The sequence below is a fragment of the Klebsiella sp. 141240 genome (assembly GCF_050600805.1).
GTDB classification, from domain to species: Bacteria; Pseudomonadota; Gammaproteobacteria; order Enterobacterales; family Enterobacteriaceae; genus Klebsiella; species Klebsiella aerogenes.
This window is the reverse complement of the sequence record NZ_JAQIRK010000002.1, coordinates 516,346-574,016: the sequence shown is the minus strand read 5'-3', so window position 1 is coordinate 574,016 and position 57,671 is coordinate 516,346. Positions and strand designations below refer to the sequence as shown.

At 56.5% G+C, this 57,671-nt stretch carries 50 protein-coding genes (2 of these 50 only partly in view); 31 read left to right on the top strand and 19 right to left on the bottom strand.

The features are described from left to right. Positions 1-1,146, bottom strand: partial view of a recombinase family protein gene (locus tag PGQ95_RS05745; RefSeq protein WP_430917241.1) — the 5' portion only. The gene continues 747 nt to the left of window position 1, outside the view; only the first 1,146 of its 1,893 coding nucleotides appear in the window; it begins with the start codon at positions 1,144-1,146; its stop codon lies off the left edge, out of view. A 43-nt stretch (positions 1,147-1,189) separates the two neighbouring features. Between PGQ95_RS05745 and rimO the strand changes: the two genes are divergently transcribed. Continuing rightward, positions 1,190-2,497 carry a 30S ribosomal protein S12 methylthiotransferase RimO gene (gene rimO / locus PGQ95_RS05740; protein ID WP_395226519.1) on the top strand — a complete coding sequence of 436 codons (1,308 nt, stop codon included), beginning with the start codon at positions 1,190-1,192 and terminating at the stop codon, positions 2,495-2,497. Positions 2,498-2,702: 205 nt separating this feature from the next. On the opposite strand, the gene gsiD is transcribed toward rimO, so the two are convergent. From gsiD to iaaA, 5 genes are read right to left on the bottom strand one after another with little or no spacing between them, the layout of a single operon-like run. Then, the gene (gsiD, locus tag PGQ95_RS05735; RefSeq protein WP_430917238.1) at positions 2,703-3,614 is read right to left on the bottom strand and encodes a glutathione ABC transporter permease GsiD; all 912 of its coding nucleotides are present in this window, start codon (positions 3,612-3,614) and stop codon (positions 2,703-2,705) included. Position 3,615: 1 nt separating this feature from the next. Next, positions 3,616-4,536, bottom strand: a complete 921-nt coding sequence (gene gsiC / locus PGQ95_RS05730; RefSeq protein WP_020079290.1) for a glutathione ABC transporter permease GsiC — start codon at positions 4,534-4,536, stop codon at positions 3,616-3,618. Positions 4,537-4,582: 46 nt separating this feature from the next. Continuing rightward, entirely contained in the window at positions 4,583-6,124 is a 1,542-nt protein-coding gene (gene gsiB, locus PGQ95_RS05725) for a glutathione ABC transporter substrate-binding protein GsiB (protein ID WP_430917236.1), read from the bottom strand. 33 nt (positions 6,125-6,157) lie between these two features. Then, positions 6,158-8,011, bottom strand: coding sequence for a glutathione ABC transporter ATP-binding protein GsiA (gene gsiA / locus PGQ95_RS05720; RefSeq protein WP_430917234.1), 1,854 nt, complete (start codon positions 8,009-8,011; stop codon positions 6,158-6,160). A 14-nt stretch (positions 8,012-8,025) separates the two neighbouring features. Continuing rightward, positions 8,026-8,967, bottom strand: a complete 942-nt coding sequence (gene iaaA, locus PGQ95_RS05715) for a beta-aspartyl-peptidase (RefSeq protein WP_430917232.1) — start codon at positions 8,965-8,967, stop codon at positions 8,026-8,028. Between the two features lie 179 nt (positions 8,968-9,146). On the opposite strand from iaaA, the gene moeA reads away from it, so the two are divergent. The 6 genes from moeA to PGQ95_RS05685 all read left to right on the top strand — a co-directional run bounded on the left by moeA (position 9,147) and on the right by PGQ95_RS05685 (position 17,000). After that, positions 9,147-10,382, top strand: a complete 1,236-nt coding sequence (gene moeA / locus PGQ95_RS05710) for a molybdopterin molybdotransferase MoeA (RefSeq protein WP_430917230.1) — start codon at positions 9,147-9,149, stop codon at positions 10,380-10,382. Beyond that, complete coding sequence (moeB, locus tag PGQ95_RS05705) at positions 10,382-11,137, top strand: molybdopterin-synthase adenylyltransferase MoeB (protein ID WP_430917228.1); 756 nt, start codon at positions 10,382-10,384, stop codon at positions 11,135-11,137. The genes moeA and moeB overlap by 1 nt, the downstream gene beginning before the upstream one ends. A gap of 156 nt (positions 11,138-11,293) precedes the next feature. Next, positions 11,294-12,193 (top strand): glycyl-radical enzyme activating protein, encoded by a 900-nt coding sequence (locus tag PGQ95_RS05700; RefSeq protein WP_411326052.1) that lies wholly within the window; start codon positions 11,294-11,296, stop codon positions 12,191-12,193. Positions 12,194-12,196: 3 nt separating this feature from the next. Beyond that, positions 12,197-14,629, top strand: a complete 2,433-nt coding sequence (locus PGQ95_RS05695; protein ID WP_430917226.1) for a formate C-acetyltransferase/glycerol dehydratase family glycyl radical enzyme — start codon at positions 12,197-12,199, stop codon at positions 14,627-14,629. Positions 14,630-14,779: 150 nt separating this feature from the next. Beyond that, a complete protein-coding gene (locus PGQ95_RS05690; protein ID WP_430917224.1) occupies positions 14,780-15,595 on the top strand; it encodes a Cof-type HAD-IIB family hydrolase in 816 nt (271 codons plus the stop codon). Positions 15,596-15,734: 139 nt separating this feature from the next. After that, positions 15,735-17,000, top strand: a complete 1,266-nt coding sequence (locus tag PGQ95_RS05685; RefSeq protein WP_430917222.1) for a DUF1479 domain-containing protein — start codon at positions 15,735-15,737, stop codon at positions 16,998-17,000. On the opposite strand, the gene PGQ95_RS05680 is transcribed toward PGQ95_RS05685, so the two are convergent. Then, positions 16,997-18,070 (bottom strand): LacI family DNA-binding transcriptional regulator, encoded by a 1,074-nt coding sequence (locus PGQ95_RS05680; RefSeq protein WP_087860012.1) that lies wholly within the window; start codon positions 18,068-18,070, stop codon positions 16,997-16,999. The two genes, PGQ95_RS05685 and PGQ95_RS05680, sit on opposite strands and share 4 nt — an antisense overlap. A gap of 296 nt (positions 18,071-18,366) precedes the next feature. Between PGQ95_RS05680 and PGQ95_RS05675 the strand changes: the two genes are divergently transcribed. Both PGQ95_RS05675 and PGQ95_RS05670 read left to right on the top strand, forming a co-directional pair. Next, positions 18,367-19,668, top strand: a complete 1,302-nt coding sequence (locus PGQ95_RS05675; RefSeq protein WP_113374838.1) for an MFS transporter — start codon at positions 18,367-18,369, stop codon at positions 19,666-19,668. A 15-nt stretch (positions 19,669-19,683) separates the two neighbouring features. Further along, positions 19,684-22,047, top strand: coding sequence for a TIM-barrel domain-containing protein (locus PGQ95_RS05670; RefSeq protein ID WP_430917220.1), 2,364 nt, complete (start codon positions 19,684-19,686; stop codon positions 22,045-22,047). Positions 22,048-22,180: 133 nt separating this feature from the next. Here the strand turns inward: PGQ95_RS05670 and PGQ95_RS05665 are convergent, their stop codons facing one another. After that, a complete protein-coding gene (locus PGQ95_RS05665; RefSeq protein ID WP_015367567.1) occupies positions 22,181-23,773 on the bottom strand; it encodes an ABC-F family ATPase in 1,593 nt (530 codons plus the stop codon). Between the two features lie 179 nt (positions 23,774-23,952). Here PGQ95_RS05665 and PGQ95_RS05660 point away from each other — a divergent pair, with 179 nt between their 5' ends. Both PGQ95_RS05660 and ldtB read left to right on the top strand, forming a co-directional pair. Further along, on the top strand, positions 23,953-24,735 hold the full coding sequence (locus PGQ95_RS05660; RefSeq protein ID WP_047049100.1) for a tyrosine-protein phosphatase: 783 nt from the start codon (positions 23,953-23,955) through the stop codon (positions 24,733-24,735). Between the two features lie 198 nt (positions 24,736-24,933). After that, positions 24,934-25,848: a L,D-transpeptidase gene (gene ldtB, locus PGQ95_RS05655; RefSeq protein WP_015367569.1), complete on the top strand. Its 915-nt coding sequence runs from the start codon at positions 24,934-24,936 to the stop codon at positions 25,846-25,848. A gap of 92 nt (positions 25,849-25,940) precedes the next feature. On the opposite strand, the gene PGQ95_RS05650 is transcribed toward ldtB, so the two are convergent. The 5 genes from PGQ95_RS05650 to mntR form a co-directional block, all read right to left on the bottom strand. Beyond that, a complete protein-coding gene (locus PGQ95_RS05650) occupies positions 25,941-26,657 on the bottom strand; it encodes a GntR family transcriptional regulator (protein ID WP_087860015.1) in 717 nt (238 codons plus the stop codon). 60 nt (positions 26,658-26,717) lie between these two features. After that, complete coding sequence (locus PGQ95_RS05645; protein WP_316424449.1) at positions 26,718-28,094, bottom strand: glycoside hydrolase family 1 protein; 1,377 nt, start codon at positions 28,092-28,094, stop codon at positions 26,718-26,720. Between the two features lie 156 nt (positions 28,095-28,250). After that, entirely contained in the window at positions 28,251-29,291 is a 1,041-nt protein-coding gene (locus PGQ95_RS05640; RefSeq protein WP_430917217.1) for an aldo/keto reductase, read from the bottom strand. Positions 29,292-29,398: 107 nt separating this feature from the next. Further along, the gene (locus tag PGQ95_RS05635) at positions 29,399-30,511 is read right to left on the bottom strand and encodes an anion transporter (protein WP_430917215.1); all 1,113 of its coding nucleotides are present in this window, start codon (positions 30,509-30,511) and stop codon (positions 29,399-29,401) included. Beyond that, on the bottom strand, positions 30,508-30,975 hold the full coding sequence (mntR, locus tag PGQ95_RS05630; RefSeq protein WP_113373913.1) for a manganese-binding transcriptional regulator MntR: 468 nt from the start codon (positions 30,973-30,975) through the stop codon (positions 30,508-30,510). Before mntR ends, PGQ95_RS05635 begins: the two co-directional genes overlap by 4 nt. Positions 30,976-31,161: 186 nt before the next feature. On the opposite strand from mntR, the gene mntS reads away from it, so the two are divergent. Both mntS and PGQ95_RS05620 read left to right on the top strand, forming a co-directional pair. Continuing rightward, a complete protein-coding gene (gene mntS, locus PGQ95_RS05625; protein ID WP_015367575.1) occupies positions 31,162-31,287 on the top strand; it encodes a manganase accumulation protein MntS in 126 nt (41 codons plus the stop codon). 268 nt (positions 31,288-31,555) lie between these two features. After that, positions 31,556-33,133, top strand: a complete 1,578-nt coding sequence (locus tag PGQ95_RS05620; protein WP_087860020.1) for a phosphoethanolamine transferase — start codon at positions 31,556-31,558, stop codon at positions 33,131-33,133. 67 nt (positions 33,134-33,200) lie between these two features. On the opposite strand, the gene ompX is transcribed toward PGQ95_RS05620, so the two are convergent. Continuing rightward, positions 33,201-33,716, bottom strand: coding sequence for an outer membrane protein OmpX (ompX, locus tag PGQ95_RS05615; RefSeq protein WP_015367577.1), 516 nt, complete (start codon positions 33,714-33,716; stop codon positions 33,201-33,203). Positions 33,717-34,068: 352 nt separating this feature from the next. On the opposite strand from ompX, the gene rhtA reads away from it, so the two are divergent. The 6 genes from rhtA to ybiO all read left to right on the top strand — a co-directional run bounded on the left by rhtA (position 34,069) and on the right by ybiO (position 40,638). Then, positions 34,069-34,956, top strand: coding sequence for a threonine/homoserine exporter RhtA (gene rhtA, locus PGQ95_RS05610; protein WP_045364611.1), 888 nt, complete (start codon positions 34,069-34,071; stop codon positions 34,954-34,956). A gap of 238 nt (positions 34,957-35,194) precedes the next feature. Next, entirely contained in the window at positions 35,195-35,698 is a 504-nt protein-coding gene (dps, locus tag PGQ95_RS05605) for a DNA starvation/stationary phase protection protein Dps (RefSeq protein WP_087860022.1), read from the top strand. 380 nt (positions 35,699-36,078) lie between these two features. Next, positions 36,079-36,825: a glutamine ABC transporter substrate-binding protein GlnH gene (gene glnH / locus PGQ95_RS05600; RefSeq protein WP_430917213.1), complete on the top strand. Its 747-nt coding sequence runs from the start codon at positions 36,079-36,081 to the stop codon at positions 36,823-36,825. A gap of 125 nt (positions 36,826-36,950) precedes the next feature. Continuing rightward, positions 36,951-37,610, top strand: coding sequence for a glutamine ABC transporter permease GlnP (glnP, locus tag PGQ95_RS05595; protein ID WP_045364618.1), 660 nt, complete (start codon positions 36,951-36,953; stop codon positions 37,608-37,610). Beyond that, positions 37,607-38,329, top strand: coding sequence for a glutamine ABC transporter ATP-binding protein GlnQ (glnQ, locus tag PGQ95_RS05590; protein ID WP_015367582.1), 723 nt, complete (start codon positions 37,607-37,609; stop codon positions 38,327-38,329). Before glnP ends, glnQ begins: the two co-directional genes overlap by 4 nt. A gap of 110 nt (positions 38,330-38,439) precedes the next feature. Continuing rightward, positions 38,440-40,638 carry a mechanosensitive channel protein gene (gene ybiO / locus PGQ95_RS05585; protein ID WP_430917211.1) on the top strand — a complete coding sequence of 733 codons (2,199 nt, stop codon included), beginning with the start codon at positions 38,440-38,442 and terminating at the stop codon, positions 40,636-40,638. Here the strand turns inward: ybiO and rlmF are convergent. Next, positions 40,635-41,549 carry a 23S rRNA (adenine(1618)-N(6))-methyltransferase RlmF gene (rlmF, locus tag PGQ95_RS05580; protein WP_113373910.1) on the bottom strand — a complete coding sequence of 305 codons (915 nt, stop codon included), beginning with the start codon at positions 41,547-41,549 and terminating at the stop codon, positions 40,635-40,637. The two genes, ybiO and rlmF, sit on opposite strands and share 4 nt — an antisense overlap. A 97-nt stretch (positions 41,550-41,646) precedes the next feature. Between rlmF and PGQ95_RS05575 the strand changes: the two genes are divergently transcribed. The 4 genes from PGQ95_RS05575 to ybiJ all read left to right on the top strand — a co-directional run bounded on the left by PGQ95_RS05575 (position 41,647) and on the right by ybiJ (position 43,622). Continuing rightward, positions 41,647-42,261: a flavin reductase family protein gene (locus PGQ95_RS05575; RefSeq protein ID WP_087860024.1), complete on the top strand. Its 615-nt coding sequence runs from the start codon at positions 41,647-41,649 to the stop codon at positions 42,259-42,261. Positions 42,262-42,427: 166 nt separating this feature from the next. Beyond that, complete coding sequence (locus PGQ95_RS05570) at positions 42,428-42,691, top strand: DUF1471 domain-containing protein (protein WP_087860025.1); 264 nt, start codon at positions 42,428-42,430, stop codon at positions 42,689-42,691. 119 nt (positions 42,692-42,810) lie between these two features. Beyond that, positions 42,811-43,077, top strand: a complete 267-nt coding sequence (locus tag PGQ95_RS05565; protein ID WP_045395039.1) for a DksA/TraR family C4-type zinc finger protein — start codon at positions 42,811-42,813, stop codon at positions 43,075-43,077. A 284-nt stretch (positions 43,078-43,361) separates the two neighbouring features. Then, complete coding sequence (gene ybiJ, locus PGQ95_RS05560; RefSeq protein ID WP_045395040.1) at positions 43,362-43,622, top strand: DUF1471 family protein YbiJ; 261 nt, start codon at positions 43,362-43,364, stop codon at positions 43,620-43,622. Between the two features lie 102 nt (positions 43,623-43,724). On the opposite strand, the gene ybiB is transcribed toward ybiJ, so the two are convergent. The 3 genes from ybiB to rhlE all read right to left on the bottom strand — a co-directional run bounded on the left by ybiB (position 43,725) and on the right by rhlE (position 48,427). Further along, on the bottom strand, positions 43,725-44,693 hold the full coding sequence (gene ybiB, locus PGQ95_RS05555) for a DNA-binding protein YbiB (RefSeq protein ID WP_337071944.1): 969 nt from the start codon (positions 44,691-44,693) through the stop codon (positions 43,725-43,727). 50 nt (positions 44,694-44,743) lie between these two features. Then, a complete protein-coding gene (gene dinG, locus PGQ95_RS05550) occupies positions 44,744-46,888 on the bottom strand; it encodes an ATP-dependent DNA helicase DinG (protein ID WP_015367590.1) in 2,145 nt (714 codons plus the stop codon). Between the two features lie 195 nt (positions 46,889-47,083). Further along, on the bottom strand, positions 47,084-48,427 hold the full coding sequence (gene rhlE / locus PGQ95_RS05545; protein ID WP_087860027.1) for an ATP-dependent RNA helicase RhlE: 1,344 nt from the start codon (positions 48,425-48,427) through the stop codon (positions 47,084-47,086). Positions 48,428-48,686: 259 nt separating this feature from the next. Between rhlE and cecR the strand changes: the two genes are divergently transcribed. The 5 genes from cecR to PGQ95_RS05520 all read left to right on the top strand — a co-directional run bounded on the left by cecR (position 48,687) and on the right by PGQ95_RS05520 (position 54,404). Continuing rightward, the gene (gene cecR, locus PGQ95_RS05540; protein ID WP_213317771.1) at positions 48,687-49,364 is read left to right on the top strand and encodes a transcriptional regulator CecR; all 678 of its coding nucleotides are present in this window, start codon (positions 48,687-48,689) and stop codon (positions 49,362-49,364) included. Next, positions 49,361-50,353: a secretion protein HlyD gene (gene hlyD / locus PGQ95_RS05535; protein WP_213317772.1), complete on the top strand. Its 993-nt coding sequence runs from the start codon at positions 49,361-49,363 to the stop codon at positions 50,351-50,353. Before cecR ends, hlyD begins: the two co-directional genes overlap by 4 nt. Continuing rightward, positions 50,346-52,085, top strand: coding sequence for an ATP-binding cassette domain-containing protein (locus PGQ95_RS05530; RefSeq protein ID WP_430917209.1), 1,740 nt, complete (start codon positions 50,346-50,348; stop codon positions 52,083-52,085). Before hlyD ends, PGQ95_RS05530 begins: the two co-directional genes overlap by 8 nt. Continuing rightward, positions 52,075-53,208 carry an ABC transporter permease gene (locus PGQ95_RS05525; protein ID WP_042895141.1) on the top strand — a complete coding sequence of 378 codons (1,134 nt, stop codon included), beginning with the start codon at positions 52,075-52,077 and terminating at the stop codon, positions 53,206-53,208. The genes PGQ95_RS05530 and PGQ95_RS05525 overlap by 11 nt, the downstream gene beginning before the upstream one ends. A gap of 89 nt (positions 53,209-53,297) precedes the next feature. Next, complete coding sequence (locus tag PGQ95_RS05520) at positions 53,298-54,404, top strand: ABC transporter permease (RefSeq protein WP_113373902.1); 1,107 nt, start codon at positions 53,298-53,300, stop codon at positions 54,402-54,404. On the opposite strand, the gene PGQ95_RS05515 is transcribed toward PGQ95_RS05520, so the two are convergent. After that, positions 54,366-54,776 (bottom strand): YbhQ family protein, encoded by a 411-nt coding sequence (locus tag PGQ95_RS05515; RefSeq protein WP_113373901.1) that lies wholly within the window; start codon positions 54,774-54,776, stop codon positions 54,366-54,368. The genes PGQ95_RS05520 and PGQ95_RS05515 overlap by 39 nt on opposite strands. 131 nt (positions 54,777-54,907) lie before the next feature. Here PGQ95_RS05515 and PGQ95_RS05510 point away from each other — a divergent pair, with 131 nt between their 5' ends. The 3 genes in view from PGQ95_RS05510 to PGQ95_RS05500 are tightly spaced (each overlapping or abutting the next) and all read left to right on the top strand, a layout consistent with a single transcriptional unit that may run on beyond the window. Next, the gene (locus PGQ95_RS05510) at positions 54,908-55,669 is read left to right on the top strand and encodes an endonuclease/exonuclease/phosphatase family protein (protein WP_087860032.1); all 762 of its coding nucleotides are present in this window, start codon (positions 54,908-54,910) and stop codon (positions 55,667-55,669) included. Beyond that, complete coding sequence (gene clsB / locus PGQ95_RS05505; protein WP_113373900.1) at positions 55,666-56,910, top strand: cardiolipin synthase ClsB; 1,245 nt, start codon at positions 55,666-55,668, stop codon at positions 56,908-56,910. The genes PGQ95_RS05510 and clsB overlap by 4 nt, the downstream gene beginning before the upstream one ends. Next, positions 56,907-57,671: the 5' portion of a lysylphosphatidylglycerol synthase domain-containing protein gene (locus PGQ95_RS05500; RefSeq protein WP_047049149.1), read on the top strand. Its footprint extends 201 nt past the window's final position; 765 of the gene's 966 nt are visible here — the first part of the coding sequence; its start codon is at positions 56,907-56,909; the stop codon falls past the right edge of the window. Before clsB ends, PGQ95_RS05500 begins: the two co-directional genes overlap by 4 nt.

The following is a 57,671-nucleotide window of genomic DNA, read 5'->3' as shown; positions in this document are numbered from 1 at the left end:
TTCTTTTCTACTAATTTCTTCTTCTATAGCAGTAGTGTCAATACCATCCTTACGACTCTTGTCCATGTAACCGATCAGGAGTGAAATCATTGTACAGTGTTCAACTAATTGAGCTGATATTGACCAGCCAGAACAGTTTTTCTGTAGGTGAACCCCATTCGTACAGATGTAGCGAGCACTACCATGATTCATGAAGGAATGCATCGTTCCTCCACATTTACTACACCGCAACACCTGTAGCCCTGACAACAATTTGATTTCTTCTGTTTTGTCTTTCTTAGCTTTGTAGTTGTTTTGTTGCTTACGTTCAGCCAGCGTTAAAAACTCTGCTTCATCTTTACACAACCACGGATAGTAGTTATCAAGTTTGTAAGTAGCACCACCGACATTGATAGTCCTTTCCCCAATCAACGCACGATTATCACGCATTTTCTTTAAAACTTGATAATCCCACTCCTTATCCTTTAAACCGTTAGGATATTTTTCATCGAGATAACGCTTTACTGTATAGATGCCATTCCCATCTAAAAACATGTCTATAGCTTCGCGGGCGATACTCCAGTAAACCGGATGTTCTTTAACCGCTTCATATTGCGAACCTGAATCATCTATCCAAAACGGATGGCGACCAACTGACTTAATGTTTACTGGCAATCCTGCTTGATGACGTTCGACCAAAGCAACAACATTGCCTATAGTCCTGTTTGATTTCGTTTCTGATTCTTCATTGGCACGGCTGAAAAGCAGTAGTGAGATCATTAATTCTGTTGGATTTTTGTTTACAGAATCAAGTGTATATACCCGCTTATCCATGCCTGTGACGAGTGTCAAACCTAACTCTAACAATTCAATAAACAGTTTCTGTGCAGTAGTTACATTCTGTCTTGTAATGCGGTCCAGATTTTCCACGTATAGCCAGGAATCAGAGGCAATAGCTCCTTGTTTAACTGCATCTATAAAATCCCCTAATTTTCCTGTGTTGGTATTCTTGCCACGAAAAGCACTGACGCCAGGATCTTCGATCTCAACCATTTCCAGCCCAGCTTCAGCCGCATATACTTTCGCGGCTGCAAGCTGCCTGTTTCTGGTTGTTCCTTTGTCCTGGCGATCTGTTGACCACCTGATGTAGCTATAAAGTTGTGGCATCTATATAATCCCCGGCAATGTGAGCAACTGATTGTACAAAAAAATGTCTAAGATTGGATTTATATCATTAGGGTGCCCGAAAAACCTGGTAGACTCAGAACGTATCCTCACCGAACTGCGTACCGAAGGGTATGACGTGGTTCCCAGCTACGACAACGCCGATATGGTTATCGTCAACACCTGCGGCTTTATCGACAGCGCCGTGCAGGAATCGCTTGAAGCGATCGGCGAAGCCTTAAAAGAAAACGGCAAAGTGATCGTTACCGGCTGCCTCGGCGCGAAAGAAGATCAAATCCGCGAGGTGCATCCGAAGGTGCTGGAAATTACCGGTCCGCATAGCTACGAGCAGGTGCTGGAGCACGTTCACCACTATACGCCGAAGCCGAAGCATAACCCGTTCCTCAGCCTGGTGCCGGAACAGGGCGTCAAGCTGACGCCGCGTCACTACGCGTACTTGAAAATCTCGGAAGGCTGCAACCATCGCTGCACCTTCTGCATTATCCCGTCAATGCGCGGCGATCTGGTGAGCCGCCCAATTGGCGAAGTGCTGGCGGAAGCCAAACGCCTGGCCGATGCCGGGGTGAAAGAACTGCTGGTGATTTCGCAGGACACCTCCGCCTATGGCGTTGACGTCAAGCACCGCACCGGTTTCCACAACGGCATGCCGGTGAAAACCAGTATGGTCAGCCTGTGTGAAGAGCTGGCGAAACTCGGTATTTGGGTACGTCTGCACTACGTCTACCCGTATCCTCACGTTGACGATGTGATCCCGCTGATGGCGGAAGGCAAGATCCTGCCGTATCTCGACATTCCGCTGCAGCACGCCAGCCCGCGCATCCTGAAACTGATGAAGCGCCCAGGTTCCGCAGACCGTCAGTTGGCGCGTATTAAACAGTGGCGCGAGATCTGCCCGGATCTGACTCTGCGTTCCACCTTTATTGTCGGTTTCCCGGGCGAAACGGAAGAAGACTTCCAGATGCTGCTCGACTTCCTGAAAGAAGCGCGTCTGGACCGCGTTGGCTGCTTCAAGTACAGCCCGGTTGAAGGCGCCACCGCCAACGAACTGGCGGATCAGGTACCGGAAGAGGTGAAAGAAGAGCGCTGGAACCGCTTTATGCAGCTGCAACAGCAGATTTCCGCCGAGCGTCTGCAGGAAAAAGTGGGCCGCGAAATTATGGTGCTGGTCGATGAAGTCGATGAAGAAGGCGCGATTGGCCGCAGTATGGCCGATGCCCCGGAAATCGACGGCGCGGTCTATCTGAACGGTGAAACCAACGTTAAACCGGGCGACGTGCTGCGGGTGAAAGTCGAGCACGCCGACGAATACGACCTGTGGGGTACCCGGGTCTAATCCCGCTTCCCGGATAGCGGCTTGCGCCTTATCCGGGCTACCAAACCGCTCAGACCTGTAGCCCTGCCAAGCGTAGCGCAGGCTGGGATAATCCGGATAGCGGCTTGCGCCTTATCCGGGCTACCAACCGCTCAAACCCGTAGTCCAGCCAGGCGTAGCGCAGGCTGGGCTAACCTACCAACTTTGCTACCGCCGTACTTGTCTCCTATCCCTTTATCTTCGGATCCAGCGCATCGCGCAGGCCGTCGCCCAACAGATTAAACGCCAGCACCGTCAGGAAAATGGCGATCGCCGGGAATAACGCCACATGCGGCGCCATCACCATATCCGCGCGCGCTTCGTTCAACATCGCCCCCCATTCCGGCGTCGGCGGCTGCGCGCCAAGGCCGAGGAACGACAGGCTGGCGGCGGAGATAATCGACACGCCGATGCGCATGGTAAAATAGACCACTATCGCCGACACCGTACCGGGCAAAATATGGTTGAACAGAATAGTCGAATCGCTGGCGCCAATACTGCGCGCCGACTCAATAAACGTCTGCTGCTTCAGAACCAGCGTATTGCCACGCACCAGGCGGGCGAACGCCGGAATTGAAAAAATCGCCACCGCGATAATCACGTTGGCCATCCCGCTGCCCATCACCGCCACCACCGCAATCGCCAGCAGAATGCCGGGGAAGGCAAACAGCACGTCGCAGATGCGCATGGTGATACGGTCCCACCAGCCTTCGTAGTACCCGGCCAGCAGGCCGAGCACGGTGCCAATCAGCGCGCCAATCAGTACCGCCAGTACCCCAGCGGCCAGCGAAATCTGCGCACCTACCAGCACCCTACTGAAGATATCGCGCCCCAGCGAATCAACGCCGAACCAGTGCACCATTGACGGCCCTTCGTTCAGGCGATCGTAATCAAAATAGTTTTCCGCGTCATACGGCGCTATCCACGGCGCGATAATCGCGACAACAATCAGCAACAGCACAAATATGCCCGCCGCCATCGCCACCGGCTGGCGACGAAAACGCCGCCAGAACTCATGCCACGGCGTGCGGATCTGTCCGGGCTTAACGCCCGGCATGGCGTTGATAACCGCTTCCCTTCTCCAGTTGAGCAATCTCACCTTACTTGTACCTGATAGCCGGGTTAATGGCGGCATACAGCACGTCCACCACTAAGTTGATAAGAATGAACTCCAGCGAAAACAGCAGCACTTCCGCCTGAATCACCGGGTAATCGCGCATCTCCACGGAGTCCACCAGCAGTCGCCCAAGCCCCGGCCAGTTGAAGACCTTCTCCACCACAATGGAGCCGCCGAGCAAAAAACCGAACTGTAGCCCCATCATGGTCACTACCGGGATCATCGCGTTGCGCAGGCCGTGCTTCAACACCACCAGCGTTTCGCTCACCCCTTTGGCCCGCGCGGTACGCATGTAATCCTCATGGAGCACGTCAACGAACGACGCGCGGGTGAAGCGCGCCATCACCGATGCCACCGCGGCGCCAAGGGTCAACGACGGCAGAATATAGTGCCGCCAGCTGTCGGCGCCGACCGTCGGCAGCCAGCCGAGCTCCACGGAAAAGACCTGCATCAGCAGCATACCGAGAGCGAACGCCGGGAAGGAGATACCGGTTACCGCCAGCGCCATCCCCAGCCGATCCGGCCAGCGATTGCGCCACACCGCCGCGGCAATCCCCGCCGCCATGCCGAACAGCACCGCCCAGCTCATGCTGGCAAGCGTTAACCATAGCGTCGGCATGAAGCGGCTGGCGATTTCGCTGGTCACCGGGCGGCGCGAAGCCATCGAGATACCGAAATCACCCTGCAATACATTGGTGATGTAGTGCCAGAACTGGACATGCAGCGGCTGGTCGAGCCCCAGCTGCTGGCGTACCATTGCCACCACCTGCGCATCGGCTTCCGGCCCGGCAATCAGCCGCGCCGGATCGCCCGGCAGCATATGCACAAACAGGAACACCAGCACGGCGACGATAAACAGCGTCGGAATGAGCCCCAGCAGGCGCTTCAGAACGTAATTCAGCATCGCCCCCTCCCATTTCGGCAGAGGGAACGCGTGAGCATAAGCATTATCACTGCGTTAAGTCCGCCTGCTCGAAGCTAAAACCGGTATCCGGCTGAATATAAAACCCGGTCAGGTTTTTGCTATGCGCCGATACCAGCTTTTCCACCACCAGCGGCACCCACGGCGACTCTTTCCAGATAATGTCCTGCGCATCTTTATAGAATTTGGTCTTCTGTTGCGCATCGGTCGTTTTCAGCGCCTCGCTCAGGTCTTTATCGACCTGCGGGTTGCTGTAAAAGGCGGTGTTAAACAGGGTCGGCGGCCAGTTTTGTGAGGCGAATAGCGGCGACAGCGCCCAGTCGGCTTCGCCAGTCGACGCTGACCAGCCGGTGTAGAACATCCGTACCCCGCTCTCTTTCTGCCCCTTGCCTTCAACCTGCGCCGCACGCTGTCCGGCATCCATCGCCGTCACCTGCGCTTTAATACCCACCTGCGCCAGCTGCTGCTGGGTAAACTGCAGCACCTTCTGCGCGGTGCTGTGATTATGCGATGACCACAGCGTGGTGCTGAAGCCGTTAGGGAAACCGGCTTCTTTCAGCAACTGACGGGCCTTCGCCGGGTCGTAAGGCCATGCGCTGTAGGTCTTGGCGTAGGCAATAGAAGGCGGCACGACGCCGGTCGCCGGGGTGGCGTATCCGGCAAACGCGACCTTAACCAGCGCCTGACGGTTAATCGCGTAGTTGATGGCTTCCCGCACCTTCGGATTATCGAACGGCTTCTGCGTTACGTTCATGCTGATATAGCGCTGCATAATCGACGGGCTGGCCACCAGCTCCAGCTTGCTGTTTTTCGCCAGCAGCGGCGCCTGCTCGTAAGGGATCGGGAAAGCGAACTGCGCCTCGCCGGTTTGCAGCATCGCCGCACGGGTGTTGTTATCGACCACCGGGCGCCAGGTAATGGAATCCAGCTTCGGCAGCCCCGGCTGCCAGTAACCATCAAACTTGCTGACTTTGACGAAATCGGTCTGATTCCAGGTGTCGAGCTTATACGGCCCGGTACCTACCGGGTGGAAGCCGATCTCCTTGCCATATTTTTTCAGCGCCGCCGGCGAAATCATCGCCGTCGCCGGATGGGCAAGAATATTGATAAACGCCGAGAACGGTTGTTTGAGAGTGATTTTGACCGTCGTCGGATCCACCGCCTCGGTGCTGGCGATATCCTTATACAGGTTATAGCGTTTGAGATGGTTATCCGGATTGCTGGCGCGATCGAGATTCGCTTTCACCGCTTCGGCGTTAAAATCGGTGCCATCCTGGAATTTCACCCCGCTGTGTAGCTTGATGGTATACACCAGCCCATCCGCCGAGACGGTATAGCTCTCCGCCAGTACGTTTTGCAGCTTCATCTCTTTATCAAGGCCGAACAGGCCTTGATAAAACGACTTCGCCACCGCCTGCGATAAGGTATCGTTCGCGTCATAGGGATCGAGGGTCGTGAAGTTGGAACCGACCGCGACCACCACATCTTTCGCGGCGAAGGCCGGCGTCGCCGCCAGCGCCGAGGCGATGCCAAGCGCCAGTAGCCATTTGCGTGTAACAGGTTGAGTCATGTTGTTATGCTCCTGCAAGAGTGCGTTAGGTTGTTATCGGCTCAGTACATCGGCGGGCTCGCGGGCGACATAATGTCCCGGCGCTACCAGCTGTAACGGCGCGCTGTCGATTTCTTCTCCCGGTTTATAGATGTTCCCCGGCAGCTCGTCAGAGAGTAATACGCGCTGCGGTTGACGATGCGCCGGGTCGGCGACCGGCACCGCCGCCATCAGTTTACGGGTGTAAGGATGCTGCGGGTTTTCAAACACGGCGCGACGCGGGCCAATCTCCACGATCCGCCCGCGATACATTACCGCCACGCGGTGGCTGATGCGCTCCACCACCGCCATGTCATGGGAAATAAACAGAAATGCGATGCCCATTTCACGCTGTAAATCGAGCAGCAGATTAATAATCTGCGCGCGAATCGACACGTCCAGCGCCGACACCGACTCATCGGCGATCACCACTTTCGGATTGAGCGCCAGTGCGCGGGCGATACAGATACGCTGCCGCTGGCCGCCGGAAAACTCATGCGGATAACGCCACGCGTGTTCCGCCTCCAGCCCCACGCGCTGCAACAGCCAGGCGACGCGTTCGCGAGCCGCATCCCCTTCCAGCAAACCATGCACGCGCAGCGGCTCCATAATGGAATAACCGACCGTCTGCCGCGGATCGAGCGAGGCGTAAGGATCCTGAAAAATAAACTGAATGTCGCGGCGCAGCGTCTGCAGCTTGCCGCCGGACAGCGCATCAATACGCTGGCCGTTAAAGGTGATACTGCCGCCCTGCGCTTCCACCAGCCGCAGCAGCGCCCGCCCGGTAGTCGATTTACCGCAGCCTGATTCGCCGACCAGCGACAGCGTTTCGCCCGGCCACAGATCGAAACTCACTTTTTCCACCGCGTGCACTTCGCGGGTGACGCGGTTGAGAATACCGCCGCGGATCGGGAAACGCGCGACCAAATCGCGCACCTGTAAAATCGGTTTGCCGGCGACCACGGTATTCTGTTCCGGCTGCTGGGTCACACCGTCGTTGAGCAGCGGGAAGCGCCGCGGTAAATCGCTGCCGCGCATTGAGCCGAGCTTCGGTACCGCCGCCAGTAGCGCCTGGGTATAAGGGTGCTGCGGGGCGCGAAAAATATCGTCGACGCGCCCGCTTTCAACCGCTTCGCCGCGATACATCACCAGCACACGATCGGCGATCTCCGCCACCACGCCCATATCGTGAGTGATAAACATCACCCCCATCGCCATCTCTTTTTGCAATGCGGCGATAAGCTGCAGGATCTGCGCCTGAATAGTGACGTCCAGCGCGGTGGTAGGTTCATCGGCAATCAGTACCGCCGGTCGACACGATAACGCCATGGCGATCATCACCCGCTGGCGCATGCCGCCGGAAAGCTGATGCGGGTAACGTGAAAGCATCGCTTCCGCTTCCGGAATACGCACCCGTTCGAGCATCTTTTTAGCTTCCTGCAGCGCCTCGTCATGGCGCAGTCCCTGATGGAGACGGATAGATTCGGCAATCTGTTCGCCGATGGTGAATACCGGATTCAGCGAGGTCATCGGCTCCTGAAAAATCATCGCCACGTCCGCGCCGCGAACCTGACGCATCTGCCCCGCCGTTTGTGCATTAATATCAATCACCTGACGGTTGCGTCGACGTAGCAGCAACGCCTCGCTGCTGACCTCGCTGACCGCCTCGTCGAGCAGGCGCATCAACGCCAGGGCGGTCACTGATTTTCCGGAACCGGACTCGCCGACGATAGCTAGCGTCTCGCCGCGGCGAAGGCTGAACGACAGGTTACGCACCGCGGAAACGCGCTGCCGCTGCTGGCTAAAGGCGACGTTAAGATCGCGTACCACCAGCACATCGTCTTCATCAATTTCATGACTTTGCGGCAAGCTCGCTTCTCCTTTTATTCGCGATAAATTCCAATCGTCGGCGTATCGCCCGCATAACACCACGCCCGGTACATACCTTCGCTATTGAAAGGCAGCACGACATTCCCCTCGCGGTCCACGGCGATAAGACCCCCGCTGCCGCCCAGCGCCGGCAGTTTTTCCTGCACCACCCGCTCGCAGGCCTCAAACAGGCTGAGATTGCCGTACTCCATCAACGCCGAAATGTCGTAAGCGGCGAGCGTGCGCATGAACACTTCGCCAGTGCCAGTGCAGGAGACCGCGACGCTGGCATTATTGGCATAGCAGCCGGCGCCCGGCAGCGGGCTATCGCCGACGCGACCGGGCAGTTTATTAGTCATTCCGCCGGTGGAGGTCGCTGCCGCCAGATTACCGGCCAGATCCAGCGCCACCGCGCCAACGGTGCCCATTTTGTGGCGTTCGTCGAGCGGCGCGGCATGGTGGTCGAGAATAATCTCGCCGCCCTCTTTCGCCTGCTGTAACTGCAGAAGCCGCTCGGTGGTAGAAAATAACTCGTTTTCAACAAGCGTCATCCCGCGCGAGGCGGCAAACTTTTCCGCCCCTTCGCCGATGAGCAGCACGTGCGGGCTCTCTTCCAGCACCAGACGCGCCGCCAGCACCGGGTTACGCAGATGCTTTACGCCAGCCACCGCGCCGGCCTGCAGGCTATAGCCATCCATCACGCAGGCATCCAGTTCGTGCGTTTGATCGTGGGTAAATACCGAGCCTATCCCGGCGTTAAACAGCGGGCACTCTTCCAGCAGACGTACCGCTTCTGTCACCGCATCCAGCGCGCTGGCGCCTGCTGCCAACATTTTTTGCCCACTGTCGACGATGGCCGACAGCGCGGCTACAAACTCGCGTTCGCGCTCCGGCGACATCTGCGCTCGGCTAATCGCGCCGGCGCCGCCGTGGATTGCTATTACCGCCTTACCCATTCGATCTTTCCTTTGCCATAAACTGTATAGATATCATTATACTGACTAACCTTTTATACATTTTTTGAATATAGAAAGAGCATCCGGTGATGTAAAGCCTCGTACCGCAGTGGCATACAGTCGCCGGCGCTTTTCTGCCATAATAGGCGTTTTCGACGTTTTGCCAGCAGGAGTAACCCATGGATTTTACCGCCGGACTGATGCCGCTCGACACAGCCCTGACTCAGATGCTCGACCGTATTTCGCCGCTGCAGGCTACGGAAACCCTGCCGCTGCTGCAGGCCTTTTCGCGCGTGACCGCCCATGATGTCGTTTCGCCGCTGGACGTCCCCGGTTTTGATAACTCAGCGATGGACGGCTATGCCGTGCGCCTGGCCGACCTCACCGACGGCGCGTCGCTGCCGGTTGCCGGTAAGGCCTTTGCCGGCCAACCGTTCCACGACGCCTGGCCGGCGGGCACCTGTATCCGCATCATGACCGGCGCGCCGGTGCCTGAAGGCTGCGACGCGGTGGTCATGCAGGAAGAAACGGAACAAAGCGATGCGGGCGTGCGCTTCATCGCGCCGGTGAAAGCCGGGCAAAATATACGCCGTCGCGGCGAAGATATCGCCAACGGCGCGGTAGTATTCCCGGCAGGGACTCGTCTTACCGTTGCGGAACTGCCGGTGCTGGCATCGCTGGGTATTGCCGACGTCGAGGTAGTCCGTAAAGTGCGCGTCGCGGTCTTCTCGACCGGGGATGAACTCCAGTTGCCGGGCCAACCGCTCGGCGACGGCCAGATTTATGACACTAACCGCCTGGCGGTACATCTGATGCTCGAACAGCTGGGCTGCGAGGTCATCAACCTCGGTATTATTCCTGACGATCCGGCGAAGCTGCGCGACGCCTTTATCGCCGCCGACCAGCAGGCCGATGTAGTGATTAGTTCCGGCGGCGTCTCCGTGGGCGAAGCCGATTACACCAAAACTATCCTCGAAGAACTGGGCGAGATCGGCTTCTGGAAGCTGGCGATTAAGCCGGGTAAACCGTTCGCCTTCGGCAAGCTCAGCAACAGCTGGTTCTGCGGCCTGCCGGGCAATCCGGTTTCCGCCACCTTAACCTTCTATCAACTGGTACAGCCGCTGCTGGCCAAGCTCTCCGGCAACCGCGGTCAAACCCAGTCGATGCGTCTGCGCGTGCGCGCCGCCAGCCGGCTGAAAAAATCGCCGGGCCGCCTCGACTTCCAGCGCGGCGTGCTGCAGCGCAATCCGGAAGGCGAACTGGTGGTGAGCACCACCGGCCATCAGGGCTCGCACATTTTCAGCTCATTCAGCCTCGGTAACTGCTTTATCGTACTGGAGCGCGAACGCGGCAACGTCGAAGCGGGCGAATGGGTCGAAGTCGAGCCCTTTAATCACCTGTTTGGGGGGCTGTAATGGCCGTTGAGCTGAGCGACGAGGAGATGCTGCGTTATAACCGGCAGATCGTACTGCGAGGGTTTGATTTCGACGGTCAGGAGCGGTTAAAAGCCGCTCGCGTACTGGTCGTCGGCCTCGGCGGGCTCGGCTGCGCCGCCGCTCAATATCTGGCGGCGGCCGGGGTGGGTCAGCTCACCCTGCTGGATTTCGATACCGTTTCGTTATCCAATCTACAACGTCAGACGCTGCACAGCGACGCGACCATCGGCCAGCCGAAGGTCGATTCTGCCCGCGATGCGCTGGCGCGCATTAACCCGCACGTCCGGCTGGTCACCATCGATGCAATGCTGGATGACGCGGCGCTGGCAACGCAGATTGCCGACCACCATCTGGTGCTGGACTGTACCGACAACGTTGCTGTTCGCAATCAGCTTAACGCCGGCTGCTTCCAGCACAAAACCCCGCTGGTCTCCGGCGCGGCGATTCGTATGGAAGGGCAAATCAGCGTCTTTACTTATCAGGACGGCGAGCCCTGCTATCGCTGCCTGAGCCGCCTGTTCGGCGAAAACGCCCTCACCTGCGTCGAAGCCGGGGTGATGGCGCCGCTGGTCGGCACTATCGGTTCACTGCAGGCCATGGAGGCGATTAAACTGCTGACCGGTTACGGCACCCCCGCCAGGGGCAAAATCGTGATGTATGACGCGATGAGCTGCCAGTTTCGCGAAATGAAGCTGATGCGCCACCCGCAGTGCGAGGTGTGCGGTTCGCGCTAATTTCCCGCCGCCGGCGAGCCAGGTCGCCGGTTATTTTGTGAACCACACCGTTCTTTTTCTTCCCGTCTCTTTTACCCACACCGCTTGTTGATTTGCGTCAATATAACTTTCATTCGAAAGTTATTTAATCTTCATATGCAAATAAGAGGGTAAATCATGATCTTCAACATCCAGCGCTACTCCACCCATGACGGCCCGGGGATCCGTACCGTCGTATTCCTTAAAGGCTGTTCGCTGGGCTGTCGTTGGTGTCAGAACCCGGAAAGCCGCGCCCGCAACGAAGACCTGCTGTACGACGCGCGGCTATGTCTTGACGGCTGCGAGCTGTGCCAGCAGGCGGCGCCGGAGGTGATTATCCGTACCCTCGACGGCCTGATTATCTATCGGCAAAACGTCAACGAGCGCCATATTGCCGCGCTACGCGACTGCTGCCCCACTACCGCGTTGACGGTCTGCGGCGAGGAAAAAAGCGTGGCGGAAATTATGGCGACGGTGCTACGCGATAAGCCGTTTTACGATCGCAGCGGCGGCGGCATTACCCTTTCCGGCGGCGAGCCCTTTATGAACCCGACGCTGGCGCAGGCGCTGTTCGAAGCCAGCCATAAGGCGGGCATTCACACCGCCGTGGAAACCTGCCTGCACGTACCGTGGAAGTACATTGAACCCTCTTTACCGTTTGTCGATCTGTTTCTGGCCGACCTGAAGCACGTTGACGATGCCGTCTTCCAGCAGTGGACCGACGGCAGCGCCCGCCGGGTAATGAATAACCTGCAGCGCCTGGCGCAGGCAGGGAAAAAAATCATCATTCGCGTCCCATTAATTCAGGGATTTAACGCCAACGAAGCCGACATTACCGCGATTACCGATTTTGCCGCCGACCGCCTGAAGGTCAGCGAAATCCATTTCCTGCCGTACCACACGCTGGGAATGAATAAATACCAATTACTCAGTCAGCCCTATACCGCACCGGAAAAACCGCTGGCCGCTCCCGAGCTGCTGGCCTTTGCGCAGCAGTACGCGCAAAGCAAAGGTTTAACGGCGACCCTACGAGGATAACTTATGACCACCTTAAAACTGGATACTCTGAGCGCCCGCATTCAGGCGCATAAAATGGCGCTGGTACATATCGTTAAGCCGCCGGTCTGTACCGAGCGCGCCCAACACTATACCGCCGCCTATCAGCAACATCTCGATAAACCGATTCCGGTACGTCGCGCGCTGGCGCTGGCGCATCACCTGGCGGAACGCACTATCTGGATCAAGCACGATGAGCTGATCGTCGGCAACCAGGCCAGCGAAGTTCGCGCCGCGCCGATATTCCCGGAATATACCGTCAGCTGGATTGAGAAAGAGATCGACGATCTCGCCGACCGTCCGGGCGCCGGTTTCTCGGTCAGCGAAGAGAATAAGCGCGTATTACATGAAGTGTGCCCATGGTGGCGCGGGCAGACCGTTCAGGACCGCTGCTACGGCATGTTTACCGACGAACAAAAAGCGCTGCTCGCTACCGGCATTATCAAAGCCGAAGGTAACATGACCTCCGGCGACGCCCACCTGGCGGTCAACTATCCGCTGCTGCTGGAAAAAGGGCTCGACGGTATGCGCGCGAAGGTCGCTGAACGCCGCTCGCGCATTAATTTGACGGTACTGGAAGATCTGCACGGCGAGCAGTTCCTGAAAGCTATCGATATCGTGCTCGCGGCAGTGAGCGAACACAGCAAACGCTTCGCCACGCTGGCGCGTGACATGGCGGCCCAGGAGCCGCGCGAACTTCGCCGCGACGAACTGCTGGCCATTGCCGAAAACTGCGAGATCATCGCCCACGAGCCGCCAAAAACCTTCTGGCAGGCGCTGCAGCTCTGCTACTTCATTCAGTTGATCCTGCAGATTGAATCCAACGGCCACTCGGTCTCCTTTGGCCGCATGGACCAGTACCTCTATCCGTACTACCGCCGCGACGTTGAACTGCAGCAATCGTTGGATCGCGAACAGGCCATCGAGCTGCTGCATTGCTGCTGGCTGAAGCTGCTGGAGGTCAACAAAATTCGCTCCGGCTCGCACTCCAAAGCTTCTGCCGGCAGCCCGCTGTACCAGAACGTCACCATCGGCGGGCAAAATCTGGTCGACGGCCAACCGCAGGACGCCGTCAACCCGCTGTCGTACGCGATCCTCGAATCCTGCGGCCGCCTGCGCTCGACCCAGCCGAACCTCAGCGTGCGTTACCACGCCGGGATGAGCAACGACTTCCTCGACGCCTGCGTGCAGGTGATCCGCTGCGGTTTCGGCATGCCGGCGTTTAACAATGATGAAATCGTCATTCCGGAATTTATCAAGCTCGGCATTGAGCCGCAGGACGCCTACGATTACGCCGCTATCGGCTGCATCGAAACCGCGGTAGGCGGCAAATGGGGCTATCGCTGCACCGGCATGAGCTTTATTAACTTCGCGCGGGTGATGCTGGCGACGCTGGAAGGCGGCCGCGATGCCACCAGCGGCCAGGTATTCCTTGCCCAACAACATGCGCTGTCGAAAGGCAACTTCGCTAACTTCGACCAGGTGCTGGAAGACTGGGACACCCAGATCCGCTACTACACCCGTAAATCCATCGAGATTGAGTACGTTGTCGATACCATGCTGGAAGAGAACGTCCACGATATTCTTTGCTCAGCGTTAGTTGATGACTGCATCGAACGGGCGAAAAGCATCAAGCAGGGCGGCGCGAAATATGACTGGGTTTCCGGCCTGCAGGTCGGGATCGCCAACCTCGGCAACAGCCTGGCGGCGGTGAAAAAACTGGTCTTCGATCAGGGCGTTATCGGCCAGCAGGAACTGGCGAAGGCGCTGGCGGAAGATTTTGCCGGCCTGACCCACGAGCAGTTACGTCAGCGCTTGATCAACGGCGCGCCGAAGTACGGTAACGACGACGATAGCGTCGATATTCTGCTGGCCCGCGCCTATCAGACTTATATCGACGAGCTGAAGCAGTACCATAACCCGCGTTACGGCCGCGGCCCGATTGGCGGTAACTATTACGCCGGTACGTCGTCTATCTCCGCGAACGTCCCGTTCGGCGCGCAAACCATGGCGACGCCGGATGGCCGCAAAGCGCATGCGCCGCTGGCGGAAGGGGCCAGCCCGGCCTCCGGTACCGATCACCTGGGGCCAACGGCGGTTATCAGTTCGGTAGGCAAACTGCCGACCGGCGCGATCCTCGGCGGCGTGCTGCTCAACCAGAAGCTGAATCCTTCCACGCTGGAGAACGAGTCTGATAAGCAAAAGCTGATGGTGCTGCTGCGTACTTTCTTTGAAGTGCACAAAGGCTGGCATATTCAGTACAACATCGTGTCACGCGAAACGCTGCTGGAAGCCAAGAAACACCCTGACCAGTACCGCGATTTAGTGGTCCGCGTCGCCGGATACTCGGCGTTCTTCACCGCCCTGTCGCCGGATACCCAGGACGATATTATCGCCCGAACCGAACATACGCTGTAAGGAAAATACCCGGCCGGCGCTGCGCTGAGCCGGGTGACATCTTCTGTACCCGTTGATAATGGGATAAACTTTCATTCGAAATAAATTTGTGCTCCCCATCACATTGTAATTAGAATGTTACTGGTCGAAGTTAAGCCAGGAGCACCTCTTATGACCGTTAAAGTTATCGTCACCGATATGGACGGAACTTTTCTCAATGACGCCAAGCTGTATGACCGCCCGCGTTTCCTCGCGCAGTTTGCGCAGCTTAAACAGCAAGGTATTGAATTTGTTGTCGCCAGCGGCAACCAGTACTATCAGCTGATCTCATTTTTCCCGGAAATCCGCGAGCAGATTTCGTTCGTCGCAGAAAACGGCGCTCTGGTTTACGAGCATGGCAAACAGGTGTTCCACGGCGAACTGACCCGTCACGAATCACAGGTGGTGATTGGCGAACTGCTAAAAGACCCGCAGCTCAACTTTGTCGCCTGCGGCCTGCAAAGCGCATACGTGAGCGATAAAGCCCCGGACGCCTTTGTTGAGCTGATGTCGAAGCACTACCATCGTCTGCAGCGGGTAAGCGATTACCATCGCATCGACGATACGCTATTCAAATTCTCCCTCAACTTGCCGGATAGCGATATTCCACAGCTTATCGATAAACTGCACGTCTCGCTCGACGGGATCATGAAGCCGGTCACCAGCGGCTTTGGCTTTGTCGATTTGATTATCCCCGGCCTGCATAAAGCCAACGGCATCAGCCGCCTGCTCAAACGCTGGAACCTTTCGCCGCAGCAATGCGTAGCAATTGGCGACAGCGGCAATGACGCCGAAATGTTAAAACTGGTGAAATATGCTTTTGCTATGGCCAACGCCGCCGACAGCATCAAAGCCATCGCCGGTTTCACCACCGATGACAATAACCACGACGGCGCGTTGAAGGTGATTCAGGCCGTTCTCGATAAGACCTCCCCTTTCAACGACTGATCCTGTGCCGGGGTATCCGCCCCGGCTTTTCCATTTTGTGCGCCGCTGCATAATTTTAAACTTGCATTAACTCTAATTTAACTTAAATTAACGTTTGTAAGATTTATTACTTTCGAATGAAAGATACAGCGAGGTGATTATGGCTGCTCTCCCTACCCACGAAACATTACCTGCCGACCACAAAGCGGCGATTCGCCAGATGAAACAGGCGCTACGGGCGCAAATCGGCGATGTCCAGGCGGTATTCGATAGACTCTCGGCGCGCATCAGCGAGCGCCTGGACGAGATTAATGCCCTGAAAGCCGCGGGTCAGGAAGTCTGGCCGGTAATCCCGTTTAGCGATATCGCCCAGGGTAAAGTGAGCGAGGCGCAGCGTGAGGCGATTAAGCGCCGCGGTTGCGCGGTTATCAAAGGCCACTACCCGCGCGAACAGGCGCTGGCCTGGGATAACGCGATGCTGGAATACCTGGACCTGAACCATTTCGACGACGTTTACAAAGGGCCCGGCGACAGCTTCTTCGGCTCGCTGGAGGCTTCGCGCCCGGAGATCTATCCGATCTACTGGTCACCCTCGCAAATGCAGGCGCGCCAAAGCGATGAAATGGCTGCGGTACAATCCTTCCTTAACCGCCTGTGGCGCTTTGAGCAGGACGGCAAACGCTGGTTCGATCCGGATGTCAGCGTGATTTACCCTGACCGCATCCGCCGCCGCCCGCCGGGAACCACGTCAAAGGGGCTGGGCGCACATACCGATTCCGGAGCGCTGGAGCGCTGGTTGCTTCCCGCTTATCAGCAGGTTTTCGCCAACGTCTTTAATGGCAATATCGACGCCTACGATCCGTGGGACGCGGCGCACCGTACCGAAGTGGAAGAGTACACCGTCGATAACACCACCAAATGTTCGGTCTTCCGCACCTTCCAGGGCTGGACGGCGCTGTCGGACATGATCCCCGGTCAAGGGCTACTGCACGTGGTGCCGATCCCGGAGGCGATGGCTTACGTTCTGCTGCGTCCGCTGCTGGATGATGTGCCAGAAGATGAACTGTGCGGCGTCGCGCCGGGCAAGGTGCTGCCTATCTCTGAGCAATGGCATCCATTGCTCATCAAAGCGCTAAGCTCGATTCCCGCGCTGAATGCCGGTGATTCCGTCTGGTGGCACTGCGATGTCATTCACTCGGTCGCGCCGGTGGAAAATCAACAGGGCTGGGGCAACGTCATGTACATCCCGGCCGCGCCGATGTGCGAGAAGAATCTCGCCTACGCGCAGAAGGTAAAAATCGCGCTGGAAAAAGGCGCGTCTCCCGGGGATTTCCCGCGCGAGGATTATGAATGCGACTGGGAGGCGCGCTTCACCGTTGCCGATCTTAACGAGCACGGCAAACGCGCATTGGGCATGAAGATCTAATCATCATACAGACCTTGCTGTTCTACGGCGGTATGGCTCTTGCCTGGCCGGATCCGCCGCACCGAATCGCGTACCACCAGGGCGCCGTGCAGTAGTAGCGAACCGTGCGGCGCTTCCGGGCGCAGCAGACGCTGCTGGAGAAGATGCACCGCCTCGCTGCCGAGCTCATCCCGCGGCACATGAATCGCCGTCAGCGGCACGTCCTGAATCGCCGCCAGATTAAAACCGTCGATACTCATCACCGAGACATCCTGCGGCACCCGCAGGCCTCGTTTTTGCAGCGCGCTGACGGTACCGGCGGCCATAAAATCGCCGCCCACCAGGAATGCCGTCGGCATCGGGCGCCCCTGTAAAGCATCGAGCCAGGCACCGACCTGCTCTTCCGTTTCTCTGGCGCTAAAATTAGCGACGCTAATCAGGTCGCGGCTACTGGTAAACCGCAGGTTGCACGCGCGCCACGCCTCTTTAATACCCACCAGCCGTAGCTCCATAGTATAGCGGCGCAGGCACATCACGTTCATTACCGCCTGATGGCCCATATCAAACAGATAACGAGCGGCGCACTGACCAATCAGGCGATGGTCAGGCGCAATGGAAGGAAGCCGCATCCCCTCATCCCGGCAATTGATTAATACACAAGGTTTGCCAAGATCCGCCGCCAGCGCGTGGATATGCCGATCGTCGATACCCAGTAATACCGCCGCCTGGGTGTCGGTCTCGTTCATGCGGGCCAGAAACAGATTGGCGTCGCTGTCGTTTTCTTCCAGCGCGCAATAACGCAGACGCACTTCATGCGGCGCCAGCGCGTTATTAATACTCTGGATGACGCGGTAGTAGAAAATATCTGAACGTTCGTCGAAGGCCCGCTGTGGCGCAAAAATCAGCAGGTTGTTGAGCAGTAGCCGCCCGGCGGCCAATCCCTGCATCACCCCAAGTTCACGGGCGCAGGCCAATACCGCCTGACGGGCCTTTTCGCTGGTATTCGCTTTTCCGGCTAACACACGCGAAACCGTACTGGCCGACAGCCCGGTGCGGGCGGCAATTTCCGCGACTCGCAGCTTTTTGTCCATTCTGTGATCCAGCTCCAATTCAAAAATGAAAGAATTTTCATAGTCGCTAAACCCTGACCAACAAGCAAATACTCCGCCAAATTATGAGAACTACGTCATCTCATGAAAAATTTTGCATAAATAGCGCTACTGCCTGCCGACTTTCTCCCTTATTTTGAATTGGTCCAATATCTTCCATACTAGTTATACCAATAGATATTGAAATAAAAACAAATAATTCAAATGGTTAGAACTATTACGTGACGACCCAGCGCCTGGGTCGTCACTTCCCCCTACAACGTCTTGTGGAGAGTTCTATGAGTCAAGGCCTCAACAATGATATGGCAGTCAGCAAAACGCGCCGGGTAGTGAAAAACCTGCGCTGGTGGGTGCTGGTACTGTTTTTACTTGGCGTCACCGTCAACTACATCACACGTAACTCGCTGGGGATTATCGCCCCGGAACTGAAAGCCACACTCGGTATTACCACCGAGCAATATTCGTGGATCGTCGGCGCATTTCAGCTGGCTTATACCATCTTCCAACCGCTGTGCGGCTGGCTTATCGACGTCATCGGGCTCAAGCTGGGCTTTATGGTTTGCGCCACGCTGTGGGCGGTAGCCTGTATCGCGCACGCCGGCGCCGGCAGTTGGCTGCATCTGGCTATTTTGCGCTTCTTTATGGGTGGCGCGGAGGCGGCCGCCACCCCGGCTAACGCTAAAACCATCGGCGAGTGGTTCCCGAAATCCGAACGGCCGATTGCCGCCGGCTGGGCTGGCGTCGGCTTTTCTATCGGCGCGATGCTGGCGCCGCCTATCATCTACTTCGCCCACGCCTCCTTCGGCTGGCAGGGCGCGTTTATGTTTACCGGCGTGCTGGCGCTGCTATGGGTGGTGCTGTGGTGGGTGTTCTACCAGAGCCCGGAAAAACACCCGAATCTCAGCCAAGGCGAGCTGGAGTACATCAAGCAGGATAACGAAGCGCCGCCGGTGAAGCTGCCCTTTTTTACCGCGCTAAAAACCGTCTCGAAGAATAAACGTTTCTACGGTATCGCCATCCCCGCTTTTATGGCCGAGCCCGCCTGGGCGGTGCTGAGCTTCTGGGTGCCGCTGTACCTGGCGAAAGAGCACGGTATGGATCTTAAACAGATAGCGATGTTCGCCTGGCTGCCGTTCCTCGCCGCCGACCTTGGCAGCGTGGTCAGCGGCTACCTCACCCGCCTGTACGTCCGTTGGTTCGGCTGTACGCGAGTCAACTCGGTCATCGCCAGTTCCGTTACCGGCGCGTTTCTGATGATCTCGCTGGCGCTGGTCGCCATTACCCGCGATCCCTATATCACCATCATCCTGATCTCCATTGGCGGTTTCGGCCACCAGATCATCTCCTGCATGCTCAGCGCGCTGGTGGTGGAGTCTTTCGACAAGGGACAAATGGCGACGGTCAACGGTATGCGCGGTTCCGCGGCGTGGATCGCCAGCTTCCTGTTCTCATTATTAATCGGGGTGACCGCCGACAAAATCGGCTTCAACCCGCTGTTTATCGCCATGGGGTTCTTTGACCTGATTGGCGCCGTTTTCCTGGTGGCATTTATTGCTGAACGTCGCGCCAAGCGCGCCTGAGAGTGGATGTAAAATATGAAGACGTTGAAACACTGGAGTTTGCACCAACAGCTGGAGCATCACGTTGAACTGACCGTTGATGGTCAGCACACTTTGTGTCTGTATGTGCTGGAAGAGAATTTATTCCGCGTCCTGCTGAAGCGCCAGGGCCAACTGGCGCTGGATCGCACATGGAGTATCGCCCCGCAGCAGGATGTCCCGTGGGAAGGCCGCGCGCGGGATGACCTCAGCGGTTTTAGCCTCCCGGCCTGGCAGATGACCAAAGAAGATGACGCGCTGACCATCGCCACCCGCCAGCTGCGCGTCACCGTCCACCAGCCGCTTTGGCTGGAGTGGAGCTATCGCGACGACGCCGGCGAGTGGCAGACGCTCGCCAATGACCGCCCAACCAGCGCCTATCTGGCAAATGCCCACGGGGATGGCGTCGCCCATTATCTCAGCCGTCGTAAAGATGAGCGTTTCTATGGTCTGGGTGAAAAGGCCGGCGACCTGCAGCGTAACGGTAAGCGCTACGAAATGCGTAACCTCGATGCCATGGGCTACAACGCCGTCAGCACAGACCCGCTGTATAAACATATTCCGTTTACCATCACGCAGCGCAGCGATATCAGCTACGGCCTGTTCTATGACAACCTGAGCAGCTGCTGGCTGGATCTGGGTAATGAAATCGACAACTACCACACCGCCTATCGCCGCTGGCAGGCGGAAGCCGGCGACATCGATTATTACCTGTTTACCGGTAAGCAGGTGCTGGATGTGACCAAGGCGTTCGTCCGTCTGACCGGTAAAACCCTCTTTGGGCCAAAATGGAGCCTCGGCTACAGCGGTTCGACGATGCACTATACCGACGCGCCGGATGCGCAAAATCAGCTGATGAATTTTATCCGCCTGTGCGAGCAGCATGCGATCCCCTGTGATTCGTTCCAGCTCTCTTCCGGCTATACCTCAATCAACGGCAAGCGCTACGTCTTTAACTGGAACTACGACAAGGTGCCGCAGCCAAAAGTGATGAGCCAGTCGTTCCACGATGCCGGGCTGAAACTGGCTGCCAATATCAAACCGTGCCTGCTGCAGGATCACCCGCGCTATGGCGAAGTGGCGGAACGCGGCCTCTTTATTCGCGATTCGCAAACCGATGCTCCCGAACGTTCCAGCTTCTGGGACGATGAAGGTTCGCATCTCGACTTCACCAACCCGCACACCGTGACCTGGTGGCAAGAAGGCGTAACCACCCAGCTACTGGAGATGGGTATCGATTCGACCTGGAATGATAATAACGAGTATGAGGTATGGGACGGCGAAGCGCGTTGCTACGGCTTTGGCCGCGAAATCGCCATTAAGCATATTCGCCCGGTGATGCCGCTATTAATGATGCGCGCCTCGCTGGAAGCGCAGCAGCGTTTTGCGCCGCAAAAGCGCCCGTATCTGATCTCCCGCTCCGGCTGTGCCGGGATGCAGCGCTACGTACAGACCTGGAGCGGCGACAACCGCACCAACTGGGATACGCTGCGCTATAACACCCGTATGGGATTAGGGATGAGTCTTTCCGGGCTGTTTAACGTCGGCCATGACGTCGGCGGATTCTCCGGCGATAAACCCGAGCCAGAACTGTTCGTTCGCTGGGTGCAAAACGGCGTGATGCATCCGCGCTTTACCATTCACTCGTGGAATGACGACCAGACGGTCAATGAACCCTGGATGTACCCGGAAATCACCCCGGCGATCCGCTCTGCCATCGAGCTGCGCTACCGTCTGCTGCCCTATTTGTACACCCTGTTATGGCAGGCGCATGCCGATGACGAACCCATGTTGCGCCCGACCTTCCTCGATCACCAGCACGATACCCAGACCTTCGCCGAGTGTGATGACTTCATGCTGGGGCGCGATCTGCTGGTGGCAAGCGTAGTAGAGCCCGGCGCCCGTCAGCGCCAGCTGTGGCTGCCCGATAATCAGGACGGCTGGTACGATTTTTACAGCCACCAGTGGTTCGCCGGTGGTCAGTGGGTGACGCTGGACGCGCCGCTGGAAAAACTGCCGCTGCTGGTCCGCGCCGGCGCCGGTCTGCCGCTCAGTGAACGTATCAACCACGTCGATGCGCAAAAAGACGATCGTCGCGAACTGCAGTTGTTCCCGCTGAAAGGTACCGGCTCAACCCGCGGCCTGCTGTTTGAAGACGACGGCGAAAGCTGGGGCTATAAAGAAGGGGATGCGCTATGGCTGGAGTGGGAAATGACCTGCAGCGCCACTAGTGTAAACCTGAATATTAACGCTCGCGGCAACTATCGCCCGGCGTGGAAAGCGCTGAAGCTGTTATTACCAGCGGGAGAAAAACGCCAACTGCTGGTGAATGGCGTCGAAGGGACCGAGTGGAGACTCTGACCAAGTCCCGCTGAAACTGCCGGTATTGGTGGTCTCGAAATCCCCGGTGGCACTACCGCTTACCGGGGCTACAGCACTATGCTGTTTGGTAGCCCGGGTAAGGCGTAGCCGCCACCCGGGTAACGGAGAGGGATTACTCGATACCTTTACTGCGCAGGTAATCTTCGTAGTTGCCGCTGAAATCGATGACGCGTTCTGGGGTGATCTCCAGTACGCGAGTCGCCAGCGAGCTAACGAACTCACGGTCGTGAGAAACGAAAATCAGGGTGCCCTGATACATCTCCAGCGCCATGTTCAGCGATTCGATCGATTCCATATCCAGGTGGTTAGTCGGTTCATCCATCACCAGGATGTTCGGTTTCTGCATCATCAGCTTACCGAACAGCATGCGTCCTTTCTCGCCGCCGGAGAGGACTTTCGCCGGCTTTTTAATATCGTCCTGGCTAAACAACAGACGACCAAGGATACTGCGTACCGCCTGCTCGTCATCGCCTTCCTGTTTCCACTGGCTCATCCAGTCAAAGACCGTCAGGTCGTTCTCGAAATCTTCGGCATGATCCTGAGCGTAGTAACCGATACGGGCGTTTTCGGACCACTTGACGGTCCCGTTATCCGCTTCCAGTTCGCCGACCAGCGTTTTCAGCATCGTTGATTTACCGACGCCGTTGGTCCCCAGTACCGCCAGCTTTTCGCCAACTTCCAGCAGCAGATTAACCCCTTTGAACAGCGGGCCGTTATCAAAGCCTTTCGCCAACGCTTCCACTTCCAGCGCGTTACGGAACAGTTTCTTATCCTGTTCGAAGCGAATGAACGGGTTCTGACGGCTGGAGGCTTTCACTTCATCCAGCTTAATTTTATCAATCTGACGGGCACGGGAAGTCGCCTGACGCGATTTTGAAGCGTTGGCGCTAAAACGGCTAACAAAGGCCTGCAGGTCGGCAATTTGCGCTTTCTTCTTGGCGTTATCGGCCAGCAGACGCTCACGCGCCTGGGTCGCCGCGGTCATATATTCGTCATAGTTGCCCGGATACACGCGCAGTTCGCCGTAATCGAGATCCGCCATATGAGTGCAGACCATGTTCAGGAAGTGACGGTCGTGCGAAATGATAATCATGGTGCTGTCACGTTCGTTCAGCACCTGCTCCAGCCAGCGAATGGTATCGATGTCGAGGTTGTTCGTCGGTTCATCGAGCAGCAGGATATCCGGATTGGAGAACAGCGCCTGCGCCAGCAGGACACGCAGTTTCCACCCCGGCGCGACTTCGCTCATTGGGCCGTAATGTTGCTCCACCGGAATACCGACGCCGAGCAGCAGTTCACCGGCGCGCGCTTCGGCGGAATAGCCGTCCATCTCGCCGTATTTTACTTCCAGGTCGGCCACTTTATAGCCGTCTTCCTCGCTCATTTCCGGCAGCGCGTAGATGCGATCGCGCTCTTGCTTCACTTCCCACAGCTCGCCGTGGCCCATGATAACCGTATCCAGCACGGTGAACTCTTCGAAGGCGAACTGATCCTGGCGCAGCTTACCGATACGCTCGTTCGGGTCGAGCGAAACGTTGCCCAGCGTCGGCTCAAGATCGCCGCCGAGGATCTTCATAAACGTGGATTTGCCGCTGCCGTTGGCGCCAATCAGGCCGTAGCGGTTGCCGCCGCCAAATTTGACGGAGATGTTTTCAAACAGCGGCTTACTGCCAAACTGCATGGTGACGTTGCTGGATACTAGCACGAGGATATCCTGAAAATAGAGAATTAGGGATGTGATGAACCAGACATTATGCCAGCAAATGGTTCACTTTTCACGGGCTGCGGTAAAAAGCCCGCCAATAACTATGCTATGGTCAGGGTTTTACCGCAAAATGACCGATTGCTAAGACATAATAATTATCCGCAATTCAGAGGGAATTTATGACCACCCGCACCAGCCATCCTGCATTTATCTCGCTTCAAGGCGGCATTAACTTTCGCGACCTCGGCGGTCAACGCGCGGCCGACGGCCGGCGCGTACGTTCTGGCAAACTGCTGCGCTCAGGCTCGCTGCACAACATGACGCCGGAGGATCTCAATCATCTCAGCGCCATTCCGCTGAGCCGGGTGCTGGATTATCGCGATCCGACGGAGGTCAATCGCAGCCCTGACCGGCTAAATAGCGAAGCCTTCTACCTCAACGCTCCGGCTAATCCGCTTTCCAGCAGCGTCAATGCGAAAGTCACCGAGTTTAACGCCGCGACCCTCAACACCATGGACGGCGAGCAGTTTATGCTACAGCTCTACCGCCAGTTGCCGTTTGATAACGCCGCCTATCGCCAGTTGACTCAGTGGTTGATGGAACCTTTCGACGGCGCGCTGCTGCAGCACTGCGCGGTTGGTAAAGACCGTACCGGCGTCGGCTGCGCCCTGACGCTGTTCGCGCTTGGCTGCGATAGCAATACGGTCATGGAAGAGTATCTGCTGACCCAGGGGATGCTGGCGCAGGTCGAAGGATTCCTGCTCGACACCTTCGGCGAAGGCCTTAACGATAATGGGCGTAAAAATCTCGCCGCCATCATGACCGTCCAGGAGTCGTATCTGGCGACCGCGTTGTCCAGCATTGAACAGCGTTACGGTCATGTCGACCGCTGGCTGGAACAGGAATATCGCCTGACGCCGCAGGCGCGCGAGGCGTTACAGTCGCGGCTGCTGGAAGATTAATCCACGTTTCGATAACCAGACGATTCGCCGTGAAAGCGGCGCGTTGCGCACTACACTAGTAGCAACAGGAAAAAATTGTGATTTCGTACACATCTGATTTACCTGTTTATCGGAAAGCACATATAATGCGCTCCCATCTACTATCTGAATATCTAACAAGGCCCGTGTGGCGTTGACACCGCGCACGACATGAAGAATATGAAATTATCGACACTCTTAGCGGCAGCCTTCGCCATCGTGGGCTTTTGCAACACAGCTTCAGCTGTTACCTATCCTCTGCCGACCGACGGCAGCCGTCTGATTGGCCAGAACCAGGTCATTACTATTCCAGACGATAATAAACAGCCGTTGGAATATTTCGCTGCCAAATACCAGATGGGTCTGTCCAACATGCTGGAAGCGAACCCGGGCGTGGATACCTACCTGCCGAAAGGCGGTACCGTGCTGAATATTCCGCAACAGCTGATTCTGCCGGACACCGTGCACGAAGGCATCGTTATCAACAGCGCCGAGATGCGTCTGTACTACTACCCGAAAGGCACTAATACCGTCATCGTACTGCCGATCGGTATCGGCCAGTTGGGCAAAGATACGCCTATCAACTGGACGACCAAAGTTGAGCGTAAGAAAGCGGGCCCGACCTGGACCCCGACGGCGAAAATGCACGCCGAATACGCCGCGGAAGGTAACCCGCTGCCGGCAGTCGTGCCAGCAGGCCCGGATAACCCGATGGGCCTGTACGCGCTGTATATCGGTCGTCTGTACGCCATCCACGGTACCAACGCCAACTTTGGTATCGGCCTGCGCGTGAGCCATGGCTGCGTGCGTCTGCGTAACGAAGACATCAAATTCCTGTTTGAGAACGTGCCGGTCGGCACCCGCGTGCAGTTTATCGATGAGCCGGTGAAAGCCACCACCGAACCGGATGGCAGCCGCTACGTCGAAGTACATAACCCGCTGTCGACCACCGAAGCGCAGTTCAAAGGCGGCGAAATCGTGCCTATCAGCCTGACTCAGGCCGTGCAGTCGGTGACCAGCCAGCCTGACGTTGACCAGAGCGTAATGGATCAGGCGATCCAGAACCGTTCAGGGATGCCGGTGCGCCTGAACTAAGTTCAGCAACCACATGAAAACGGCGGGCCTGGTGCCCGCCGTTTTTTTATCTGCATCTGCTAAGCGCAGCGCCAGCAGGGTAAATCTTCCGGCTAGCCGTTATTGACCAGAATGACCCCGCCATGATCGTAGCGGTAGCGGCAGTGCGCGTACTCCAGCGGCGTACCGTCTTCCAGATAGATAACCTGCTCAACCTCCAGCACCGGGTCGGTCGGCTCGCAGTTAAGATGTAATTTATCCAGCTCATCCGGCTTCATCGCCCGCACCACCCGATAAGACCCCATCAGCTTCAGCCCCAGCGTCTCCTGCACATAACGAAACACCGAACTCTGCAGATGGCTTTTATTGAGTCCCGGCACCAGCGCTACCGGCATCACCGTTAAATCCAGCGAAACCGGCTCGCCGTTAAGCAACCGCAGGCGGACGAAGTCATACACCGGCGCATCGGCGTCGATCAGCAGCGAACTCTGCTCCTTCTCGCTGGGAAAACGCAGCTCAAAGCGCACGACTACGCTTTGCACTTCGCCAAGATGCTCCCAGGTTTTGGTGGCGCCGAAATAGTCGCTGCCGGGCAGTTCCCACTGCGATAGCTGGAGGAAATTTTTCCGCACAAAGGTGCCCTGCCCTTTGCGGGTGTAGATAAGCCCCTCGACAATCAGCTGACGCATCGCCTGCTGGATCGTCATCCGACTGGTATTGAACTCTGCCGCCAGCGCAAACTGGTCGGGTAACGGCGCGCTGGCAGGATACTGCTGGCTGATGATCCGCTTTTTTATTTCCCGCGCGATATTAAGATACTTCGCCGTCATTCTCCGATCCTTTACTATTTTGTGAAGGGCTGGCGGGCGGCATACACCGCCCGCGTGCCGTTACATCTCTTCGCCATTACTGTGAATCACCCGCTTCAGCCACGCGTAGCTTTTCTTCGGCACCCGCTTCAGATCCTTAAGATCGTGGTTTTCACGATTGACGTACACCACGCCGTAGCGTTTACGCATGTCGCCCTGCGAGCTAAGGATATCGATTAATCCCCAGCCGAGATAGCCTATCACCTGCGCCCCGTCTTCAAACATTGCCGCTTTCATGGCGTCAATGTGATCGCGGTGATAGGCAATACGATAATCATCAGCGACCGGATTTTCGCCATCCCAGGATTCAATTACCCCGATACCGTTTTCAATCGGGAAGACCGGCAGCCGCCAGTCGTTGTAATAGCGGGTAATGATCATGCGGAATCCCAGCGGATCGATCTGCCAGTTCCATTCCGTCGCCTTCAGGTATGGATTGTCCTGATTACCGAAGAGCATGTAGTTATTCACCGCCGTGCCCGGCGGAATCGCATCGCTATTGAGCGCGCGGCTGGCGTAGTAGCTGAATGCCAGATAGTCGACCTTCACCCTCGCCATCAGCGCGATATCTTCAGGGCGATAGATATCATCAAAACCTTCACGGGCGACAAAATGCATCACCTCCGGACTATAGCCCTCGCCCGCGTAGGCGCGCAGCAGGTTCTGGTTTAAAAACTCGTCCAGTTGCTGGGCGCACAGAATATCGCGCGGCTTACAGGTTGCCGGGTAGACCAGCGCATGGGCCAGCATTCCGCCCATTAGACACTGTGGTTTGGCCTGATGCAGATAGTCGGTGAGATGAACGTGCGCCATCATCACGTGGTGCTGAATTTGGTAAAGCTCGCGCAGCGTTTTATCGCCACGCAGATAACCGGTGATCAGAAAAGCCTCCGGCGAATGGTAAAGATTCTGTTCGTTGAAGGTCAGCCAGTACTTCACCTTATCGCCGTAGCAGTCGATCATCTTCTGGCCATAGCGGATAAAGGCGTCCATTACCCGGCGGTCGGTAAAACCGTTGTAGCGCTCCGCCAGCGACAAGGGCATATCGAAGTGATAGAGGCAGATCATTGGTTCAATACCGCGGGCAATGAGCTCATCAATAAACTGATGGTAGAACGCAATCCCCTCTTCATTGAACTCGCCATCTCCCTGCGGGCAGACGCGGCTCCAGGCTATCTGGAAGCGATAGCAGTTCATGCCCAGATCCTGCATTAAATCAAAATCTTCGCGGAAGCGATGGTAGGAGTCGGTCGCTACCTTCCAGTCCGAGGCGAACTCCGACGGTTCACGGATATCGTATACCGACATCCCCTTCCCCCCCTCATTCCACGCTCCTTCGGTCTGCATGCTGGAGACCGAATTACCCCATAAAAAATTGGCCGGTAGTTTGTCTTTCATGGTTCGCCTCTGTATATGACTAGTCATTTAAATGTTATGACTAGTCATATACAAAAAAACCGCCGCCGAAGCAAAAGCAGGATCGTTTTCTGTGAGCCATACAAACAAAAAAGATCGCCGCAAGCGGCGATCTTTATAAGCACGGAAAAAACGGCGTTACTGCGCGTCAAGCTGCTTACGGCGATATTCCCCCTGGCGCTCCAGCATCCAACCCGGATACTCGCGCGGCAGCGCGCTGACCGCGTCAAGCTGGCGTAACTCATCTTCACTCAGGCGAATAGCGGTGGCGGCAATGTTATCCTGCAACTGTTCAGCCCGTTTGGCGCCAATAATAACGCTGGTGACCGCCGGCTGATGCAGCAGCCACGCCAGCGCAATCTGCGCTACCGATACCCCTTTCGCTTCGGCTATCGCCTGCATGACGTCGATGCAGTCAAAGGCGCGATCTTTATTCACCGGCGGGAAGTCGAACTCCAGGCGACGACCGCCCGCTTCCGCCTGCCCATCGCGGCGATATTTACCGCTCAGCAGTCCGCCCGCCAGCGGGCTCCAGACCATCAGGCCGAGACCTTCGCTTTGCATCATCGGCACCAGTTCGCGCTCCAGGTCACGCCCGGCAATCGTGTAGTAAGCCTGCAGAGAAGCAAAGCGCGAGAGCCCAAGGCGTTCCGCGATGCCCAGCGCTTTGGCGATTTGCCAGGCCGCCCAGTTAGAAACGCCGATGTAGCGCACGTGCCCCTGCTGCACCAGAGTGTCCAGCGCCGACAGCGTCTCTTCGATAGGCGTCGCCGGATCGAAACCGTGTAATTGGTAGAGATCGATATGATCGAGCTGCAGGCGGCGCAGGCTCTCTTTCACGCTGCCCATAATGTGGTAGCGGGAGCTGCCGCGCGAGTTCACCCCAGCGGTGCCGGTTTCGCCGAACACTTTGGTCGCCACCACCACGTTTTCACGCGGTATCTTCAGGTTCTTTAACGCCTGGCCGGTTATCTCCTCCGAGCGTCCTTTTGAATAAACGTTGGCGGTATCGATGAAGTTGATGCCCGCATCCAGCGCGCTGCCCACCAGCTGTTCGGCTTCCGCCTGGCGCAGCTGGCCGATTTTCCCCCACATCCCCTCTTCGCCGCCGAAGGTCATGGTGCCAAGGCACAGCTCAGAGACAAACAGGCCGGTATTTCCCAGTTTTTGATAACGCATAGCAGTGTCCTCATTCGGATGATTAACGTCAGCCAGATAGTTATAGCCCGAGCGTCGTCATCGCGAATGGGGTGTTCCTGCCCGTTTCTTGCCCAATCCTCTGAAAATCAGCGCCACAGCGTGAGCAAGGCATAACCGGTGAGTGCCGCCCAGATCAGCAGCGGAATGGAATAAAGATGAAAGCGCCACCAGATCCGGCGGTCGCCGGCCATCCGCAACGCAATCAGATTCGCCAGCGACCCGGGCAGTAGCCCAAAGCCGCCGACGTTCACCGCCCACGCTAACAGCATCGTTGGCGGTACGTAATTAAGCAGCAAAATAGTCGATGGCACGTTGCTGATAAACTGCGACAGTCCGATTGCCGTCAGCCACAGCCCGCCGGAAGAGAGCTGGCCGACGCCGTTCAGCCACTGCTGCAGCACCGGCAGCTGCGTCAGCAGGTGAACGTCGATAAACATCGCCATAAACACCAGAAGCAGCGACCAGTCGACGTTGATAATCACCGCTCGCGCCAGCAACAGGAACCCGACGGCAATGAGCGCCAGTCCCCAGAGTTCCTGCTTCATCTCCAGCGCCGCCAGAAAGATAAGGTAGAAAGCGAGGCAGCTCCACACCAGCTTAGGCCGCCACTCCGGCGCTTTGTCGCTACTTTGATAATTGAGCCGAGCGGCGGGGAAACAGAACCAACACAGCACCAACAGCGTGATCATCATCGCCGCCGCCAGCGGCAGCATCTGGCCGATAAAGGCAAGAAACGATAGCCCGGAGCGCCCCCACAGTAAGATATTCTGCGGATTGCCGATGGGCGTTAATAAAGAGCCGGCATTAACCGCCAGCGCTTCAAAAATAATCAGCCGGTTCACCGGGATGGCGCACCATTTTTTCAGCGTCAACGTGAGGGGGACGACGATGAACAGCGCGACGTCGTTGGTCAAAAAAGTGGAAAGCAGCGCGGCAGCCAACACCATAAAGATGGCCAGCTGGCGCTCGGTGACGAAACGGCGCGCCATTTTACGCCCCAGTACATCAAAATAACCGCTCAGTTCAATCCCTTTTGTCAGCAGCATCAGCCCGCTGAGCGTGATGATAGTGTGCCAGTCGATAGCCTGCCCCCAGCGCCGAGGCGCGAAAGGAACGAACAGGCTAAGAATAATGGCGATAAGCAATAAAAGATGCAGGAAACGGTCACGGGCGAGCGACTGCACAAAGGGGAGATTCATTCCGCGTGTAATCTCTGGGTAAACAGCTTAAATTGCGCCAGCGTCTCTTCGCTGACGTGGTGCTCCATTCCTTCCGCATCGCGGCGGGCAATCTCCGCACTCACGCCAATCGCCAGCAGAAAGTTTTCCACAATCTGATGACGCTCGCGGCTTTCATGGGCCAGCTTTTCCCCTTCCGGGGTTAAGAAGATCCCGCGCCAGGGGATTTGTTCGATCAAGCCGACGCTCGCCAGACGTTTAAGCATTTTCGCCACCGTCGGTTGCGAAACGCCAAGACGCGCAGCCATATCCACCTGGCGCGCTTCGCCCACTTCGTTGATCAGATCGGAGATCAGCTCCACATAGTCATCAATAAGCTCGCGACGATGCGCTTCGCGCACCTGACGGAACCCCTCTACGTGTTCTTCGACATTAACCAGCTGCGTCACTTTTTTAGTTATGGGCTTACCTGCGCGACGGTTCATTGTGCTTCCTCGTTGGTGTGACGCGTCAAGCATCATATAAAAGGATCCACATTGTAATGGATTGCGCCCGTAGCACAAAAAATTAACGTTTTAGCCATAGCTATAAAATATAGCCTGTGCTATATCTGTATGTAATGCAAACAGCCATCACGGATTTGACGGCGCGAAAACGCAGGAGGAATAACCATGAACGAATTCAAGAGGTGCTTAAACGTGTTTAGCCATTCACCCTTTAAAGTACGCTTAATGCTGATCGGCATGCTGTGCGACATGATCAACGGCAAACCGCAGCAGGACAAACCTAACCACTAACGCGGCGTCACGGTACGCCGCTTCATTTTTTTGTCATTTTCCCCCGTTAACCTACCCGGTTTCCTCGCCTTTCAGCGCTTTTTTCAAGTTTTGTAAGCTTTCTCGCAAAACAATCTGTTATGAACAGTTGACCTTACCATTCGCAGGCCCTATCGTTTGTCAGCCCTGCCACTACTGCGGCTCGCAGAGACCCTCTTCACGCACTGTCCAGCAGGTTTTACCCCCTTGATGCCAGGGGACGAACATGGCGTCTTGTTGATTACGAATTATGAATGTCACTCTGAAAGAAACGCTGGCCGCCCGCAGGCTGGCCCTGAACCCGTGGACAGGATTCTACTTTTTACAGTCGCTGTTGATTAATCTGGCGCTTGGGTATGAATTTAGCTTGCTCTATACCGTTGCGTTTACCTGCGTACTCCATCTGCTGTGGCGCACCTTCCCGCGGGTACAAAAAGGCGTTGTTGGCCTCTATTCCCTGCTGGCCGCAATGTACTATCCCTTCGGCCAGGCTTACGGCGCGCCAAACTTCAATACGCTGCTGGCGCTGCACGCCACGAATGTTGAAGAGTCGACGGAAATTCTCACTATTTTTCCGTGGTACAACTATTTGCTGGCGGTATTTATCTTCGCCCTCGGCGTCATTGCCATACGGCGGAAACCGCAGCCGCCCACGCGCCTTGGCAAAGTGGAATATCTGGGGCTGCTGTTTAGCATCGGTATCTTCTTTCTACAGCCAGTGCAAAATCTGGCCTGGGGCGGCGTCTTTAAAGTCATTGATAGCGGTTATCCCGCCGTGCGCTTCGTAAAAGACGTGATCGTTAATAACAATGAAGTGCTGGATGAACAGGCGCGGATGGCGCAGTTAGCGAACATGAAAGATAGCTGGCACGTGCTGGCGGTGAAGCCTAAGTACCATCTCTATGTTGTGGTGATTGGCGAAAGCGCGCGCCGCGATGCGCTTGGCGCTTTCGGCGGCCACTGGGACAACACGCCGTTCGCCAGTTCGGTCAACGGCTATCTGTTTAAAAACTACGTCGCCGCCAGCGGCTCCACGCAGAAATCGCTGGGCCTGACCCTCAATCGGGTGGTAGACGGTAAACCCCAGTATCAGGATAACTTCGTCACCCTCGCCAACCGCGCAGGCTTCCAGACCTGGTGGTTCTCCAATCAGGGACAAATTGGTGAATACGATACCGCCATCGCCAGCATCGCCAAACGCGCCGATGAGGTGCAGTTCCTGAAAAACGGAGATTTTGAAGCCAATAAAAATACTCAGGATGAACAACTGCTGAAACTGACCGAGCAGGTCTTATCAGTCGAGCGCAGCCAGCCGCAGCTGATCGTATTACATATTATGGGCTCGCACCCGCAGGCCTGTGACCGCACAAAAGGCAAGTACACCACCTTTGTGCAGTCAAAGGAGACCTCGTGCTATCTCTACAGCGTGACGCAAACCGACGCGCTGTTGGCAAAGCTCTACGGCCAGCTACAGAATTCCGGCAGCTCTTTCTCGCTCACCTATTTTTCCGACCACGGTCTGGCGTTTAAAGAACGCGGTAAAGCAGTGCAGTATCTCGCCCATGATGACAAATATCAGCAGAACTTCCAGGTACCGTTTATGGTGCTCTCCAGCGACGATAAAGCGCATAAGATGATTAAAGCCCGCCGCTCGGCGAATGATTTCCTCAGCTTCTTCTCGCAGTGGACCGGGATTAGCGCGCAGGAAATTACCCCGCGCTACCGCTTTATCTCGGAACAGAAAGCCGGACCGGTGTATATCACCAATTTCCAGTTACAGAAAGTGGACTACAACCATCTGGGCAGCGACGAGTTTACCGTCAACTAAGCGGGGCCCGAATCGCAGGCAAAAAAAATCCGCCCCTTGAGGCGGATTTTTTATATCACCGAAGTGATTAGAAGCGGTAACCTACACCAGCAATCCAGGTGCCGACGTCAACGTTACGAATGCGAGACTGCTCGTAGGAGAAGTCCAGGGCAACGTTTTCGATCGGGTTGAACTGCATACCAGCGCCGTAAGAGAAACCGTAGTCGCTCATGTCGGATTTCTGGTTCGGGAAGTTGTTGTTCTGGAACTTACCGTAGCCAACACCGATTACGCCGTAGATGCTCGCCCAGTCGTTCAGACGGTAAGCCGGACCAGCGGTGATGCCGTAGTACTGACCTTTGTTGTAAGTACCGTTGCTGGTGTTGTCTTTTTCGGTGTAGGTGAAGGAACCGATAACGCCCAGCGGGTTGTTATCTTGCTCGTAACGGTACTTAAGGTTGAAACCGCCTGCTTTGTTGGCTTTACCCTGCATGTCGCTCTGAGCGTAACCACCGGTAACGGTAGAAGTTGCAGCGAAAGCAGTAGTACCTACGGATGCAGCCAGAACAACGGCCAGTGCTGAAAGACGTGCAATTTTATTCATAACCACCTCAAATGTGTTTCTAATAAGTCCTAAGTCTTAAATATATCAAAAACTTTTGGGAAACTCTTTTGACTTTACATTGTCTAACATACTTTTTCATGTAAGCAAAAGTTTCCACGATTTCGTAACAATCTGGAAATCAAACACTTTTCGCGCAAAAAGTGCTTAACGTTTACCAGCCGTAAGCGCTGCGCATCCAGATTATTCTTAGTCGCGAAGGCATTCCCCTACGCATTTTACGCCATTGTACTGTTTTTCCACCCTCTTTTTTCAACAATCGCTAAACCGTTAAGCGGTTATTCCAGTACACTGGAACCTTTACCTCTTTTGACAACCCCTGACAGGAGAAAGGATGCCCGGCTCGTCCCGTAAAGTTCCGGCGTGGTTGCCGATACTGGTTATTTTGATCGCCATGGTCTCCATTCAGAGCGGCGCATCGCTGGCGAAATCGCTCTTCCCGTTGATTGGCGCACCGGGCGTCACCGCTCTGCGCCTGACGCTCGGCACTTTAATTTTAGTCGTTATTTTTAAGCCGTGGCGACTGCGCTTTGCCCCGCAGCAGCGGCTGCCGCTGTTCTTTTACGGCGTAGCGTTAGGGGCGATGAACTATCTCTTCTATTTATCGCTGCAGCGGATCCCGCTTGGCGTCGCGGTCGCGCTGGAGTTCACCGGGCCGCTGGCGGTGGCGCTCTTCGGTTCACGCCGTCCGCTTGATTTCGTCTGGGTGGCGCTGGCGGTGCTCGGGCTGTGGTTCCTGCTGCCGCTTGGGCAAAACGTAGGGGAAGTGGATTTAGTCGGCGCGCTGTTCGCGCTCGGCGCCGGCGCATTCTGGGCGGTCTATATTCTTACCGGCCAGCGCGCGGGTGAAGAACATGGCCCGGCGACGGTGGCCATGGGCTCGCTCATCGCGGCGGTGATTTTTGTGCCCATCGGCATCGTCCAGGCCAGCGATACGCTGCTGCAATGGTCGCTGCTGCCGCTGGGGCTTGGCATCGCCATTCTCTCTACCGCGCTGCCCTACTCGCTGGAAATGATTGCCCTGACGCGGATGCCCACCCGCACCTTCGGCACGCTGATGAGCATGGAGCCGGCGCTGGCAGCGCTCTCAGGAATGGTGTTCCTCGGCGAGACGCTGACGCTGACGCAAACTCTGGCGCTAGGGGCGATTATCATCGCCTCAATGGGGTCGACGCTGACCATGCAGCGGCAAAGCAAAATTGAGAAAGTCGATATAAATTAAGATTTTGTTACCACACTGGCTCGCGGTCTTAGCGAGCCAGCCACTTACTTCTAATTATATGATTTAACAAAACTTTTTAAATAGCCAACAACTTAGCGCTATCGGACTGATATGGACAGCCGATGCCTCATACCCGATATCCCTTGCTATAATTATTCCCGAAGTCATTTGGGACAAACGCTCTACATAATTCAAATTTGAAGTATGACGAGTATCAATATCAAGAGGATATGAAACTATGAGTACCGCAAAACTGGTTAAAACTAAAGCGTCTAACCTGCTCTATACCCGTAACGATGTCTCAGACAACGAGAAGAAGGCTACCGTTGAGCTGCTGAATCGCCAGGTGATCCAGTTCATTGACCTGTCGCTGATTACCAAGCAGGCCCACTGGAATATGCGCGGTGCCAACTTTATTGCCGTTCATGAAATGCTGGATGGTTTCCGCACTGCACTCACCGATCACCTTGATACGATGGCTGAACGTGCCGTTCAACTGGGCGGCGTTGCTCTGGGCACCACTCAGGTCATCAACAGCAAAAGCCCGCTGAAAAGCTACCCGCTGGATATTCACACCGTTCAGGAACATCTGAAAGAGCTGGCCGACCGTTATGCCATCGTGGCCAATGATGTGCGTAAAGCTATCAGCGAAGCGAAAGATGAAGACACCGCCGATATCTTTACCGCGGCTTCCCGCGACCTGGATAAATTCCTGTGGTTCATCGAAGCGAATATCGAATAAACGTCCGTCGCCGTCAGCGCCCGCTGGCGGCTATTTCCATCCCCCCCCTACAACCGCTTAACTCGCCCTCTTTTGGTGCACCACCTTGTACGCAATACGTACTAAAGTAAAACAATTGTAATAATCACCTCACACAATCGTTACAGCAAGATTGTTTTCCCATCAGGGTTTGCGTTAAAAATGCTCTGGTTATTCGCTACGTTTATATTGCACCAAAATGACGCCCCATCACGGTGCATTTACCGTATTGGATAACCGAAATTGTGCAAGCGATATGAGAGCTCCTGTTGAAAAACAATGGCTTGTAAAACTGGCACGATTTTTTCATTAGGCTACACGTTCTCGCAGGGGCTCGTCCCGTGGATAAAAAAGGAAATACTATGAAGTCTGTATTAAAAGTGTCACTGGCTGCACTGACCCTGGCTTTTGCGGTTTCGTCTCACGCCGCAGATAAAAAACTGGTAGTCGCCACCGATACGGCGTTTGTTCCGTTTGAATTTAAGCAAGGTGATAAATACGTCGGCTTCGATATTGACCTGTGGGCCGCGGTCGCCAAAGAGCTGAAACTGGACTACACCCTGAAACCTATGGACTTCAGCGGCATCATTCCCGCGCTGCAGACCAAAAACATCGATCTGGCGCTTGCGGGGATCACCATCACCGACGAGCGTAAAAAAGCGATCGACTTCTCCGATGGCTACTACAAAAGCGGCCTGCTGGTGATGGTGAACGCGAAAAACAATGACATCAACGACGTGAAAGACCTGAACGGCAAAGTGGTCGCCGTGAAGAGCGGCACCGGCTCCGTTGATTATGCGAAAGCCAACATCAAAACCAAAGATCTGCGCCAGTTCCCGAACATTGACAACGCTTATATGGAACTGGGCACCGGCCGCGCTGACGCGGTACTGCACGACACGCCAAACATCCTGTACTTCATTAAAACTGCCGGTCAGGGCAAGTTCAAAGCGGTAGGCGAATCGCTGGAAGCGCAAAGCTATGGTATCGCTTTCCCGAAAGGCAGCGACGAACTGCGCGAAAAAGTGAACGGCGCGCTGAAAACGCTGCGTGAAAACGGCACCTACAACGAAATTTATAAAAAATGGTTCGGTACTGAACCAAAATAATAATCAGGACGACTTCCCGCGGCCAATCCGCCGCGGGCTCCACGGCGCCAGGGTCTCTTTCCCCGGCGCCGTATTCGCAGAGGCTTTCTCTGCTTTCGACACGGTAACAGTAACAGGAACACATTATGCAGTTTGACTGGAGTGCCATCTGGCCCGCCATTCCTATTTTGCTGGAAGGCGCCAAAATGACGCTGTGGATTTCGGTCCTCGGCCTGGTTGGCGGCCTTATCATCGGTCTGGTGGCCGGTTTCGCCCGCTGTTTCGGCGGCTGGATAGCCAACCACGTCGCGCTGGTATTTATTGAAATCATCCGCGGCACGCCAATTGTGGTGCAGGTGATGTTCATCTACTTCGCGCTGCCGATGGCGTTTAGCGACTTACGCATCGACCCATTCACCGCCGCGGTGGTGACCATCATGATCAACTCCGGCGCCTATATCGCGGAAATCACCCGCGGCGCGGTGCTGTCCATCCACAAAGGCTTCCGCGAAGCGGGTCTGGCGCTGGGGCTCTCCCGCCGCGAGACCATCCGCCACGTGATCCTGCCGCTGGCGCTGCGCCGTATGCTGCCGCCGCTCGGTAACCAATGGATTATCAGTATCAAAGATACGTCGCTGTTTATCGTCATCGGCGTCGCCGAGCTGACCCGCCAGGGCCAGGAAATTATTGCCGGTAACTTCCGCGCGCTGGAAATCTGGAGCGCCGTTGCGGTCATTTATCTGATCATCACCCTGGTGTTGAGCTTCATTCTGCGTCGTCTTGAAAGAAGGATGAAAATCCTGTGATTGAATTTAAAAACGTTTCCAAACACTTTGGCCCGACTAAAGTGCTGCACGATATCGATCTGAAGATCAACAAAGGCGAAGTGGTCGTGATCATCGGGCCATCCGGCTCCGGTAAATCTACGCTGCTACGCTGCATCAACAAACTGGAAGAGATCACCAGCGGCGATCTTATCGTCGATGGCCTGAAGGTGAACGACCCGAAAGTTGACGAGCGCTTAATTCGCCAGGAAGCCGGAATGGTATTCCAGCAGTTCTATCTGTTCCCGCACCTGACGGCGCTGGAGAACGTGATGTTCGGCCCGCAGCGCGTGCGCGGCGCGTCGAAGGCGGCGGCAGAAACGCTGGCGAAAGAGCTGCTGGCGAAAGTGGGTCTCGCGGAACGCGCACACCACTATCCATCCGAACTCTCCGGCGGCCAGCAGCAGCGCGTCGCCATTGCCCGCGCGCTGGCGGTGAAACCGAAAATGATGCTGTTTGATGAGCCGACTTCGGCACTTGACCCGGAACTGCGCCATGAAGTGCTGAAAGTCATGCAGGACCTGGCCGAGGAAGGTATGACGATGGTCATCGTAACCCACGAAATCGGCTTTGCTGAAAAAGTGGCGTCACGGCTGATCTTCATCGATAAAGGCCGCATCGCCGAAGATGGCGACCCGCAGGTTCTGGTGAAGAACCCGCCAAGCCCGCGTCTGCGCGAGTTTTTACAGCACGTAGCCTGATGCGCCCGGCTCTCCCCGGCAAAGGGAGAGCCGCTTTCCAGATTATCCCACCGCTCCTCCTCGTGTGACCCCTTCTATACTTAGCAGTTTGAGATGCAATGGAGGCGCCCATGCCGTGGATCCTACTGTTGCTCGCTGCGCTGTGGATTTCTCCACTGTCGGCGGCGTCATTGCCCGGCATACCGGCGGCGACAACCGACAAAAGCACAGCCAGCGAGCCTGACCTTGAACAGAAAAAAGCCGCCTGGGCGGCATTGGCTGACGTGCTGGATAATCCGGACTCGCGGCAGGAGTTAATCGATGAGCTGCGCAAAGCCGCCGCCACCCAGCCGCCTGCCACCGCCCCCACGCTGACCCCGCCAGAAGTCAAAGATGAGCAAACCGTTCTGGAAAGCGTGACGGAAGTTAGCCGTCAGTATAGCGAGCGCCTGTCGTCGCGGTTTTCGCAGCTATGGCGCAATATCACCGGCTCGCCGCATAAGCCTTTCCATGCCGATGCTTTTCGCAATGCCGCTGGCGACTTCCTGCTGCTGGCCGGGCTGGTATTTGCCTTCTGGTGGTTAGTACGCCTGGCGGCGCTGCCGCTGTACCGCAAAATGGGCAATTGGGGAAGGCATAAAAACCGTGAGCGCAATAACTGGCTTCAGTTACCGGCAACCATTGCTGGCGCTTTTATCATTGACCTGCTGCTGCTGGCGCTAACGCTGTTTATCGGCCAGCTGTTAAGCGATCGTTTAAACGGCGGCAACCGCACCATTGCTTTCCAACAAAGCCTGTTTCTTAACGCCTTCGCGCTGATCGAGTTTTTTAAAGCCATTCTGCGAGTGATTTTTTGCCCGCGGATTGCCGATTTACGCCCCTTCAATATCAGCGACGAACACGCAATCTACTGGAACTTACGCCTCAGCGCCCTGAGTAGCCTGATTGGTTACGGGCTGATCGTGGCGGTGCCGATTATCTCCAACCAGGTTAACGTGCAAATTGGCGCCCTGGCCAACGTCATCATAATGTTGTGCATTACGGTGTGGGCGTTGTATCTGATTTTCCACAACAAACGCGCCATCACTCAGGGGCTTATCCATCTTGCCGACCGCTCGCTGCCTTTCTTCAGCCTGTTTATTCGCGCTTTCGCGCTGATCTGGCACTGGCTGGCCTGTGCCTACTTTATCGTGCTGTTCTTCTTTTCGCTCTTTGACCCCGGCAACAGCCTCAAATTTATGATGGGCGCGACGCTGCGTAGCCTGGCTATCGTCGGCGCCGCGGCGCTGGTATCCGGTATTTTGTCACGCTGGATAGCCAAAACCATCACCCTGTCGCCAGAAACGCAACGCCACTATCCGGAGCTGCAAAAACGGCTCAACGGCTGGATCTCCGCCTCGCTGAAAGCCGCGCGGATCCTGACGGTATGCGTGGCGGTGATGCTGTTGCTGAGCGCCTGGGGACTGTTTGATTTTCAGCAATGGCTACACAATGATGCCGGGCAAAAAACGGTGGATGTCCTGATTCGTATCGCGCTAATCCTGTTCTTCTCCGCCGTCGGCTGGACCCTACTGGCAAGCCTGATTGAGAACCGCCTGTCATCGGACATTCATGGACGCCCGCTGCCCAGCGCTCGCGCCAGAACGCTGCTGACGCTGTTTCGCAACGCGCTGGCGGTGGTCATTACCACCATTACGATAATGATCTTATTGTCGGAAGTGGGGGTGAACATCGCGCCGCTGCTGGCGGGCGCCGGGGCATTAGGGTTGGCTATCTCTTTCGGCGCCCAAACGCTGGTTAAAGATATTATTACCGGCATCTTTATCCAGTTTGAAAACGGGATGAACACCGGCGATCTGGTGACCATCGGGCCATTAACCGGCACGGTGGAACGGATGTCGATCCGCTCGGTGGGCGTGCGCCAGGATACCGGGGCGTACCATATTATTCCCTGGTCTTCGATAACCACCTTCGCCAACTTTGTGCGCGGGATCGGTTCGGTGGTCGCCAACTATGATGTCGACAGGCAGGAGGACCTGGATAAAGCCAATCAGGCGCTGAAGGCGGCGGTAGACGATCTGATGGCGCAGGAGGAGATCCGCGGGCTGATTATTGGCGAACCCTCGTTCGCCGGGCTGGTGGGGCTGAGCAATACCGCGTTTACCTTACGCGTCAGCTTTACGACGCTACCGCTGAAGCAGTGGACGGTACGCTTTGCCCTCGATACCCAGGTGAAGCAGCATTTCGACCGCGCCGGCGTGCGCGCGCCGGTACAAACCTGGCAAGTATTGCCGCCGCCGGGCAACGCAAACCCGGCGGCGGAGACTTAAAATGGACGACGGCGCTTTGCGTCGTCCATAAAGCTCCAGGCGATAAAGCGGCTCTGTTTCTGCCCCTGCGCCATCTCTTTTTTCACCACTTTCACCGCGCCGACTTCGGTCAGCAGGCGATACAGCGGCGGCAAATTATCGCCGCGGGAAACCAGCGAGGTAAACCATTTAACCTGACGGCCGAACTGCTGGCTTTCGCGGATCATTTGCGAAATAAAGGCCACTTCGCCGCCTTCACACCACAGTTCCTGCTGCTGGCCGCCGAAGTTCAGTACGCTGTCTTCACCGAGCCCCAGATTACGGCGTTTACGCTCGCCGCCGGCACGCGCGCTGGCGGCGGAATCGTGGAACGGCGGGTTGCAGAGAGTCGCATCATAGGTTTCATTCTTATGAATGATCCCGGTAAAGATTGCCTGGCCCTCTTTCTGGCGACGCAGACGAATTTGCCGCGTCAGCCCTGGGTTGCCGTTGATAATCGCCTGGGCGCTGGCAAAGGCTTGCGGGTTGACTTCGCTACCGGTGAAGCGCCAGCCGTATTCATGCGCGCCAATCAGCGGATAGATGCAGTTCGCGCCGGTACCGATATCGAGAATGCTGGCATTTTTCGGGATCTCGCCGCTATCCTGCGCCAGCAGGTCGGCCAGATGGTGGATGTAGTCCGCGCGTCCCGGCACCGGCGGGCACAAGAAGCCGTCAGGAATATCCCAGTGTTTTACCGCGTAAAAGTGCGCCAGCAGCGCCTTATTCAGCGCCTTCACCGCCAGTGGGTTAGCAAAATCAATGGTTTGCTCACCGACCGGATTCAGGGTGATGTAGCTTTGCAGCTCGGGATGAGTCTGGCACAGCGCTGGCAAATCATAGCGTTGGTGATGACGGTTACGCGGGTGCAACCCCGGTTTTTCGGCTTTCATGGCAATCTCCTTTCAACAGCCGCGTAAGATACCCGTTGACGGCGGCGCGGTAAATAAGGGAGTCTGGATATCTTCTTATTTCGTTTTCTGGTGCTCTATGTACTTCTATCAACCTGCCGAAGGCCACGGCCTGCCGCACGACCCGCTGAATGCTATCGTCGGGCCGCGCCCCATCGGCTGGATCGCATCGCTCGATAACGCAGGGCAACGCAATCTCGCCCCCTACAGCTTCTTCAACTGCTTTAACTATCGGCCACCGATCATCGGTTTCGCCAGCGGCGGCTGGAAAGACAGCGTGCAGAACATTGTTGAAACAAAAGAGTTTGTCTGGAATCTGGCTACCCGGCCACTCGCCGAAGCGATGAATGAAACCTCCGCCTCTATTCCGCGTCATGAAGATGAATTCCTGCGCGCCGGATTGACCGCCGCGCCGAGCCGGATCGTCCGCGCTCCGCGCGTGGCGGAAAGCCCGGTCCACTTCGAATGCCGCCTGACGCAGTGTATTCAGTTGACGCGCGCCAGCGGCGAAGCCATTGATAGCTGGCTGGTGCTCGGCGAAGTGGTCGCCGTACATATTGATGAGTCGCTGCTGGAAGACGGGATCTATCAAACCGCGAAAGCGCAGCCGATTTTACGCGCCGGCGGGCCGACGGCCTACTACAGCATTGATGAAAGCCAGCGCTTCGATATGATCCGCCCGGACGCTCGTTAACTTTCACGTAATCACGTAATAAGGCTAACGCATGTCGCAGCGGGCGAATGCCCGGGCGGCATTAAGCGCGTAAAGTGGTTGTTTGCCCACTCTTATATATCCGGTGGTTCTGCGCATCAAGACCTAAACTTATGGTATGTCCCATGCTGTTAATGAGGATATAGCCATGAGAACCTTTCTGTTCGTACCCGCTTTTATCGCGCTCGCCCTTCTCTCCTCATTCACTTTGGCCAACACCGCTGAAACCGCTCCGGTGGCCGTTGGTCCGCTGCGCCCGTCCGGCTCCGTTTCCGCCTCCGGCGCCAGCACCCTCGACGACTTACAAGCGCAACTGGCGCAAAAAGCCCACCAGCAGGGGGCGATTGCCTGGCGAATTAACGCCGCCGGCGGCGGCAATAAATTAGCCGGCACGGCGATTATTTATAAATAATTCTTCCGCTCTCGCCGGGAATACGCAGGCGGAAATCCCGGCTGCCGGGACTTGGCTGCTCATTTTTCGCCCCCATATTTTCTATACTGTTTATAGATTGCAAACACGAGGAGCGCATCATGGCATCAGGTTGGGCAAACGATGGGGCCGTCCAGGATCAAATTGACAGCACGGTAAACGATGCTGTCGCCCGCGCCCGTAGCGAGCTTCCTGGCGGCGAGAGCAACAAATTTTGTGAAGAATGCGGCGAGCCTATTCCGGAGGCGCGGCGCAAGGCGCTGCCCGGGGTTAAATACTGCGTGAAGTGCCAGCAGGATAAAGATTTACATAACAATACATATTCAGGATATAATCGCCGCGGCTCCAAAGATAGCCAGCTGCGCTGACCTTCCTTTACCGTTCATTACCGCTGATTGCGCTATCTTTTCACGCACGTTTTTTGGCGAAAAAAGTGGCAAAATGTGCCTTTAGTTGCCATGGCAACTAGTTTGTCCCTCGACCGTAGCAATAGCGGAAAATAATTTATTAATAATCAATAAATTATTAATCATTCAAAAAATTCGATTAAGACTGTGAATTTCCTTCGATTTTATCTCGCGGCAAAAAACGTGATACTCATCACATCGACAGAACATCGTCCCCCTACAGAACACACTGCGAGAGATTAATTATGAAAAACATCAAATACGCTGCCGCTGCTATCGCCCTTTCCGCTCTGTCTTTCGGCGCATTCGCCGCTCAGCCGGTGACCTCCGCACAGGCAGAAAGCATGAATAAAATCGGCGTCGTTTCCGCTGAAGGCGCAACGACGCTGGATGGCCTGGAGGCCAAACTGGCTGCTAAAGCAGATGCCGCTGGCGCAACCGGCTACAGCATCACCTCCGCTAACACCAACAACAAAGTTAGCGGTACCGCGGTTATCTACAAATAATCGCAGCAACACTCTGAAATGCCACTGAATTAACCCTGAAAAGACCTTTTAAATACCCTTGTTTGCCCGTCCGAGCCACCGGACGGGCTTTTTTTTGTCCGTTTACCAGCGTTCGGCAACCTGCGCCAGGCCATTGGCGAGCGAACTCGCCTGACCGGTGGCGACCAGGCAGCAGGCAAGCTGAATTTTCAGCGACTGCGGAACCGGCTCGCTACCGCTCACGCAGCGCTCAATCCAGCGCGCGGTAACTTCGGGATCTTTAGATTCCGGCAGCGCCACCTTGTCCTGCTGGCTTTCATCGGCTCGCTCATGCAGCGCTCGCGTCCCCGCCGCATCAATGAGATTGATTTGTGGACAACGCTGCGGATTGGCGTAAACCTCACCTTCGGTACCGTGCATCAATAGCGCGCGACCGCCGATTTCAGTAAAGAACTTCGCGACCTTATCGACGTATTCCGGATGCGAGACGCTCGACAGACGCAGCGCGGCATCTTCAGCGAACGGCGTCGCCAGCTTGGCCAGGGTATGGGCGCTGTTGCGCACCCCCATCCGCCAACGCAATGCCAGCTGCTTTTCCAGCGGCGGGCACAGCGCGCCGACCGGGATATAGACCGGCTCATGGCTGTCGAGACGCGCCTGGGCCTGACCCGCGTGGGTGGTGGCCGGGATCCCCATCAGCGCAAATATGGTCTCGGTCAGGACGCGGGTTGGATCGTGGCTGACGCCGTGAACCACCACCGGGAAACCAAGTTTATGCAGCAGTACCGCCAGCAGCGGCGTCAGGTTGGCCTGTTTGCGCGCGCCGTTATAGCTAGGGATAACAATTGGCATCGGTTTCGCTACCGGCGGCGTCAGGCGGATGGTCTGTAGCTGCATCGCCTCATAGAAGCCCTGCATTTCGGCTTCGCCTTCGCCCTTGATGCGCAGCGCAATGAGAATAGCGCCCAGTTCCAGATCGTCCACTTCGCCGTTTAACATCCGCGTATACAGCGCACGGGCCGTGACTAAATCCAGGTCGCGAGCGTGATTTTTGCCGCGCCCGACTTCTTTGATGATTTTGGTGTAATCCATCGACTTGCTCCCTCCAGCGGTAGGCTCCGCCGACCGCACCGCTTATGCGCTTAGCGGCGTCGGCGACGCGTCTGTTTTGCTTTGCTTTTTACTATAACCTCGGGAACGCCCGGCTGCTCTATGGGAAATACCGGTAACGCATTTAACAATCGCGCGCCGTAATTTTTAGTCAGCAGACGCTTATCGTAAATAATGACTTCGCCCCAGCACTGATGGCTACGTATCAGGCGCCCGACCTGTTGAATCAGGTTGAATGAAGCGCTCGGCAGGCTTTGCACCTCAAAGGGATAGCGGTTGAGGCTTTTCAACCACTCGCCTTCGGTGATCACCACCGGGCTGTCGATCGGCGGGAAGGCGATTTTATGGATATGTACCTGGCTTAACAGCTCGCCTTTTAAATCCAGCCCTTCGGCAAAAGATTGCAGGCCAACCAGTACGCTGCGCTCGCCGCCTTCAACGCGTTTACGATGCAGCTCGACCAGCCGATAGCGCGGCTGGTCACCCTGCACCAGCAGCATCAGGCGTAGATCGGTAACATGTTCCAGAAAGCGATTCATGGCACGCCCGCTGGCGAACAGCACCAGCATACCAAGATGCTTTTTGCTCTCGACCTGTTCACGGAAAAAAGCCGCCATTTCGGCGATGTGCTGCTCTTCGTTATCAATAAGCGGCTCATAGCGCATCTGCGGAATAATAATTTTTCCCTGCTCGACGTGATTGAACGGCGAGTCCAGCGCCACGAAACGATCGCCCGCTTTTTCCTTCAGACCGCTCATCTCCTGCAGTCGCGAAAAGCTATTCAACGAACGCAGGGTCGCCGAGGTGACGACAATATGCGGCACGCTGCGCCATAGCAGGCGTTCAAGCTGATCGCTGACGCGGATCCCGACGCAGTGGAACCAGACATGGATCTGGCCATCGCGAATCTCACGGGTGGCCCACTTGGTCACCGGCGCGCCGGAAGACTGCGCCATTGAGGCCAGCCGCCACAGCTTGCTCTGGCTTTCGAACATGCCAAGGGCCCGGTTCATCTGCAGCAGGATACGATGCAGACGCACCACGTCGTGGCTGCCGGTCTTTTCGCTGAGATCGTTGAGAAACAGCTCCGCCAACCCGCGCAACATTTCGGTGAGCTTGGCCAGCCGCTGGCAAATCTCCATCACTTCCTGCGGCAGTTCGCCCATTGGGAAGCGATGCTCCGCCTCCTGGGCGGCAGGCATATAGAGATTGAGAATATTATTGAGCGAGGCGATAAGCTCATACAGCTCTTCGCAGTGTTCGTTCAACCGTTCCGGATTGGCCAACGGCGGCGTGGTCTTCGGACGGAACTGCTCCATGCAGGTCGCCACCAGCTTGCTGAACAGATCCAACTGCAGCCGGTACCAGGGCGCGGTTATTTCCGCGCTCATCTCTAAGGCGTCGCGGGCGACGTCCGGCAGATGGTGGCCTTCGTCGAGCACCAGCAGCAGATTTTTCGGCTCCGGCAGCACCGCTTCGCTCTCCATGGCCGCCATCACCAACGCATGGTTGGCCACCACCACTTCCGCTTCCTGAATTTCGCGCCGGGCCACGAAAAACGGGCATTCACGGTAGTAGTGGCAGTTGCGGTTAAGACAGCTGGCTTTATCGGTGCTCAGCCGCCCCCACAGGGCGTCGTCAATGGGCTTGTCGGTATGGTCGCGCAGGCCGTCCCATTTATAGCCGTCGAGATCGGTTTTCAGCGTCGCGCACAGTTTTTGTTCGGCCTGGTTTTTTGGCGTCAGATCGTCATCAAGGAACGCCAGCAGGTCCTGCTGCGTCGCCTCGGTGCTGGCCAGCGCCGCCAGATTACGCGGACAAACGTAGCGGCCGCGGCCAAAGGCGGCGGTAAAGCGCAGGTCGGGAATAATCTTGCGCAGCAACGGCAGGTCTTTACTGTAGATTTGATCCTGCAGCGCGACGTTGGCGGTACTGACCACCAGCGTTTTTTGTTCCTCACGGGCGATGGCGATGCCGGGGATCAGATATGACAGCGTTTTGCCGACGCCGGTCGGCGCTTCGATAGCCAGATGCCGTCCCTCTTCCCCGGCGAGCGTTTTCGCCACATCGGCGATCATCTGCCGCTGCGGGGCTCGGGGGATAAAGTCCGGGATCTGTTCCTGAAGCGCCTTATACCAGGCGGCGATTTGCGCTTTAAGCGCAGCGGTCAAAGCCATGAGAAAACCTGAATACTGTATAAACAGCCACTATTGTGCCATTTTTGCCGGCCAGGAGGTATTGCTTTCTGTAGAGGGTGGAATCGCGCTCGATAAAAAACGCAATGAACGGCAAAGAAACGGCCCGCCGCCGCGCATGCGGACAAACGAGCCGTGATGATGCCTGAGCGCTTTATCGTCCCAGGCAACAGCGTCTTATTCGCCGGCAGGTTTACGTGGGCGACGACGACGCGGTGGTTTACCGTCCTGGGTACGCGCTTTCGGCGCTTCGCCATCCTGACGACGCGGCGCCTGCTGGCTACGGCCCTGGCTCTGACCGCCGCGTCCTTGCCCCTGACCGCGACCACCGCCGCCGCCACGCTGCTGACGACCGTTTTGAATCGGCTCCGCTTTAATCGACGGATCCGGCTCGTAACCGGCAATAGCAATACGCGGGATCTCTTTTTTCAGCAGGCGTTCGATATCACGCAGCAGCTTATGCTCGTCCACGCAGACCAGCGACAGCGCTTCGCCGGTCGCCGCCGCGCGGCCGGTACGGCCAATACGATGCACGTAATCTTCCGGCACGTTCGGCAACTCATAGTTAACCACGTGCGGCAGCTCTTCGATGTCGAGCCCGCGCGCGGCGATGTCGGTGGCGACCAGCACACGAATGCCGCCGGATTTAAAGTCAGCCAGCGCACGGGTACGCGCTCCCTGGCTCTTATTGCCGTGGATGGCGGCGCTACGGATACCGTCTTTATTCAGCTGCTCCGCCAGATGGTTGGCGCCGTGCTTGGTGCGGGTAAAGACCAGCACCTGCTGCCAGTTGCCTTCGCCAATCAGCTGCGAGAGCAGTTCACGCTTACGTTTCTTATCCACAAAGTGAACGTGCTGGGTGATCTGCTCAGAGGCGGTGTTGCGGCGCGCCACTTCGACTTCCAGCGGGTTATGCAGCAGTTTTTCCGCCAGCGCTTTGATTTCGTCGGAGAAGGTAGCGGAGAACAGCAGGTTTTGACGACGCGGCGGCAGTTTAGCCAGCACGCGGCGAATGTCGTGGATAAAGCCCATATCCAGCATGCGGTCGGCTTCATCCAGTACCAGCACTTCAACTTTATCCAGGCTGACCGCGTTCTGATGTTCAAGGTCCAGCAGACGGCCCGGGGTGGCGACGAGGATATCGACACCGCCGCGCAGTTTCATCATCTGCGGGTTGATGCTCACGCCGCCGAAGACCACCAGCGAGCGGATATTCAGATATTTGCTGTAGTCGCGGACGTTCTCGCCCACCTGCGCCGCCAGTTCGCGGGTCGGCGTCAGGATCAGGGCGCGCACCGGACGGCGCCCCTTCGCGTGCGGCTGCTCCTGGGTCAGGCGCTGCAGCAGCGGCAGCGTAAAACCGGCGGTTTTGCCGGTCCCGGTCTGGGCGCTGGCCATCAGATCGCGGCCCTGCAGTACTGCCGGGATCGCCTGCTGCTGGATAGGGGTCGGCTCAACGTAACCCTGCTCGGCGACGGCGCGCAGGATATCGGGATTCAGGCCAAGGGAATCAAAAGACATAACAACTCCGAACCGCCCCGGCCCGTTTAAGGGCGTAGTTTTCAGGGAGATTATTGCGATAGAGATGGCAAAAACCACAATGCCATGAAGGGGCGCAGTCTAGCAGATTTTGTGACGAACCGCATAAAATATCCCCGCAGGAATTACCAGCAAAATAATGCTCGCTTGCGCCGGGTCACTTTTAGTATTCACCATTGTGGACAGTTCAGCGAATCGCCCCTATTCTTAATCAATCGATTGATTAATTTTTTTAGGCGCGATGAATAATACTTCCGTGACCAGTAAAGGCGAACAAGCCAAAAACCAGCTTATCGCCGCCGCTATCGCGCAATTCGGCGAGTATGGCCTCCATGCGACGACCCGCGATATCGCCGCGCAGGCCGGGCAAAATATCGCCGCCATCACCTATTATTTCGGTTCGAAAGACGACCTGTATCTCGCCTGCGCGCAGTGGATCGCCGACTGTATCGGCGAGAATTTCCGCCCGCATGCCGAAGCGGCCGAAGCCCTGCTCGCCCAGACGAAGCCAGACAAACCGGCGCTGCGGGAATTGATTCTGCGCAGCTGTCGCGATATGAGTCTGCTGCTAACCCAGGACGATACGGTCAACCTCAGCAAATTTATCTCTCGCGAGCAGCTCTCGCCAACCGCGGCTTACCAGCTTATTCACCAGCAGGTTATCGCCCCGCTACATAGCTATTTGACCCGGCTTATCGCCGCCTGGACCGGGCGCGATGCCAACGATACGCAGATGATTCTGCACACCCACGCCCTGCTTGGCGAGGTACTGGCCTTCCGGCTCGGGCGGGAAACCATTTTACTGCGTACCGGCTGGGCGCAGTTCGATCAACAAAAGGCTGAACAAATTTTTCAGGTGATTACCTGTCATATCGATTTCATTCTGCAAGGGTTAGCGCAAAGGAGCCTGGGATCATGAAAAAACCCGTCGTCGTTCTACTGGTCGTCATCGTGCTCGCCGCGATCGGCGGCGGCTGGTGGTGGTATCAAAGCAGCCAAGCGAAAGATCTCACTCTCTACGGCAATGTCGATATTCGTACTGTGAATATGAGCTTCCGCGTCGGCGGACGGCTGGCAGCCCTGAACGTCGATGAAGGCGATGAAATTCGCCGCGGGCAAACCCTCGGCGAACTGGACCGCGCGCCGTATGAAAACGCGCTGCAGCAAGCGCAGGCCAACGTCTCTACCGCCCAGGCACAGTACGATTTGATGATGGCGGGTTATCGTGCCGAAGAGATTGCGCAGGCGGCGGCCGCGGTTAATCAAGCGCAGGCCGCCTGGGTCTACGCGCAGAATTTTTATCAACGTCAGCTCGGTCTGCGCGCCAGCAGCGCGATTTCCGCCAACGACCTCGAAAACGCCCGTTCTTCACGCGATCAGGCGCAGGCGACCTTAAAGTCAGCGCAGGATAAGCTGCGTCAATATCGCGCCGGTAACCGCCCGCAGGAAATTGCCCAGGCCAAAGCCAGCCTTGAACAGGCGCAGGCGGCCCTGGCGCAGGCCAAACTGGACCTGCATGATACCGTGCTGACCGCGCCTTCCGACGGCACCTTGATGACCCGCGCCGTCGAACCCGGCACCATGTTAAACGCCGGCGGCACGGTGCTGACGCTGTCATTAACCCGTCCGGTTTGGGTACGCGCCTACGTTGACGAGAAAAATCTTGGCCAGGCGCAGCCGGGGCGCGAAGTACTGCTGTATACCGATAGCCGGCCGAACAAGCCCTATCATGGTAAAATCGGCTTTGTCTCCCCCAGCGCCGAATTCACGCCGAAGACCGTGGAAACACCGGATTTGCGTACCGATCTCGTCTACCGCCTGCGCATCGTGGTGAACGACGCTGATGGCGCCCTGCGTCAGGGCATGCCGGTGACAGTCTCATTCAGCAACGGAAACGGGCATGAGTAAGGACGTCATTACCGTTAACGGCCTGACCCGCCGTTTTCCCGGCATGGATAGGCCGGCGGTCGCGCCGCTGAACTGTACGATTCACTCAGGCTACGTCACAGGGCTCGTCGGCCCCGATGGCGCTGGGAAAACCACCCTAATGCGAATGCTGGCCGGTTTACTTAAGCCCGATGAGGGCAGCGCAAGCGTAATCGGCTTCGATCCGCTCAAGGACGACAGCGCGCTGCACGCGGCGCTCGGCTATATGCCGCAGAAATTTGGCCTGTATGAAGATCTGACGGTAATGGAAAACCTGAATCTGTACGCCGATCTGCGCAGCGTCACCGGCGAGGCGCGCAAGAAAATATTCGAGCGCCTGCTGGAATTCACTTCTCTTGGCCCTTTCACCGGGCGATTAGCCGGCAAACTCTCCGGCGGCATGAAACAAAAGCTGGGGCTCGCCTGTACGCTGGTGGGCGATCCTAAAGTACTGTTGTTAGATGAGCCCGGCGTCGGGGTCGACCCTATTTCGCGCCGCGAGCTGTGGCAGATGGTGCACGAACTGGCCGGCGACGGCATGCTAATTTTGTGGAGCACCTCTTATCTCGATGAAGCCGAGCAGTGCCGGGATGTGCTGCTGATGAACGAAGGTAAATTGCTTTACCAGGGCGAACCGAAGGCGCTGACGCAAACCATGGCCGGGCGCAGCTTTCTGGTCTCCAGCCCGCAGGAAAACAACCGCCGCCTGCTGCAGCGGGCGCTGAAACTGCCGCAAATTAGCGATGGCGTGATTCAGGGCAAATCGGTGCGTTTGATCCTGAAAAAGGAAGCCCGCATTACTGAGGTTAAGCAACATGACGACGTGCCGCCGCTACAGGTGGCCGAAACCGCGCCGCGTTTTGAAGACGCCTTTATCGACCTGTTAGGCGGCGCCGGAACCGCCGAGTCGCCGTTAGGAGAGATTATTCATCACGTTGACGGCAGCAAAGACGAAACGGTCATTGAAGCACGGTCGTTAACGAAAAAGTTTGGTGATTTCACCGCCACCGATCACGTGGATTTCCAGGTTAAGCGCGGTGAGATTTTCGGCCTGCTCGGCCCCAACGGCGCCGGCAAATCCACGACCTTCAAAATGATGTGCGGCCTGCTGGTGCCAACGGACGGAAAAGCGCTGGTGCTGGGGATGGATCTCAAGGTTAGCTCCGGTAAAGCGCGCCAGCATCTGGGCTATATGGCGCAAAAATTCTCGCTGTACGGCAACCTCAGCGTCGAGCAGAACCTGCGTTTTTTCTCCGGCGTTTACGGCCTACGCGGCCGGGCGCAAAATGAAAAAATCGCGCGGATGAGCGATGCCTTTGGCCTGAAAAGTATCGCCGGCCACGCCGCCGACGAGCTACCGCTCGGCTACAAGCAGCGGCTGGCGTTGGCCTGCTCGCTGATGCATGAACCCGACATTCTGTTCCTCGATGAACCCACCTCCGGCGTCGACCCGCTTACTCGCCGCGAATTCTGGCTGCATATCAACAGCATGGTCGATAAAGGGGTCACGGTGATGGTGACTACCCACTTTATGGATGAGGCGGAATACTGCGACCGCATCGGGCTGGTCTACCACGGTAAGCTTATCGCCAGCGGCACGCCGGACGCGCTGAAGGCGCAGGCGGCGAATGACAGTCAGGCGGATCCCACCATGGAACAGGCGTTTATTACCCTGATTAACCAATGGGACAAGGAAAACGGTCATGAGCAATAGCATTCTCTCCTGGCGACGGGTTCGCGCGCTGTGCGTCAAAGAGACCCGGCAGATTGTCCGCGATCCCAGCAGTTGGCTGATTGCGGTGGTGATCCCCCTGCTCCTGCTGTTTATCTTCGGCTACGGCATTAACCTCGACTCCAGTAAACTGCGGGTCGGCGTATTGCTGGAACAGCAGAGCGAAGAGGCGCTGGACTTTGTCCATACCATGACCGGCTCTCCCTATATCGACGCCACCGTCAGCGATAATCGCCAGCAGTTGATTGAGCTGATGCAGGCAGGGCGCATCCGCGCGATGGTCGTCATACCCGTCGACTTTGACCGCCAGATGGCCCGCGCCGGCGCCAATGCGCCGATTCAGTTGATTACCGACGGTAGCGAGCCTAATACCGCTAACTTCGCGCAGGGCTACGTCGAAGGTATATGGCAGATTTGGCAACAGCAACGGGCGGAAGACCGCGGTGAGACCTTTGAACCGCTTATTGACGTGCAGATGCGCTACTGGTTTAACCCGGCGGCCATCAGTCAGCACTTTATTATCCCCGGCGCAATTACCATCATCATGACCGTGGTCGGCGCGATATTGACCTCGCTGGTGGTAGCGCGTGAATGGGAACGCGGCACCATGGAAGCGCTGCTATCCACTGAAATCACCCGTGCCGAACTGCTGCTGTGCAAGATAATTCCCTACTATTTCCTCGGCATGCTGGCGATGTTGCTGTGTATGCTGGTATCGGTATTTATTCTCGGCGTGCCCTATCGCGGCTCGCTGCTGATTCTGTTTGTCATCACCAGCCTGTTTTTGCTCAGTACGCTGGGAATGGGGTTACTGATCTCGACAATTACCCGCAACCAGTTTAACGCCGCGCAGGTCGCGCTGAACGCCGCTTTTTTACCGTCAATTATGTTGTCCGGGTTTATTTTCCAGATAGATAGTATGCCGGCGGTGATCCGCGCGGTGACCTACGTGATCCCGGCGCGTTACTTCGTCAACACCCTGCAAAGCCTGTTTCTGGCGGGCAATATTCCGGTGGTACTGCTGGTGAACGTGCTGTTTTTGATTGCTTCGGCGGTGATGTTTATCGGCCTGACGTGGCTTAAAACCAAACGGCGTCTGGATTAACCCTGGCGCTCGAATTTTGCCCGGTGGCGCTACGCTTACCGGGCCTACGGTAAGTTTCGGTCGCCCGGGTCCGACATGAGGAAGGTTCTATGTTTCATCGTTTATGGACATTAATCCGCAAAGAGCTGCAGTCGCTACTGCGTGAACCGCAAACGCGGATGATTTTAATCATGCCGGTGCTGATTCAGGTACTGTTGTTTCCCTTTGCCGCCACGCTTGAGGTGACCAACGCTACCATCGCTATCTATAACGAAGATAGCGGCCGCCACGCGGTGGAGCTCACCCAGCGCTTTGCCCGCGCCAAAGCCTTTACTCACGTTCTGCTGCTGAAAAGCCCGCAGGCGATCCAGCCGACCATCGATGAACAAAAAGCCCTGCTCGTGGTGCGCTTCCCGGCGGATTTCTCGCGTAATCTCGACAACTACCAAACCGCCCCGCTACAGCTACTGCTCGACGGGCGTAACTCCAACAGCGCGCAAATCGCCGCTAACTATCTACAGCAGATTGTTAAAAACTATCAGCAGGATCTGCTGCAGGACAAAGCGAAACCGAACAACAGCGAACTGGTGGTGCGCAACTGGTACAACCCGAATCTCGATTATAAATGGTTCGTGGTGCCGTCGCTTATCGCCATGATCACCACCATCGGGGTGATGATCGTAACGTCGTTGTCGGTGGCACGCGAGCGCGAACAGGGCACCCTCGATCAGCTGCTGGTCTCACCGCTCGCCACCTGGCAAATCTTCGTTGGCAAAGCGGTACCGGCGCTGATTGTCGCCACGATGCAGGCGACTATCGTGCTGGCGATCGGCATTTGGGCCTATCAGATCCCATTTGCCGGCTCGCTGCTGCTGTTCTATTTCACCATGCTGATTTACGGTCTATCGCTGGTGGGCTTTGGCTTATTGATTTCTTCGCTGTGTTCAACCCAGCAGCAGGCATTTATCGGCGTGTTCGTCTTTATGATGCCGGCGATTCTGCTTTCCGGCTACGTCTCACCGGTTGAAAACATGCCGCAGTGGCTACAGGACGTCACCTGGATAAACCCTATCCGCCATTTTACCGATATCACCAAGCAAATTTATCTGAAGGATGCGAGTCTGAAGATTGTGTGGGGAAGTTTGTGGCCGCTATTAGTCATAGCGGCCACTACCGGCTCAGCGGCGTATGCGATGTTCCGAAGAAAGATTGCCTAGTTTTTTATCTTTCGCCAGCAGCGATACCACCGCCGGGCCTGCCAGTATGACCAGCCCGGCGAGGGCCAGCAGCAGGTTGTTGTGCAACACGCGCGACAACAACCAGAGCACTATCATGGCGGCGCCGAAGTACCAGGTTGTGGTGAGCTCCTCAAGGAAGTCCCCCACGTCGCGCCAGCGCGCTTCATGGTGACGCTGCAAATACAGCATCGCCAGCAGCGTGACGCCGTACAGTACGCACAGCCCTAATCCGACGCGCACCAGCGCGCCGCTCATCCAACCCATCACCAGTACTGCCACGACCAGTAGATGCAACATAATCTGCCAGCAACTAAGACCCGTTGCGACGCGTACACGTTGTTGCCACTTCATGGCTTCTCTCCTGAAGGATTTTTCTCTGCTACTCAGAGTACCGCACTTTACGGAAAATTCCGTATCACCGCATCTTTTTGTGACGTCTACTACACTATTTTATTCAGGAAAGTGACATTAACTGGAGAATTATGGCTGAGCCAACGTCGCGAATTTCGGTGAACGTGCTGACAATTAACACTCATAAAGGCTTTACGGCGTTTAATCGGCGTTTTATTTTGCCCGAACTGCGCGAGGCCGTTCGCAGCGTCAGCGCCGACATAGTTTGCCTACAGGAAGTGATGGGCGCGCACGAAGTGCACCCTTTGCATATCGAAAACTGGCCTGATACCACCCATTACGAGTTTCTTGCCGACACCATGTGGAGCGATTACGCCTACGGGCGCAACGCGGTCTACCCCGAGGGTCATCACGGCAATGCCGTACTGTCGCGCTTTCCCATTGAATACTATGAAAATCGCGATATTTCGGTCGGCAATGGCGAAAAACGAGGCCTGCTTTACTGTCGCATCGTACCTCCGCACAGCGGCGTGACGATCCACGTCATCTGCGTGCATCTCGGTCTTCGCACGCACCAGCGGCAGGCACAGCTAACGATGCTGGCGGAATGGGTCAACACGCTACCGGCAGACGATCCGGTGGTAGTAGCTGGCGACTTCAACGACTGGCGCCAGCAGGCTAATCAGCCATTAAAAGCGCAGGCAGGGCTTGAGGAGATTTTTACCCGCGCCCGCGGGCGGCCGCTACGCACCTTTCCGGTCGCTTTCCCGCTGCTACGACTCGATCGTATTTACGTTAAGAATGCTCATGCCAGCCATCCGAAAGCGCTGGCGCTTAAACACTGGCGGCATCTGTCCGATCATGCGCCCCTGAGCGTGGAGATACATCTGTGAAATGTCGCTGGCAGGAAGGCAATCGTATTACCCTACTGGAGAATGGCGACCAGTATTATCCGGCGTTATTCGCCGCCATTGGCCGCGCGCAGCGCAAGGTGATCCTTGAATCCTTTATCTGGTTTGAAGATGAGGTGGGCTGGCGCCTGCATGCGGTGCTGCTGAAAGCCGCCCGCCGCGGTATTCAGGTGGAAGTGCTGCTCGACGGCTACGGCTCGCCTGATCTCAGCGATGAGTTCGTCGGCGAACTCACCGCCGCTGGCGTGGTCTTCCGCTACTACGATCCGCGCCCGCGGCTAATGGGTATGCGTACCAATTTATTCCGCCGCATGCATCGAAAAATCGTGGTGATTGACGACACAACGGCGTTTGTCGGCGGCATCAACTACTCTGCCGAGCACATGAGCGATTACGGTCCGGAGGCGAAACAGGATTATGCCGTGCAGGTTGAGGGGCCGGTGGTGCTCGATATTCTCCAATTCGAGCTGGAGAACCTGCCCACCAGCGAGGAGGCCCGCCGCTGGTGGCGTCGCCGTCGCCATCAGCCGGAAATTAACCAAACCCCTGGCGAAGCGCAGGCGCTGTTTATCTGGCGTGATAATCACGAACATCGTGACGATATTGAACGTCACTATCTGAAGATGCTGACCAGCGCCCGCCGCGAGGTCATCATCGCCAACGCCTATTTCTTTCCCGGCTACCGTCTGCTGCACGCCATGCGCAATGCCGCCCGGCGCGGCGTACGGGTCAAGCTGATTGTCCAGGGCGAGCCGGATATTCCGATTGTTAAGTTTGGCGCCCATCTGCTGTACCACTACCTGATTAAAGGCGGCGTTCAGGTGTATGAATACCGCCGACGTCCGCTGCATGGCAAGGTAGCGCTGGCGGACGACCACTGGGCCACCGTCGGTTCCAGTAACCTCGACCCGCTGAGTCTGTCGCTGAATCTGGAGGCCAATCTGATTATCCACGACCGCGAGTTCAACCAGACCCTGCGCGATAACCTCAACGGCCTTATCGCCAGGGACTGCCAGCAAATAGATAAATCCATGCTGCCAAAACGCAACTGGTGGCGGCTCGGCGTCAGCGTACTGGCGTTCCACTTTCTGCGCCACTTCCCCGCCTGGGTCGGTTGGCTGCCGGCGCACACCCCGCAATTGGCCAGGGTCAGCCCGCCGGTGCAGCCGGAAATTGAAACCCAGGATCGGGTAGAAACGCAAACCAGAGACAATCCGCTATGAGCAAATCGCATCCCCGCTGGCGGATGGCGAAAAGAGTGCTGACCGTGCTCTTTTTTATCGCCGTCATCGTATTGCTGGTGATTTACGCGCAAAAGGTCGACTGGCAGGATGTATGGAAGGTTATCCGCGGCTACGATCGTCTGGCGCTATTTAGCGCCGTTGGGTTGGTTATCGTCAGCTACCTGATTTATGGCTGCTACGATCTGCTCGGGCGCGCCTGGTGCGGCCATAAGCTGGCAAAAAAACAGGTGATGCTGGTATCGTTTATCTGCTACGCCTTTAACCTGACGCTGAGCACCTGGGTTGGCGGGATCGGAATGCGCTATCGGCTATACTCGCGGCTAGGGCTGAACGGCAGCACCATTACCCGTATTTTCTCGCTTAGCATTACCACCAACTGGCTGGGCTATATTCTGCTGGGCGGCGTCATATTCACCGCGAATCTGGTGACGCTGCCGCCGCACTGGTACATCAGTCAAACTACGTTACGTATTATTGGCGGCGTTCTGCTGCTTTTTACCCTGCTCTATCTTTTCGCTTGCGCCTTCGCTAAACGCCGCCACATGACGATTAAGGGGCAGCGGCTGGTGCTGCCCTCTTTTCGTTTCGCTCTACTACAGATAGGGATTTCCGCGGCGAACTGGATGGTGATGGGGGCGATTATCTGGCTGCTCCTGGGCAGCGAGATTAACTATTTTCTGGTGCTGGGCGTGTTGCTGGTGAGCAGTATCGCCGGCGTGATCGTTCATATTCCCGCCGGA

Excerpts from the sequence above, each read along its gene's own strand:
- rimO (WP_395226519.1), top strand. The coding sequence starts at position 1,190 with ATGTCTAAGATTGGATTTATATCATTAGGGTGCCCGAAAAACCTGGTA.
- gsiC (WP_020079290.1), bottom strand. The coding sequence starts at position 4,536 with ATGCTGAATTACGTTCTGAAGCGCCTGCTGGGGCTCATTCCGACGCTG.
- gsiB (WP_430917236.1), bottom strand. The coding sequence starts at position 6,124 with ATGACTCAACCTGTTACACGCAAATGGCTACTGGCGCTTGGCATCGCC.
- iaaA (WP_430917232.1), bottom strand. The coding sequence starts at position 8,967 with ATGGGTAAGGCGGTAATAGCAATCCACGGCGGCGCCGGCGCGATTAGC.
- moeA (WP_430917230.1), top strand. The coding sequence starts at position 9,147 with ATGGATTTTACCGCCGGACTGATGCCGCTCGACACAGCCCTGACTCAG.
- moeB (WP_430917228.1), top strand. The coding sequence starts at position 10,382 with ATGGCCGTTGAGCTGAGCGACGAGGAGATGCTGCGTTATAACCGGCAG.
- PGQ95_RS05700 (WP_411326052.1), top strand. The coding sequence starts at position 11,294 with ATGATCTTCAACATCCAGCGCTACTCCACCCATGACGGCCCGGGGATC.
- PGQ95_RS05695 (WP_430917226.1), top strand. The coding sequence starts at position 12,197 with ATGACCACCTTAAAACTGGATACTCTGAGCGCCCGCATTCAGGCGCAT.
- PGQ95_RS05690 (WP_430917224.1), top strand. The coding sequence starts at position 14,780 with ATGACCGTTAAAGTTATCGTCACCGATATGGACGGAACTTTTCTCAAT.
- PGQ95_RS05685 (WP_430917222.1), top strand. The coding sequence starts at position 15,735 with ATGGCTGCTCTCCCTACCCACGAAACATTACCTGCCGACCACAAAGCG.
- PGQ95_RS05680 (WP_087860012.1), bottom strand. The coding sequence starts at position 18,070 with ATGGACAAAAAGCTGCGAGTCGCGGAAATTGCCGCCCGCACCGGGCTG.
- PGQ95_RS05675 (WP_113374838.1), top strand. The coding sequence starts at position 18,367 with ATGAGTCAAGGCCTCAACAATGATATGGCAGTCAGCAAAACGCGCCGG.
- PGQ95_RS05670 (WP_430917220.1), top strand. The coding sequence starts at position 19,684 with ATGAAGACGTTGAAACACTGGAGTTTGCACCAACAGCTGGAGCATCAC.
- PGQ95_RS05660 (WP_047049100.1), top strand. The coding sequence starts at position 23,953 with ATGACCACCCGCACCAGCCATCCTGCATTTATCTCGCTTCAAGGCGGC.
- ldtB (WP_015367569.1), top strand. The coding sequence starts at position 24,934 with ATGAAATTATCGACACTCTTAGCGGCAGCCTTCGCCATCGTGGGCTTT.
- PGQ95_RS05650 (WP_087860015.1), bottom strand. The coding sequence starts at position 26,657 with ATGACGGCGAAGTATCTTAATATCGCGCGGGAAATAAAAAAGCGGATC.
- PGQ95_RS05645 (WP_316424449.1), bottom strand. The coding sequence starts at position 28,094 with ATGAAAGACAAACTACCGGCCAATTTTTTATGGGGTAATTCGGTCTCC.
- PGQ95_RS05640 (WP_430917217.1), bottom strand. The coding sequence starts at position 29,291 with ATGCGTTATCAAAAACTGGGAAATACCGGCCTGTTTGTCTCTGAGCTG.
- PGQ95_RS05635 (WP_430917215.1), bottom strand. The coding sequence starts at position 30,511 with ATGAATCTCCCCTTTGTGCAGTCGCTCGCCCGTGACCGTTTCCTGCAT.
- mntR (WP_113373913.1), bottom strand. The coding sequence starts at position 30,975 with ATGAACCGTCGCGCAGGTAAGCCCATAACTAAAAAAGTGACGCAGCTG.
- mntS (WP_015367575.1), top strand. The coding sequence starts at position 31,162 with ATGAACGAATTCAAGAGGTGCTTAAACGTGTTTAGCCATTCACCCTTT.
- PGQ95_RS05620 (WP_087860020.1), top strand. The coding sequence starts at position 31,556 with ATGAATGTCACTCTGAAAGAAACGCTGGCCGCCCGCAGGCTGGCCCTG.
- ompX (WP_015367577.1), bottom strand. The coding sequence starts at position 33,716 with ATGAATAAAATTGCACGTCTTTCAGCACTGGCCGTTGTTCTGGCTGCA.
- rhtA (WP_045364611.1), top strand. The coding sequence starts at position 34,069 with ATGCCCGGCTCGTCCCGTAAAGTTCCGGCGTGGTTGCCGATACTGGTT.
- dps (WP_087860022.1), top strand. The coding sequence starts at position 35,195 with ATGAGTACCGCAAAACTGGTTAAAACTAAAGCGTCTAACCTGCTCTAT.
- glnH (WP_430917213.1), top strand. The coding sequence starts at position 36,079 with ATGAAGTCTGTATTAAAAGTGTCACTGGCTGCACTGACCCTGGCTTTT.
- glnP (WP_045364618.1), top strand. The coding sequence starts at position 36,951 with ATGCAGTTTGACTGGAGTGCCATCTGGCCCGCCATTCCTATTTTGCTG.
- ybiO (WP_430917211.1), top strand. The coding sequence starts at position 38,440 with ATGCCGTGGATCCTACTGTTGCTCGCTGCGCTGTGGATTTCTCCACTG.
- rlmF (WP_113373910.1), bottom strand. The coding sequence starts at position 41,549 with ATGAAAGCCGAAAAACCGGGGTTGCACCCGCGTAACCGTCATCACCAA.
- PGQ95_RS05575 (WP_087860024.1), top strand. The coding sequence starts at position 41,647 with ATGTACTTCTATCAACCTGCCGAAGGCCACGGCCTGCCGCACGACCCG.
- PGQ95_RS05570 (WP_087860025.1), top strand. The coding sequence starts at position 42,428 with ATGAGAACCTTTCTGTTCGTACCCGCTTTTATCGCGCTCGCCCTTCTC.
- PGQ95_RS05565 (WP_045395039.1), top strand. The coding sequence starts at position 42,811 with ATGGCATCAGGTTGGGCAAACGATGGGGCCGTCCAGGATCAAATTGAC.
- ybiJ (WP_045395040.1), top strand. The coding sequence starts at position 43,362 with ATGAAAAACATCAAATACGCTGCCGCTGCTATCGCCCTTTCCGCTCTG.
- ybiB (WP_337071944.1), bottom strand. The coding sequence starts at position 44,693 with ATGGATTACACCAAAATCATCAAAGAAGTCGGGCGCGGCAAAAATCAC.
- dinG (WP_015367590.1), bottom strand. The coding sequence starts at position 46,888 with ATGGCTTTGACCGCTGCGCTTAAAGCGCAAATCGCCGCCTGGTATAAG.
- rhlE (WP_087860027.1), bottom strand. The coding sequence starts at position 48,427 with ATGTCTTTTGATTCCCTTGGCCTGAATCCCGATATCCTGCGCGCCGTC.
- cecR (WP_213317771.1), top strand. The coding sequence starts at position 48,687 with ATGAATAATACTTCCGTGACCAGTAAAGGCGAACAAGCCAAAAACCAG.
- hlyD (WP_213317772.1), top strand. The coding sequence starts at position 49,361 with ATGAAAAAACCCGTCGTCGTTCTACTGGTCGTCATCGTGCTCGCCGCG.
- PGQ95_RS05530 (WP_430917209.1), top strand. The coding sequence starts at position 50,346 with ATGAGTAAGGACGTCATTACCGTTAACGGCCTGACCCGCCGTTTTCCC.
- PGQ95_RS05525 (WP_042895141.1), top strand. The coding sequence starts at position 52,075 with ATGAGCAATAGCATTCTCTCCTGGCGACGGGTTCGCGCGCTGTGCGTC.
- PGQ95_RS05520 (WP_113373902.1), top strand. The coding sequence starts at position 53,298 with ATGTTTCATCGTTTATGGACATTAATCCGCAAAGAGCTGCAGTCGCTA.
- PGQ95_RS05515 (WP_113373901.1), bottom strand. The coding sequence starts at position 54,776 with ATGAAGTGGCAACAACGTGTACGCGTCGCAACGGGTCTTAGTTGCTGG.
- PGQ95_RS05510 (WP_087860032.1), top strand. The coding sequence starts at position 54,908 with ATGGCTGAGCCAACGTCGCGAATTTCGGTGAACGTGCTGACAATTAAC.